Raw genomic sequence first — 43,907 nt, forward strand, 5'->3', positions numbered from 1 at the left:
CAGCGCCGCTGATGCCGCCGACGACAGCGACGATTGACGGCTGCGGCTCACCCGCATTTGATTGACCACACGCCCGATTCCACTGGCCTACGCTTCGCCCGCACCGATCCCCGCCGCCCGCGGAAACGTCAGCACCACCGCGAACCCGCCCGCATCCGGAAACGCGAACCCGACGCGCCCGCCGTGCGCCTTCATCACTTCCTGCACGATCGCGAGCCCGAGGCCCGACCCGGTGCGCCGCTCGCTGCCGTCCGGCGCGATTCGCACGAACGGCTGCAATGCGGCGGCCCAGTGCTCGCGCGGAATCCCGCGGCCGTTGTCGGTGACGGTCAGCGTGACCGCGCCGCCGGCGTTGTCCTTGGTCGCGACCGATACGACGATGTCGTCCGCATGACCGTGCAGCAGCGCGTTGTGCAGCACGTTCGACAGCGCTTCCTGCAGGCTGATCGCATCGCCGTCGATCCATGCAAGCGGTGCGTCGCTCGCGAACGCGACCGCAACATCACGCTCGCCCGCGAGCGGAATCACGCGGCCGAGCACGTCTTTCGCGAGCGCGACGAGTTCGACCGGTTGCAGCGGCACGGCCTCGATGCGATGGATCACCATCGCGTGATTGAGCAACTGGCCGGTCAGGCGGCCGACATCCGCGGAAGTCGCGCGCAGCGCATCGAGGCGTGCCGCATGGCGCGCGGGATCGGATTCGCCGTCGAGCAGTTCGATCTGCGCGTCGAGCCGCGCGAGCGGCGTGCGCATCTGGTGCGCGGCGTCGGCAATGAAGCGCTGCATCGCGTTGATGCGTTCGGCCAGGCGGTGTATCAACCCGTTGATCGAGCCGATGATCGCGTCGATCTCGCTCGGCGTGTCGACGGCCACCGGCCGCAGGTCGGCCGGGTCGCGCGCGGCGATGATGGTGCCGATCTGCGCGAGCGGGCGCAGGCCGCGCCGGATCGCGAGGCCGCTCGCGCCGATCGCGAGCACGCTCATCAGCAGGATCAGCGTCCACACCTTGATGCTCATGTCGTTCGTGAGCTGCTGGCGCGCGTTGGTGGTTTGCGCAACGGTCACGAGCGCCCAGCCCGGCGTGCTTTCCTCGGGCATGTAGCGCGCGATGGTCGCGGTGCGGATCCGGTGCCCCTGGTAGACGGCGTTCGCGAATGCGGGGCCCTGTTTCGCGGCGGCGAGTGTCGCGGGGCTCGCGAGATCGTTGTAGCCGGCCACGACGATGCCGCGCGAATCGACGACCTTGTAGTAGACGAGGTCGTAGCGCGACAGCGTCGACAGCGCGGCCACCGGCGGATTCAGTGCGAGCACGCCGCCCTGCACGTAGAGGTTCTCCGCGACCTGGATCGACGCGCCGGCGAGCAGCTGGTCGTACGCGCGTTCGGCCGCGACACCCGCGTAGTAGCGTGCGATCGCCGCGAGCGCGAGCGCGCCGGTCGCGACGACTAGCGCGATGAAGAGCAGCGTGCGTCCGAACAGCGTCTTCGGGAACCAGTCAATGCGCGGCAATCTGATACCCCATCCCGCGCGCGGTGCGGATCTCGACCGAGCTGCCCTGCAGCTTCCTGCGCACGCGCGTCACGTACTGCTCGACCGCGTTCGCGGTCGGCTCGTTGCCGAAGCTGAACAGCTGGTTCAGCAGTTCTTCCTTCGAGAAGATGCGCTGCGGGCGGCTCGCGAGGATTTCGAGCAGCGCGAATTCCTGGCGCGACAGCGACAGCGGCTGGCCGTCGAGTTCCGCGAGGCGGCTGCTGCGGTCGATCACGAGACCGCCGAGCGTCAGCACGTCGTTCGCGTGGCCGCTGTTGCGGCGCAGGAGCGCCTGCACGCGCGCATCCAGCTCGCGGTAGTCGAACGGTTTCACCAGATAGTCGTCGGCGCCGAGGCCGAGGCCGCTCACGCGGTCGTCGATCGCCGAGCGCGCGGTGACGAGCAGCACGGGCGTCGTGCTGCCCGACGCGCGCAGGTTGCGCAGCACCGAGAATCCGTCCATGCCGGGCAGGTTCGCGTCGAGCACGACGAGGTCGAAACGCTCGACGCGCAGCAGCCCGTTCGCGGTTGCGCCGTCGGTTTCGAGATCGACCGCATGGCCGAGCCGCGCCAGGCGGCTGCGGATCGCCGCGCCGATTTCGGCATCGTCCTCCACGACGAGAATGCGCATGGTGCCGTTTTGCAGGTGGATGGATTAGGGGTTTTCCCGGGGCCGGGATGTCAGCATTTTCTCAGACTCGGTCGATAACCTGTGTCGAGCCGGAAGAAGCACGCAAGGACGGCATTAATACCAGAAATATTCAAGGAGACGGCAACATGCAGCAAGTCACGGGCACGACGCACGCGCGGCGCAGCGCGCCGCCGGCCTTCGCGTGGCCGTTTGCCGCCCGTCGCACGGCGGCGCGCGCATGACGACGTCGCCGCGTCGCCGCGCGTTGATCGCCGCCGGGCTCGGCGTGCTCGCCGCGCCGTCGCTCGTGCGCGCGAAGCCGCGCACCGTGCGAATCTCGAAAGGCTATGGCGTGCTGTACCTGCCGCTGCTCGTGATGGAGAAGCAGCGGCTGTTCGAGCGGCACGCGGCGCGGCATGGCGTGCGCGACGTCGCGGTCGACTGGGTGCTGCTCGACGGCGGCAATTCCGTCAACGACGCGATGATGGCCGGCACGCTCGATTTCGCGGGCGCCGGCGCGCCGGGCTTCATCGAGCTGTGGGCGCGGGCGCGCGGCATTCCGAACGTCGAGGTGATCGGCATCAGCGGGCTGTCGACCACGTCGCTGTCGCTGAACGCGAACCGTCCGGGCCTCATGTCGCTGCGCGACTTCACGTCGTCCGACCGGATCGCGGTGCCCGGCATCCGCACGTCGCTGTCGGCCGTCGTGCTGCAGATGGTCGCGAGCCGGCAGCTCGGTCCGAAGCATTTCGCGCAGCTCGATTCGATCACCGTGAACCTGCCGCATCCGCAGGCGATGCAGGCGCTGATTCGCCGCGAGAACGGCGTCACCGCGCACTTCACGTCGCCGCCGTTCTCGACGCTCGAGTTGCGGCAGCCGGGCATCCACCGCGTCGTGAGTTCGGTCGACGTGCTCGGCCCGCTGACGCTCGACGTCGTGTTCGCGCCGAAGCGGCTCGTCGATACGGAGCCCGCGCTGGCCGCCGCGTTTCTCGGCGCGCTCGACGAAGCGAACCGCCTGATCGCGCAGGACCCGCGCGCGGCGGCCGCGCTTTATGCGGCGTCGTCGGGCGTCGGCGTGTCGCACGACGACGTGATGCGGATGCTCGCCGCACCCGACACGCGCTTTTCGGTGCGGCCGAACCAGCTGATGGACTACGTCGAATTCCTGTACCTGGCCGGCACGATCAAGGCGAAGCCGCGTGCATGGCACGAGATGTTCGCGCCGATGCTCGACGACTACCGGTCGGGCTGAGCGCCGCCGGCCGCTCACAAACGATATTCATCGAAACATTCCGCGCTTGCGCCTTCGTTGCGCGGCGCCGATTCAACCGACACGCAACCGATTTACGCAAGGAGCCCGTAGTGAACGCTACCGAAACCCTGGACCCCGCGTCCGCCGAAGAACAGCGCATCATGTCGAAGGTGGCGCGGCGCCTGCTGCCCATCCTCGTCGTGATGTTCCTGATCGCGTTCATCGACCGGCAGAACGTCGGCTTCGCGAAACTGCAGATGGTGCACAGCCTCGGGATGACGGAGGCCGCGTTCGGGCTCGCGTCGTCGCTGTTCTTCATCGGCTACCTGCTGTTCGAGGTGCCGAGCACGCTCGCGCTGCATCGTTACGGCGCACGCGTATGGCTCGCGCGGATCATGCTGACGTGGGGCCTCATCACCGTGCTGATGGGCTTCACGACGTCGATGCCCGCATTTTGCTCGCTGCGCTTCCTGCTCGGCATCGCCGAGGCCGGCTTCTATCCGGGCGTGATCTACTACCTGACGCTGTGGTTTCCGCAAAGCTACCGCGCGAAGGTGCTCGGCATCTTCACGCTCGGCAGCGCGCTCGCGAACATGCTCGGCTCGCTGGTCGGCGGCGTGCTGCTGAGCCTGAACGGCGTATGGGGGCTGGCGGGCTGGCAGTGGGTGTTCATTGCAACCGGCATCCCGGCCGTGATCGTCGCGATCGTCGTGTTCCGCGTGCTGCCCGCGTCGTTTCGCGAGGCGCCGTTCCTCGACGAGCGCGAGAAGCAGATCGTCGCGGCCGCGCTGGAGCGCGAGAAGCCCGCGCAGGCCGAGCACGGCCAGCCGTGGAAGGCGCTGCTCGATCCGCGCGTGATGCTGTTCGCGGCGACCTACATGCTGATGTCGACGTCGCTGTACGGCGTCACGTACTGGCTGCCGACGCTCGTGAAATCGTTCGGCGTGTCGAGCAGCACGAACGGCTTCCTGAGCATGCTGCCGTGGGCGCTCGCGGTGCTGCTGCTGGTATGGCTGCCGGCGAAGCTGCGCCGCGCGAAGAGCATCCTGCGCACGATTGCGATCGTCGCGGCGCTCGGCGCGCTCGGCTTCCTGCTGAGCCTCGTGCTGCCGTCGACGCCGCTGCGCTTCATCGCGCTCGTGCTCGGCGGCGCATGCATCCCGCTGCTGTATCCGTGCTTCTGGTCGATGCCGCCGCGTTATTTCACCGGTGCGCGGGCGGCGGCGAGCGTCGCGGCGATCAACTCGATCGGCAACCTCGGCGGCTTCTTCAGCCAGAACCTGATGCCGTTCGCGGGCAAGGTGACGGGCACCGCGTTCGGGCCGATGATCGTGCCGATCGTGTGCCTCGCGCTGCTCGGGATCGGCGCGCTGGTCGCGTGGACGCGGTCGGAGCGGGGGATGGTGGCGGCGCGGGTGTGACGCGCATGGATGCGTGGCTGCCCCAACCGGTTCACGCTCCTGGCGCGTGCCGGTGTGCTACCGTGCGGTCTATTGGCACACGTGGGGAATGCAATGAATTCTGCGACGAAGTCCGCGTTCCGGATCGATCCGCAATTGCTTGAAGCCGCTGAATCCGTTCTGGCGAAAAACGAGAAGCTTTCCGCATTCATCGAATCGGCGTTGCGCGCTCGCATTGCACGCCGGCGCGTGCAGCGCGAGTTTGTCGCGCATGGCCTGGCATCGCGCGACGAGGCGCGGCGGACCGGCGAATACATCGATGCTGCAAACGTTCAGGCAGAACTCGAGCGCATGCTGAAAGCGGCACGGGCGACAAAAGCGGTCGAGTAAGCCATCGGGACGGCGAGGATCGCGGAGCAAGTCACGATCCTCGCCGTCCGGCATCAACGCGAAGACGACTACCACTGACCGCGTCAGCGACGCCGCGCCATCGCATCCCGCCGACCTACCCGCCCGAAGCCTCATCCCCGCCATGCGCAACCGCCACCTGCGGATGCGACAGCGGAATCTCCACCTCGACCGTCGTACCTTCACCGAGCGTCGTCGTAATCTGCAGCGTGCCGCCGACGAGATACGCACGCTCGCGCAAGCCGACCAGCCCGAACGAGCTCGACTTGCGCGGCGCACCGGGATCGAATCCCGCGCCGTCGTCGCGAATCGTCAGCGCGATCGCATCGTCCCGGTGCACGAGGTCCACGTCCGCATGCGACGCGGCCGCATGCCGCGCGATGTTCGCGAGCGCTTCCTGCGCGATGCGGAACACGGCCGTCGCATACGGTTCGTCGAGCTGCAGTTCGGGCGGCTCGACGTGCAGCGCGCACGCGATCCCGTGACGGTGCCGGAAATCCTCCACGAGCCATTGCATCGCCGCGGCGAAGCCGAGATCGTCGAGCATCAGCGGGCGCAGGTCCGACGCGATGCGCCGCGTCGCGGCCACCGCGCCGCGTGCCATCGTGTGCATCGCCGCGATCTTGCGCGCCAGCGGCGCGTCGTCCTGCGGCACGCGGTCGATCAGCCATTCGAGATCGTTCTTCAGCGCCGCGAGCGTTTGCGCGAGTTCGTCGTGCAGCTCGCGGGCGATGCGGCGCTGCTCGGCCTCGCGCGCGGTCGCGCTGATCGCGGCGATCTCGCGCAGTTCCTCGCGTGATGCCTGCAGCGCCCGCTCCGCGCGCACGCGCTCCTCGACTTCGCGCCGCAGGTCGCGGTTCGATGCGCTCAGTTGCGCGGTGCGCGCGGCGACGCGCTGTTCGAGCCGTTCGTTCGCCTCGTTCAACTGCGCGCTCTTCTGCACGACGAGCAGATGCTGGTAGCGCGCGCCGGCCAGTGCGCGCACCGTCTGCGCATGCAGCCGGCCGTTCTCGAACAGCATCGCGAACAGCACGACGCCGGACGCGACGAGGCCGTATGCGCGGCCCGCGTAGAAGCCGAGATCGAAGCGCCCGTGATTCAGCATCGACGACAGCGCGATGTCGAACAGCCAGGCAACGAGCACGGTCATCACCCAAAGGTCGAGCACGGAATGGCGGCGCCGCTGCCGCCACATCAGCATCAGCGCAACCAGGTTCAGCCCCCAGACGACTGTGATCGCGTTCTTCATCGTCGCGGCCATCCGGTTGCCGTGCATGATGCGCGGCAGCAGGTCGTGGCCGGCGGTCGCGAGCACCGCGAGCGCGGCCGTCGCGGCGACCGCCGCGGCGATGCAGAGCACCACCGGAATCGCCGCGCGGCGCTGCGGGGCCGGGATCGGGCGCGTGCGCGACGCCGCGCGCAGCAGCGCGTACGCGGCGACCGCGAGCGGAAAGCCGCCGTGCCAGAACAGGTACAGCCACGCGGTGGTCTGTTCGCCGGCGCCGAGCAGGCCGGTCGGCGCGAACAGCCCAGGGAAGGTCAGCATGTGCGTGCCGGCCATGAAGCCCGTGAACAGGTAGCCGCCCGCGAGCGCGAGCAGTGCTTTCTCGCGGAGGATCGCGTACTGGCCGAGCAGGAGGCCGGCCGTCACCATGTCGTTGACGACGATCGCCGACTGGTACACGGGGATGAACGCCCAGCCCGGCGCGAGCGGCATGCCCGCGAACGGCGCGAGCGTGGCGAAGATCACGGCCGACACGAGCACGGTCGCGATCGCGAGCCGCCGCTCGCGCCGCCCGGGCGGCAGCGACGACATGAACAGGCGCGACGCGTCCGGATCGGCGTCGTCCGCGGGGGCAGGCGGTAAGTGGAGGGTGGTCGTCATGCGTCGTCGACGCCGGGGTCGAGATCGTGGCGCATCGCGTAGCGGACCAGCGCGGCTTCGTGCGGCAGTTCCATCTTCTCGAGGATCCGCGTCTTGTACGTGCTGACCGTCTTCGCGCTCAGCGCGAGTTCGGACGCGATCTGCGTGACGGTCTGGCCCGCGACGATGCGGTGCATCACGTCGAGCTCGCGCGCGGACAGCCGTTCGTGCGGCAGCATCTGGGCCGGCGTGCGCAGCGTGCGCGCGAGGCTTTCGGCCGCCGACGGGCTCACGTAGACGCCGCCCGCCGCGACCTTGCCGACGGCCTCGACGAGCTCGGCGGTCGCGCTGTCCTTCGTCAGGTAGCCGGTTGCGCCGGCCTTGAACGCGCGCGCCGCGTACTGCGCCTCGGCGTGCATCGTCAGCACGAGCGTGCGCAGCGACGGCGCATGGCTCTTGACCAGCCGGATCAGCTCGATGCCGGTCGGCGCGGGCATCGACAGGTCGAGCAGCAGCACGTCCGCGGCGCTGCGCTCGGCCAGCGCGAGCGTGGCCCGGCCGTCGCTCGCCTCGCCGACGATTTCGAAACCGCCGGCCCTTTCCAGGATATGACGCAGTCCGTCCCGCATGACTGCGTGATCGTCAGCCAGAATTACCCTGATCATCGAGCGACCCTCTTCGGGATGACGCCGCGGACCCTGCCGTCCGGTTGCCGCCGCGACTGTTCTTCCGATCAATATATTCCGCCGAATCCCAAAACGGTACACATCCGGGAAATTTTCGAGATATCCGACCCCGGAATGTGTACTGAGCCGAAGTAATCGACGGAAAGGAGAGTGGCGTGGACCGCTTGTGGAATAGGGTATTCCCTGACGGCTGATGCGCCCGGGGCGGACCAGCGCGGCGTCACGCGAAGCGCCCCGCGAACGGCCCCGATTCGGGACTAAACTGGTGCCCGATGCCACCGCGACAACCGAGGAGCCCCGCGATGATCGACCTTGCCGATATCCTTCCGTCCGCACTGCCTGCCGCCGTCGCATGGGCCGAAGCGGAAGCGGCGCGCGGGATCGCGCAGGGCGCGCCGCTGACGCCGGCGCAGGCCGACGACGCGCGCACCGTGGGCGTCGCGCAGCCGGAGCGGATCCGCGTCGTGATCGTCGACCGCATGCCGTTCCCCGAAACGCCAACGCTTGCCGCGATCGCTCGCGACACGGGGCTGCTGTCGCCGGGGACGATCGGGCTCACGCTCGGCCATGCGGTGTTCGTGCTGCGCGGGCAAGACACGCGCCGCCTGCTGACCCACGAATTCCGTCACGTACATCAGTTCGAGGCCGCCGGGTCGATCGGCGCGTTTCTCGCGCGCTATCTGCACGAGATCGCGACGGTCGGATACCACGATGCGCCGCTCGAGGCCGATGCGCGGCAGTACGAGTTCGATTGACTTCCGACGCCGGCGCGACCGCGCGCACCTCGCGATGAACGTTTCCCACGCCACTGCCGGCCCGGTGTTCGCACACCGGGCCGCACCGCTTTGGAGTGCGCGATGAGCGACACGATCCACGCGTGGATCGGCGCGATCGGCGCGCATCCGCTGCTCGTGCTGGCGATCGTGTTCTTGACCGCCTGCGCCGAGGCGATCGCGCTGGTCGGCACGGTCGTGCCGGCCGGTGCCGTGATGTTCGCGGCCGGCGCGCTGATCGGCGCGGGCGCGCTCGACGGGTGGACGACGATCGGCGTCGCGGCCGTCGGCGCCGTGGTCGGCGACGGGATCAGCTACGAACTCGGGCGGCACTATGGCGGGGTGATCCGCAACGCGTGGGCGCGCTTCGGCTATGCAGCCGCTTACGCGCGCGGCGAGGAGTTCGTGCTGCGTCACGGCATGAAGAGCATCGTGCTCGCGCGCTTCCTCGCGCCGGTGCGCGCGGTGGTGCCGGTCGTCGTCGGCTGCGCGATGCTGCCGCGCCGGTCGTTCTATCCGGTCAACGTGATATCGGCACTCGTGTGGGCGCCCGTGCATGTGGCGCCGGGCATCCTGTTCGGCGCATCGGCCGTCCTGGCCGCGGCGATCAGCGTGCGGGTCGCCGCGATCCTGGCGGTCGTCGCCGCGCTGGTCGCGCTGGTGTGGATCGGCGTGCGCGTCGCGCTGCGGCGCGGCTGGCCGCTGCTGCGTCGCGCGCTCGTCGAAGTCGTGCACGCCTGCGCGCGCCGCTGGCCGCGCTTCGGCGCGCGGCTGCACGACACGATCGCGCACGTGCGCCGCCTGCCGGGCGCGGTGCCCGTGCTTGCGCTGCTGTTCGTCGGCTGCGTGTGGCTGTTCGCGGGGCTCGTGCAGGATGTCGTCGCGAACGATCCGCTGATGCAGGCGGACATCGCGCTGTACGCGTTCCTGCAGAACCTGCGCACGCCGCCCGTCGATGCCGCGATGAGCGCGCTCGCGGTGCTGCACGGGCACGATACGGGGCTGATCGTCGCGGCCGCGTTTCTCGTCTGGCTGATGATTCATCGCTGCTGGCTGACGTCCGCGTGGTGGCTCGCGACGATCGGCATCGCCGTCGTGCTCGTACCGGTGTTCGGCGCGGGCGTGCCCGGCGCGACGCCCGCGAGCCTGCCGCCCGGCGCACCGCACATGCCGCTGCCCGATGCCGATGCCGCGTTCGCGATTCTCGCGAGCAGCGGCCTCGGCTGGGTGCTCGCGCACGACGGACCCGCGCGGTGGCGCATCCCGGTCGTGACGGCGGTCGTGCTGTGGATCGTGCTCGGCGGCTTCGCGCGGTTGTATGTCGGCGACACGTGGCTGTCGGGTTTGCTCGGCGGCTGGAGCCTCGGGCTGGCGTGGTTCGCGGTGCTCGCCGGCGCTTATGCGTACTGGCGCGTGCGCGAGCATGTGCAGTCGAGGGGGGCGCTCGTCGCGGTGGTCGTGGTGCTCGCGACGGCCGGCGTATGGACGGTTCCCGCGCAATGGCAGCTCGACCGCGCGGCGCGCCCGCATGTCGGCGACGTGGTTGCGATGACCGTCGATCAGTGGATGCGCGGCGGGTGGCAGCGCGTGCCGACGCGGCGCACCGAGATCGGCGGCGATCGCGAGGAATATCTGCCGCTGCAATGGAGCGCGACGTCGGACACGCTCGATCGCCATCTCGCTCAGGCCGGCTGGCAGCGCGCGACGCCGTGGTCGCCTGCCACCGCGCTGCGCTGGCTGTTGCCGCAGGCGCCGGCCGACACGCTGCCGGTGCTGCCGCGCTACACGCATGGCGAGAGCACGCGCCGCGTGTTCGTCCGCGTCGATCCGGGCCACCCGGAAAGCCGTGTCGTGCTGCGGCTGTGGCGCTATCCGTACGTGCTGCAGGATGCGCTCGGCACGCGGCCGCTGTGGTACGGCGCACTGTATCGCGAAACGCTGCACCGGCCGGCGAGGCTGATAACGATCGTGAGGACGACGCCGATCGACGATGCGGCGGCGATCGCGCAGGCGCTGGCGGTCGAGCCGACGATCGAGCATCCGCCGACGGGGATGAATGCCGCGCCGGCCGGGATGCTGCTGGTGTGGATGACCAGGCCGTGAGCGGGCAGGCCGGCCGTGCGCCGCTTACGCGTGCGCCGGCTGCGCGGGGACGACGGACAGGCGCAGGCCGACCGTCTTGAGCACCGCGAGCAGGGTTTTCAGCGTCGGGTTGCCGTTGGGGGACAGCGTGCGATACAGCGATTCGCGGCTGATGCCGGCTTCGGCCGCGACGGCACCGAGCCCGCCGTACGCTTCCGCGACCGTGCGCAGCGCGAGCAGGGCGGCCGCGCGGTTGTCGGGATCGTCGAGCGATTCCATTGCGACGCGCAGATAGGCCACCGCGAGTTCGCGATCGGCGCCGAGTTCGGCGACTTCCGCGTCGTGGTGCGATACCGCGCCTTTGAGCTTGTTCATGTTTGCCTCCGTTTCCAGTTCGACCAGTGTTCCTTTGCGCGCCTGATGTCGTCGGGTTGACTGCCCTTGTCGCCGCCGGACAGCAGCAGCACCAGTGCACCGCTGTGCCGGCCGAAGTACACGCGATAGCCGGCACCGACGTGGATGCGCAGTTCGATCACGCCTTCGCCGACAGGCACGCAATCGCCGAAGTTGCCCGTCTGCACGCGGCGCAGGCGTTCGCGAATCCGTGCCTGGGCGAGCTTGTCGCGCACGGCGTTCAGCCATTCGGTGAAAGGCTCGCGACCGTCGTCGCGCCGATAGCGAAGCAGTTCGAACTTGGATAGCATTGTAACTTATAAGCTACAGAAGCGGTGAGGGAAACGAGGCTGCCATGCGGCCTGCCACAGGCGGTGTGAACGGAGTGCGATGCACGCGTTGCCGATCGTCGGATCGAGACGGCATGCAACGCAGCGGCGCCGCGGCCGGAGCGCATGCGGCGCCTTCATGGTTCGGGGTTTCAGGCAGCGAAGCCGGCTTCCCGGACGACGATCATTCTTTCATCCGGTGCGTACGGCGACGATTCGGCCGAATGGCCTGTGTCGATGGCGCGATGACGAGGCATGCGCCGGGTGTGGGGTGTCCGGAGGGAATGACGTGAACGGCAAACCTGCCGGCGACGCGGCGGCGAGCGCCTGTCGGGTTTCTCGCAGGCTTTCGAGCGCCGGTACAGCCTGCCGCGCCGGCCGCGCACCGCAGCGGCGTGCCGCGGGACGTCAGCCATCGACGAATCGCGGTACGATCGATTGCCTTCCGGCCAACATCGCCTTCACGAGAGAACCCGCATGATCACGCTTCGCCCGATGACCGAGGACGATTTTCCGCGCTTCTGGCCGACCTACCGCGCCATCGTCGCTGCTCAGGAAACCTATGCATTCGATCCCGCACCGACGCCGGAGGCCGCGCGCGCACTGTGGCTCGACGCACCGCTCTGCACGTGGATCGCCGAAGAGGACGGCGTGCTGCTCGGTTCGTACTACCTGAAGGCGAACGCGGCCGGGCCCGGCAATCACGTATGCAATTGCGGCTACATGGTGAGCGAGGCTGCGCGCGGCTGCGGCGTCGCGCGCCTGATGTGCGAGCACTCGCAGCAGGTCGCACGCGAGCGCGGTTTCCTCGCGATGCAGTTCAACTCGGTGGTCGCGACGAACGAGATCGCGGTCGCGCTGTGGCAGAAGCTGGGGTTCGAGATCGTCGGCCGCTTGCCGCGCGCGTACCGTCACGCGCGGCTCGGGTTCGTCGATTGCTTCGTGATGTTCAAGTGGCTCGGCGACGCGGCGGCCGCCGAAGCCTGAGCACGCCGCTGCTTCGTCAGACGGCGAATGCGCCGTCGAACACGATCCGCTCGTCGAGCGCGAGCGTGCCGCGCGCGAAGATCAGGTCGAGATGATGGCTGCCGTTTTCGCCGCCGCCGAGCCCGAGATGCAGGCCCGGATGGCGTTCCTCGAATCCTGCATTGCGGCCGTACAGCCCGCGGATCCCGAGGTTCGTGCCGATGCCGAATTCCTCGATCCGCCGGTGATTCGCGTGCCGGTCGAGATAGGTCGAGAAGTCGCGCCGGAAGCCCGCGTCGTCGCTGTCGAAATCGACGATCGTGCTGCCTTCGACATGCAGCGTCGCGAGCCGCTCGGCCACCTTGTACTTGATCGCGAACGGCACGGTGCCGAGAAACGTGCCGCTGAACACGACCGAGCCGTTCAGGTCGGTGACGTGCGTCGCGATCTCGCCGGGCACGATGTCGAGATTGCCCATCCCGTCCACGCTCGTCCATTTCTGGTCCGGCGCGAGCGAGCCCGTCAGCGTGTTGCCGGCTTCGTCGATGAAGCGGATCTGCGACGCGCGCGCGGCCGCTTCGATCAGCCGGCCGTTGCGTGCCGCGATGTCGTCGAGCGATTCGGCGAATGCCTCGTCCAGATGCGGGCCGTAATCCTTGAACAAGACCGACTTGCCCCAGTGCTCGACGATCGCAGGGCGGATCGCCGCGAGGAACGGCGGCCCGCTCGGCGACGGCGTCGGCAGGCACGACGAGTCGTACAGCAGCACGAACAGGTCGGCGCGATCGAGCGCGGCGGCGATGTCGGCGGGCGGGGTGGTTTCGAGGCAGAGGGTGGTCGCGTCGAGCGAATCGGGCAGGGCGGCAAATGCGCGCAACGCGATGTCGCGGTTGCGGGTGTCATAACCGACCAGCAGTTTTCCCGACTCGCCGCGCGCGAGCTTGTCGCGCAGCGCGGGGTGAAAGCCCAGCGCGCGGTGCAGGTTCAGCATGCGTGTCTCCGGAAGCGGCGGAAGGGCCGCGGCCCTTCCGCGAGAACGGGTGGCCCGCTCAGACCGGCCAGAGCGCGGTGCCGAACGGCACCACGGCGTCCTCGACCATCATGTCGACGGCCTCGGGGTGCGTGTCTTCCTGCATCCAGTCAAGCAATTCGATCTGCTGGGTTTCCTGCATGTCAATTCTCCTGTGGTGAACATGAGTGATTCAACATGAAAGCGTGGCTAAAAGATCGCCGCTCCTCATCCGGCATTTCGTGAATGCCGGACGAGTGGCGTCGATAATAGTCTGACGAATTTGCGAATGCAATGCGTTGCAAGATTTTTAGCGAAAGCCTGCTAAACACGGGAAATTCCGGCAAGCGATGCGAGAAAAAGGCGGATAAATAGAATAATGGGGGCGATCTGATTTTCCAATTATCGGGATCGCGGCCGATTAAATGATTTCGGCGATTCTTTTAAATCGGAAATGTAATGACGTCGATCATTTCGAATCGCGTCATTAATGAAAGACGATCGCGCACGGCAACCGCGCGCCTGGCCGGGCGCGACGGCGCCCCCGGTTTTCTGGCACCATCTGACGATCCTGCGCGACGGACGCGGCCGCGCACGCCGCTGTCCCGGCGGCACGACTCGAACAACGATGGAGACAACCTGATGCCCACGGTGCTGCAACCGGAGCGTGCCGACCCATCGCGGCCGGACGCCGGCGCAATCGACTCCGACCGCATGGCCGCGTGGCGGCTCGCGATCTGCCTGTCGCTCGGCAGCGCGATCGCGCTCGGCCTCGCGCGCTTTTCGTATGCGCTGCTGCTGCCGCCGATGAAGGCCGATCTCGGCTGGACGTTCGCACAGGCCGGCGCGCTGAACACCGCGAACGCTGCGGGCTACCTGATCGGCGCACTCGCGTTTCCGATGCTGTCGCGGCGCCGGCGCGCGGGCACGCTGCTCGCGGCCGGCTGCGCGTTGACCGCGTTGCTGATGGCCGCATGCGGGTTCACGTCGGACATGCACACGCTGCTCGTGCAGCGGCTCGCGACCGGCGTCGGCAGCGCGCTGATCTTCATCAGCGGCGGCGTGCTGGCCGCGCGGCTCGCGTCGGCGTCGCCGCGCGATGCGGGGTTGCTGCTCGGTCTCTATTACGGCGGCACGGGGTGGGGCATCGTCGCGTCGTCGCTGCTCGTGCCGGCCACGCTCACGCATGGTGTGCACGGCTGGCAGCCCGCATGGTTCGCGCTCGCGGTTGCCTGCGTGCTGTTCTCGGCGATGGCCGTGTCGGCCGCGCGTCGTATCGAGCGCGCGCACGCGGCGCAGGCTGCGCCACGCGACGGCGCGGTGCCGGCCGTCACCGCGAGCCCGGCCCGCTTCGCGCTCGCGCTGGCCGGCTACGGCCTGTTCGGTGTCGGCTACATCGGCTATATGACGTTCATCGTCGCGCTGCTGCGCGGCGCGGGAATGAGCGGCACGGTGGTATCGGCGTTCTACGTGATGCTCGGCATCGCGACCGTCGTCTCGGCGCGGCTGTGGTCGCGCTTGCTCGACCGGATGCGCGGCGGCCAGGCGCTGGCCGTGCTCAACGCGCTGCTCGGCATCGCGACGCTGATGCCCGCGATATTCGTACATCCGGCCGCCGCGTTTGCGTCGGGCGTGCTGTTCGGCGCGACGTTCCTGTCGGCCGTTGCATCGACGACCGCGTTCGTGCGGCACAACCTGCCGCCCGACGGCTGGGCGAAGGGGATCAGCGCGTTTACGACGGTCTTCGCGTTCGGTCAGATTGCCGGGCCTGTCGCGATCGGCTGGGTGTCGGACAGCGCGGGGCTCGCGCGCGGGCTCGTGTATTCGGCGCTGACGCTGTTCGCGGGCGCCGCGCTCGCGGCCGGGCAGCGTGCGTTGCGGACGTCCGCGTAGTCAGGAGAAGATCAACGCTCGATCTGCCGATTCCAGCGCGTATCCCACTGCGCGCGGCGCGCGTTGATCGCGGCCCAGTCGACCACCGTCACCTTGCGCACCAGATCGTCGACATTGCCGAGGCTCTGCTGCATCCCGGCCGGCATCTTCGCGAGACGGTTGGTGGGGATCTGCTTGCCGGCCTCGGCGGCCTTCGTCTGCGCGGGCGCGGACAGCAGGAACTGCGCGAGCTTCTGCGCGAGCTGCGGATCGGGATTGTTCGCGACCACGCACAGGTCGACGAGCAGCAGCACCGGGCCTTCCTTCGGGTTCGCATACGCGACCGGAATGCCCTTGTCCTGCAGGTCGCCGACGCCCGTCGGCGTGAGCGGGAACAGGCCGGCCTCGCCGGTCTGCACCATCTCGGAGATCTTCGCGGAGTTCGGGATGTACTCGACGACGTTCGGCCCGACCGTGCTCGCCCACTTGCTGAAGCCGGGCTCGACGTTCTGCTCGCTGCCGCCGAGCAGCCGGTTGATCGCAAGGAAGCCGTGCAGCCCGAACGTGCTGCTCGACGCCGACTGGAACACGACCTTGCCCTTGTATTTCGGATCGGCGAAATCCATCCACGACGTCGGCGGCGCCCAGCCTTTCTCCGCGAACAGCTTCTTGTTGTACGCGATGCCGGTCATCCCGAGCTGCACGCCCGCGCCGACGTCGTCCTTCATCCGCGCGAACGGGTACAGCTCCTTCAGCACCGGCGAATCGTCGAGCTTCTGGCACACGCCGAGGCTGACCGCGCGCGCCATCACGCCGTCGTCGAGGAACGCGACGTGGATCTGCGGCTTGTTGCGGTTTGCAAGCAGCTTCGCGAGCACGTCCGACGACGTGCCGGGCACGACGACGACCTTCACGTTGTTCGCCTTCTCGAACTCGGGCAGCACCTGGCTCGTATAGGCCTTTTCCATCGGCCCGCCGTTCATGCCGATGTAGATCGTCTTCGTTTGCGCGAACGCGGGGGCGCTGGCGCCCGCGATGCAGAGTGCGGCAGCGGCCGCGATCGTACCGAGCAGTTTCATCGAGAGGTCTCCTCTTGGGGGAAAGGGGCGGTCGGCGCGGCTTGACGGAAGAAGCGGCCGATCGAGAATGCATCGAGTGGCGTGGCGGTTTCGCCGGTCGTGACGAGATCGGCGAGCACGTCGCCGACACCGGGCGCGAGCAGGAAACCTCCGCCGGAAAAACCGAATGCATGCAGCAGGTTCGGCGTCGTGCGGCTCGCGCCGATGATCGGGTTGTGGTCGGGCGTGCAGCCTTCGACGCCGCTCCACGTGCGGATCAGCAGCGCGTCGCGCAGTGCGGGCAGCAGCGCGCACGCGTCGCGCATCACCGCGCGCGTCGTATCGACCGACGGCTGGCCGAATTCGCCGTCGCCGCGGCCGCGCCCGCCGCCGATCACGCAGTTGCCGCGCGCGACCTGCCGCGCGTATACGCCGCCGCCGTACACGCCGAGGTTGTGCGCGATGAACGGCGGCAGCGGTTCGGTCACCCACATGTTCGGGTAGATCGGCTCCATCGGCACGGCTTCGCCGAAGCGTTCGGCGATCGTGTTCGCCCATGCGCCGGCCGAATTGATCAGCCACGTCGCGGTGCATGCGCGGCCGCCCGCTTGGAAGTGGAAGCGCGCGCCGTCGTGCCGGACGTCGTCGACCGGCGTGTGCTCGAACACGTCCGCGCCCGCCGCGCGGGCCGCGCGCGCGAACGCGGGCGACACGAGGCGCGGGTTCGCATGGCCGTCGGTTTCGCACAGCGAGCCGCCGAGCGCCGCGCGGCCGAGCCACGGATAACGACGGCGGAATGCGTCGCCGCGCATCACCTGCAGCGGCAAGCCGTGCTCGCCAGCAAGCGCGGCATACGCGTCGAGCGCGTCGAGATCGGCGTCGCTGCGCGCGAGCCGCAAGTGCCCCGACACGACGAATTCGCCATCGATGCCGATCAGCTCGGGCAGGCGATCCCAGATGCGCCGTGCGCGCAGCGCGAGCGGTAATTGCTCGGCGGGGCGGCCCTGGCAGCGCACGCCGCCGTAGTTCACGCCGCTCGCCTGCGCGCCGCAGTCGCGCCGCTCGAACAGCCCGACGCGCAGGCCGCGCCGCGTCAGTGCAAGCGCTGCAGATGCGCCGACGAGGCCGCCGCCGACGATCGCGACGTCGTAATGCCGGTTCTCACTCATCGCGCGCCTCGTCGGGAATCGTCGCGACGTCGTCGCCAGCGAGCGCGGCCGAGATCGGGAACGGCTTCACGGGTGGTTGCGCGCGCAACCGGCCGACCTCGACGAGCGGCCGGCCGGTTTCGGCGGCCAGCACGAGTGCGGCCGCGTCGCCGCACATGCGGCCCTGGCAGCGACCCATCCCGACGCGCGTCAGCGCTTTCAGACGGTTGAGTTCGGTCGCCGCGCCGCCACGGATGCAGCGGCGCAGCGTGCCAGCATCGATTTCCTCGCAGCGGCACACGATCGTATCGTCGGGGCAGCGTGCGGCCTGCTCGACGGGCGGCGCGAATGCCGCTTCGAGGCCCGCGCGGAATGCGCCAATGCGGGCGAGCGTGCGTTCTAGCATCGCCGCGTCAGGTTTGCCGGACGGCGATGGCGACGCGATGCCGGCATCGTCGAGCAACGCAAGCGCCGCACGCCGGCCCGACGCTTCGGCCGCGTCGGCGCCCGCGATGCCCGCGCCGTCGCCCGCGACGTAGATGCCGCGCACCGACGTGCGGCCGGCCGCGTCGCGCTCGGGCAGCCATGCGCGGTTGACCGGATCGAAACCGAACCGGCAGCCGGCGAGATCGGCGAGCTGCGTTTCCGAACGCAGGCCGAAGCCGAGGCCGAGCGCGTCGCAATCGAGCACGCGCGGCTGCGCATCGCCACCGGCTGCGCGCCACGCGAGCCCTGTCACATGTTGTTCGCCGAGCACGCGTTCGAGCGTGACGCCCGTTTCGATCGCGACGCCATGCGCACGCAGCCAGCCGATGTAATAGAGCCCCTTCGCGAACGTCGACGGCATGCGCAGCAGCGCGGGCGCGGCGGCGGCCTGGCGGCGCAGCGGGCTCGTGTCGAGCACGGCCGCGACTTGCGCGCCGGCCTTCGCATACTGGTACGCGACGAGATAAAGCAACGGCCCCGTGCCCGCGAACACGATGCGCCGGCCGATCGCGCAGCCCTGCGCCTTCAGCGCGACCTGCGCGCCGCCGAGCGTATAGACGCCTGCGAGCGTCCAGCCCGGCACGGGCAGCATGCGATCGGTCGCGCCGCTCGCTATGATCAGCTGCGAGTACGGCACGGTAATTTCTCGCCCGTCCTGCAGCGTATCGACGCGGCCCGCGCCGCATGCCCACGCGAGCGTGTTCGGCCGGTAGTCGATGTGCGGCAGCAGCGCGGCCATCGTCCGGTGCACGGCATCAGCCTTCGCGGCTTCGAATCCGTACAGCGTGCTTTTGCCGCGCGCGAAGCCGCCGTCGGCCGGCGGTTGACGATAGATCTGCCCGCCCCAGCGCGCGTTCTCGTCGATCACGACGGGGCGCAGCCCCGCGTCGACCAGCGCCTCGGCCGCGCGCACGCCGGCCGGCCCCGCGCCGACGATCACCGGTTGCAGTGCGGCGTTCATTGCGTGTCTCCGGTCGCGGCCGGTTGAACGGCGGTGAGAATCCGCATGCCTTCGACGATCGGCGTCGAGCATGCGCGCACGCGCGCGCCGGCCTCGGTGCGCACCCAGCAGTCCTGGCACGCGCCGATCAGGCAGAAGCCCGCGCGCGGCTGCCCGCTGAATTCGCTGACGCGCACGCGGCGCTGCGCGATGAGGATCGCGGTGAGCACGGTGTCGCCGGCAAGCGCGTGCGCGGGCCGGCCGTCGAGCGTGAACGCAACGGCGGCGCGCTCGCGCTCGGCGACGCGCACGAACTGCGCGCCGTCGGCCGGGTCGTTTTGGGAGCGGGAAGCGGGAGTCGACATCAGTGTTGACCGATCAGGATGCGGTTCAGGCCGTACACGCGATCGAGCAGCAGCATCGCGCCGGCGGTGATGAAGATGACGAGCGCCGACACCGACGCCATCATCGGGTCGATCGATTCGGTCGCATACATGTACATGCGCACGGGCAGCGTGACCGTCTGCGGCGACGTGACGAAGATCGACATCGTCAGTTCGTCGAAACTGTTGATGAACGCGAGCAGCCAGCCGCCCGTGATGCCGGGCACGATCATCGGCAGCGTGATGCGGCGGAACGTCGTCCACGGGTCCGCGCCGAGCGAGCATGCGGCCTGCTCGATGCTGCGGTCGAGGCCCGCGACGGACGCGAGCACGAGCCGCATCACGAACGGCGTGATGACGATCATGTGCGCGAGCACGAGCCACGCGAACGAGCCGGTCGCGCCGATCAGCGCGAAGAAGCGCAGCAGTGCGATGCCGAGCACGAGGCCGGGGATCACCAACGGCGACAGCAGCAGCCCGTTCAGGAACGCGCGGCCGGGAAACGCCGAACGGCCGATCGCAAGGCCCGCCGGCAAACCGATCGCGAGCGACAGCGTCGCCGACGCGAACGCGAGCTTCAGGCTGTTGAAGAACGCGGTGACGAAGTCGGGATAGTCGAGGATCGCGCGGAACCAGCGCAGCGACAGCCCGTGGGTCGGCAGCGTCAGCGTCTCGTCGGGTGTGAACGCGACCAGCACGACGATCGCGAGCGGCGCGAGCACGAACAGCATCACGAGCGTGTGGAACGCGAGGGCGAAGGGGCCGTTCTTTCTCATCGGGATGCGCCTCCGAGGCTGCGCGCGTAGCGGCGTTCGAGCACGCGGTAGTAGGTGAGCATCACGACGAGGTTCGCGACCAGCAGCAGCACCGCGATCGTCGCGCCGAGCGGCCAGTTCAGCGAGCCGAGGAATTCGTCGTAGACGGCCGTGGCCGCAACCTTCAGCCGGCGTCCGCCGAGCAGGCCGGGAATCGCGAATGCGCTCGCCGACAGCCCGAACACCATCAGGCTGCCCGACAGCACGCCCGGCATCAGCTGCGGCAGCACGATGCGGCGCAGCGTCGTGAACGGCGACGCACCGAGCGACAGCGCCGCATGCTCGGTCTGCGGATCGAGCCGCTGCAGCGCGGTCCACACCGGAATCACCATGAACGGCAGCATCACGTGCACCAGCGCGATCACGATCGCGAAGGTCGTGTATTCGAGCTTGTACGGCCCGAGGCCGGCGAGCCCGAGCGCCTGGTTCACGAGCCCGCTCGTGTTCAGCAGCATGCTCCAGCCGAACGCGCGCACGACGACCGACACGAGCAGCGGCGCGAGGATCGCGAGCAGGAACAGCGAGCGCCACGGGTCGCGCATTTTCGACAGCACGTACGCTTCCGGCGTGCCGATCGCGACGCAGATCGCGGTCGTCAGCGCGGCGATGCCGAACGTGCGCGCGAAGATCGTGTGGAAGTACGACGAGCCGAGCACTTCCGCGTAGTTGCCGAACTGGAGCGCGGCGATCGGCCCGGTGGCCGGGTCGTAGCGGTAGAACGTCAGCACGAACGTCATCGCGAGCGGCACGAGCACGAGCGCGGCGAACAGCACGAACGCGGGCGCGCACATCAGCCACAGCGGTGCATGCGCGCGCCAGGTTGCGCGCATCGTGCGCCCTGTGGCGGCGCGTGCCGGCACGGCATCGGGCGCGGCGGCCCGTGCGAGGCCGGCTGTCGCGCCGTCGGCGGGCAGCGGGCGGGAAGGCTGTCGCATTCAGGCCTCCCGGCGCATCACGCGCACCGCGTCGCTGTGCCAGTCGATGCCGACCGGCGCGCCTTCCGCGAGCGGCTCCGCGCCTTCGTTCTGGCAGCACACGAGCACTTCGCCAAGCGCGCTGTCGACGCGGTACAGCCACTGGCTGCCGAGGAAGAAGCGGCTCGTGACGGTCGCGGCGAAGCGGCCCGCATCGGGCGCGCACAGCCGCAGCTTCTCGGGACGGATGCAGACCGACACCGCATCGCCGACGCGCATGTCGCGCTCGCGCGGCGGCAGGTGCGCGGTACGCCCGGTTTCGGCGAGGTCGTGACCGAGGTCGATGCGGATCGCGTCGCCGTCGTGCGCGACGACGGTGCCCGGCAGCAGGTTCGCCTTGCCGATGAACTGCGACACGAAGCGGTTTTCCGGGCGCTCGTAGGCCTGGTACGGCGTGTCGATCTGCGTGACGCGGCCGGCTTCCATCACGACCACGCGATCGCTGATCGACAGCGCTTCCGATTGATCGTGCGTGACCATGATCGTCGTCGTGCCGATCTTGCGCTGGATCGCGCGCAACTCGAACTGCATGTCCTCGCGCAGCTTCGCGTCGAGGTTCGACATCGGTTCGTCGAGCAGCAGCACCGGCGGCTCGATCACGACCGCGCGCGCGATCGCGACGCGCTGCCGCTGGCCGCCCGACAGCTCGCGCGGAAAGCGGTGCGCGAGCGTATCGAGGCGCACGAGCGCGAGCGCCGCGCGGATGCGCTCCGCGCGCTCGGCCTTGTCGACGCCGCGCATGTCGAGGCCGAAGCCGACGTTCTCCGCGACGCTCATGTGCGGAAACAGCGCATAGCTCTGGAACACGATGCCCAGCCCGCGGCGGTTCGGCTTCAGGTGCGTGATGTCCTGCCCGTCGAGCGCGATGCGGCCGCGCGTGACGTCGACGAAGCCGGCGATCATCTGCAGCGTGGTGGTCTTGCCGCAGCCCGACGGCCCGAGCAGCGACACGAATTCGCCTTGTTCGACCGACAGGTTGACGTCGGCGACTGCGGTGAGCTCGCCGAAGGTTTTCGTCAGATCCGTAAGCGTGAGAAACGACATGGGGAACTCCGGGTTCGCACACCGCCTGGCCGATGTGCCGATGACGCGGACTCTAGCCAGCCATATTTCGGAGCGTCAATTTCGAATTCTGCTGAACGGGATGAATTTCAGAAAAATTCCGTTGAGCGGAACGGATCACCGTATCGCGCGTAAATCGTTCCGATGGATGAAGGGTGGCCGGACCGCGAAATGCGCACGTCAATCCCGTGCACACCCGGATGCCCGCGGAATTTCGGCCGGACGACAATGGCGGCTACCGTATTCCGTTCAATGAAATCATCGAGGAGAGCCGGCATGCAGGAACCCCTTTCGTCCGGAATGCCCGGCACGCCCGCCGGGCGCGCGCCCGGCGCCGACGACGAAGCCGATCCGGCCGGCGCGCCGGGCACCGGCATGCTGCAGCGCGCGTTCGCGATCCTGCGCGCGCTGGCCGGCATGCAGCAGGACGGCGTGCGCGTCACGCATCTCGCGAAGGCCGTCGGCCTCACGCAGGGCACCGCGCACCGGATCCTGCAATCGCTGATCGCCGAAGGGATGGTCGAGCAGGACGAGCAGTCGAAGCTGTACCGGCTGAGCGTCGATTTCTTCGCGCTCGCCGCGCTGGCCGGCAACCCGAGCAGCATGCGCACGCTGTGTCGTCCCGCGCTGCTGCGGCTGTGCGCGAGCCTCGGCGAGACGATCTTCCTGCTCGTGAAGAGCGGCTTCGACGCGGTGTGTCTCGACCTGTGCGAAGGGCCGTTCCCGATCCGCTCGTTTACCGGCGACATCGGCGGGCGCATCGCGCTCGGCGTCGGGCAGGGCAGCCTCGCGATCCTCGCGTTCCTGCCCGAAGCCGAACGCGAGGAAGTGATCCGCTTCAACGTGCCGCGCATCCGCGGCTACGGCGTGCTCGACGAGGTGTACCTGCGCACCGAGATCGAACGCGTGCGGCAGCTCGGCTACGCGGGCCGCAACAGCGGCGTGCTCGACGGGATGGCAGGCGTCGCGGTGCCGATCCTCGATCGCACCGGGTACCCGGTCGGCGCGCTGAGCGTCGGCACGCTCGCGTCCCGGCTCGGCGACGACCGGATGCCGATGGTCGTCGAACTGCTGCGGCGCCAGGCCGACGCGATCGGGCCGCGCACCAACCCGTTCGATGCCGCGCTGCGGCGGCCGATGCACGGGCTAGCCGGGAAAACCGTATAGCGGCGTCGCGCGTCGCCGCGCGTTGCCGTTTCGTCAGCTTGCTTACGCGAGCCATTCGCGTCTTCTCGTCGACCTGTTCCGGTCGCACATGATGCCGATGAACATGCCCGTGTATCGCGTGACGTGCTTCGCGAACGCGGCCGATGTGTACATGACGATGGTCGGCGGGCGCGTGCTGTCGTTCGATGAGAATGCGGTTCTCGAGCGTGTGAACGAAGTCGCGGAACGCATGATCGAACGCAGCGGGTTGCGTCATCTGCTCGACGAGCCAGCGACGCTGTGGGGGCGCAGTCGCTATTGATCCGATCGGTCGCTGCGCTGGCGGCGGCTCGCGCGTGAGGGTTTCGTCAGCGTCGGGCAACGCGACAATGCCGATGGTTGGCCGTCGACGGACATGCTAGGATTTCTTCCAAACTACTCCGGAGACTGCTATGCCGTTCATCTGCGAAAACGTTGAATGTCGTGCCGTGCTGGCTCGCGGGCAGGTCAGGTCCAGGCAAGAGGACGACGGGTGGTGCTTCTACTGCCCGGACTGCAATGCGAGGAACGAGTTGAAGGATATCGGTGCATCTGGCGGTCCTGTCGAATTGGTTCAGCCGGAAAGATCAGGCCTTCCGCACAAGGTCATCGCGACGGCCAGACCATTGGAGGACGGCGGATACGCAGCGCAATTGCGCGTTCAGCGGGCACTCGGCGTGAAGGGAACGTACGCGGCCGAAGAGCATTGGGAGCAGCTCGGCGTGTTCCCGGACCCGCAAGCGGCCGTCGCGCATGCGAAGTCGTTCGCAACGGACCTGCTGGGACGAACTGCGTAGTCGCGAGCGGCGCGCCGGATTGCGCGAACCTGGCCATGCGCGGATCGGTACGGGAGGCCCACGACCGTGGGTCCGCGCGACTACCCGGTGCGGTGCGGCGTGCGCACACGGGTGCCGCGTCACGCCGAATACTTCGTCGAACAAGAGGTGACTAACCTCGATTCACGCAGTACCACTGGCCGCGAGCTTGACGAATAGTCTGGCTGCTTCGTTGCCATGAGACAAAGCGCGCAGTGCGAGGGCGAGCGCCAGCTGGGCGTCGTGGGTGGCCGCGCTGCGATCCTGCTCGAAGAGCTTGACGGCGTGGCGCATGTGCTGCGCTGCCTGCGTGTGAAGCTCGACGGCCGCCGCATGAAGTTTTGCCACGTCCGCGGCACTTGCGGCCGAGCCGGTCGATGAAGGCGTTGTCGATGGCGTATTGGCACCGTGCGCGCCGGCGTCGTGTGCCTGATCGATCGCATGCAACGTGTGGCCATGGGCCATCATCGCCTGATGGGCGGCGTGGGCGAAGTCCTTGCCGTCCTCGAAATGCCGCGACGCCTCGCGGTGATATCGCGCGGCCTGCTCGTGATGTGACGCCGCGGCTTCCAGATGCCCTTTCTTGCTGTGCTTCGTGTTCATGCCGGCTCCAGTGCAACTTCATGACTGACTCGGATGGCGACCGATTCGAAGACACGGCGGCAGGTCGCAGCGACGTTCTAATCTACACGCACTTGCGGTTTGTGTGGCATTTGCGTGTCGCGGGACATCGGCATCGCGTTCGGCCTGATTTAGCGCCGGGTTGTGGTGGTGGCCATGCATAGTACTATCGGTCCGGGCACGCAGTCGGAAACCTGTCGGACTGCTTGCAATTGCGTCGACCAGAAACAAGAATTGCCGAGTCGGACCACTGAATCTCCGTGCGCCCCTCCGGCGGATTTCGCGCGTCAGGCAGGCGAGCGCCGTCCAACAACACGATGATTCCCGCAATCAGCCATCGCATTTGCTTTGGTCCATGAATACGCCCTTTTTTTGAAGCCAGCGCAATGAACTCATCGAAAAGCGATCCGAGCCGGCCTGACGTGCTGATTATCGGCGGCGGGCCCGCTGGTGCGACGGCGGCGGCCTTCCTGACGATGAAAGGGCGCGACGTCGTGCTCGTGGAGAAGGAAGCCCATCCGCGTTTCCATATCGGCGAAAGCCTGTTGCCACGTAACCTCGACATATTCGAGCGGCTTGGTGTTCTGGATCAGGTCCGAGAGATCGGTGTCCATAAGCCGGGCGCAGAGTTCGTCTCGGACCGTACGGGCCGCAGCTGCGCGTTTCCGTTCGGAAACGCACTGAATCGGGACCGTACGCACGCGTGGCAAGTACGGCGTGCGGACCTCGATGCCATGTTGTTCAGACACGCCGCCGCGTGCGGGGCCGAGTGTGTCGAGCGTACTCGTGTCACGACAATAAAGCTGGACGATGCCGGCGGACGTCACGTCGTGTCCGCGCAGGACGAATCGGGCGGCACCCGCGAATGGTATCCGCGCTACGTGCTCGACGCTTCGGGCCGCGATACGTTTCTCGCGTCGCGGATGAAGGTCAAGACCTCGAACAAATACAACAATACGGCGGCCGTTTATGCGCATTTCACTGGCGTAGCGCGTCGTGAAGGCGAACTCGCGGGCTACATCAGCATTCATCTTGCGGAGGACGGCTGGTTCTGGCTGATCCCGCTACCCGATCACACCATGAGCATCGGCTTTGTCGGCGATCAATCGGCATGGAAAGGGCGCAAGGGAACGCCGACCGATCTGCTGACCGAGCGTATCGCTTCAAGCCCGACCGTCGCGGCTCGCACGCAAGGTGCACAGCGCGTATCGGACGTCTACAGCACGGCCAATTACAGCTATCGCGCGCGCGAGGGCAACGGCAACGGTTTTCTGATGATCGGCGATGCGTACGGATTTGTCGATCCGATGTTCTCGACAGGCGTATTGATGGCAATGACTGGCGGAGAACTCGGCGCGCAGGCCGCCCACGTTTGGCTCGACGATCCGGTACGAGGAAAGAAGCTTGCGCAAGCAGCCAACCGGGAACTGTCGGAGGCAATGGATCGGATCAGCTGGCTGATCTATCGAGTGAACGATCCTGTCATGCGTACGCTTTTTATGGCGCCGTCCAATCGCTTGTGGATGCGAGACGGCATCGTCAATCTGCTGGCAGGGAATCTCCGCGGGAGCTGGCGTGCCGCACTGCCGGTGATGTGCTTCAAGGTCGTGTATCACGTGCTCTCGGCACTGCACCGCCGCGGAGTCGAGATCGCGCTGCCGGAGATGCCCGCGACTGGAACCTGATCGGACTGGATACCCGGACCCGCTCGGTAGCGACCGCTTGCCGATTGCGCATGAAAGCATCGACGGGTTGAATCCGCAGTCGTCAAGCGACATCCGCAGCAATCCGTGAAGAATTCTCGCGAACTCGAAGTTCGCACCCTCCGAGGTCGTCAGGAAGCCGAGATCGGCCTGCACCGACGACTGCCGCGACGTGGTCGGACGGTCGCGGGAAGAGGCCGGCGATCGTCCCGATCGGGGAAGGCGGTTCAGTGAACGGCGCCGGTGATGCGCGCCATGCCGTGCCGATAGCCGGCCGGCGAGAACACCGCATTCAGCGCGGCCATCGCCACGATCACCGCGATATGCATCCACCACGCGATCGCGAAGCCGCCGCCCGCATCGCGCAGCCAGCCGATCAGCCAGGGGCTCGCCGCGACGGTCAGGAAGCCGACGCCCTGCACGAAGGCCGCGAGCGCGCCCGCGAGCCGCGCGTCGGGCAGGTGGTCGAGCGTGACGATCAGGCTCATCGAGAAGAAGCCGCCGAGACCGAGGCCGACGCTCGCGACCCAGAGCCACGGCGCGAACGCGGGCAGTATCGCGAACCCTGCGAAACCGGCCGCCTGCAGCGCGAGCGTGAGCCACAGCACATTGCGACGGTCGGGCGAACGTTTCGCGAACATCGGCATCGCGAGCGCGCCGATCGCCTGGAACAGCGCCATCCACGCGAGCAGGTTGCCGCTCGCCTGCGGGCCCATGCCGATGCTGCGGTAGAACGCGGGCAGCCATGCGACGAGGCTCGCATAGCCGCTGTTGCTGAGGCCGAAGAACAGCGCGAGCTGCCACGCGCGCGGCATGCGTGCGAACGCGGTGATCGGCGCCGATGCGGCCGTCGCGTGCACGACGTCGCGCGGCGCTTTCGCGCGCCACATTGCGAGCGTGACGAGCGCGGGCACGGCCCACACGGCGAGCGCGAGATGCCAGCCGCCGTGTGCGGCGAGCCACGGCGCCGCGACCGCGCCGAATGCGCCGCCGCCGACCAGCGCGGCCGAATAGAGGCCCATCGCGAGCGGCAGCCGGTCGACGAACCAGCGTTTCGCGAGGCCGGGCACGAGCGCCTGAACGACGGCGACGCCGGCGCCCGCGACGATCGCGGTCGCGATCAGGCCCGCGCTGCCGCGGGTCCACAGGCGCGCCGTGCAGCCGGCCGCGATCAGCGCCAGCGCGGCGGCCAGCGCGCGCTGCTCACCGAAGCGCCGCGCGAGCCCGACGCCGATTCCGGCGACGACGCCCATCAGCACGAACGGCAGCGTGGTCAGCAGCGCGGCCGCGCGAAAGCCGAGGCCCGTGTCGGCGCGCACGACGTCGAGCACGGGGCCGAACGCGGTCAGGAACGGACGCAGGTTGAGGCCGGCCAGCACCAGCAGTGCGAGTGCGGCATAGGACACGGAAGCCGCGTGCGGGCGGTGTACGGCTTGCGCGGTGCCGGGGTCGGTCATCGGGATGCTCCAGGAAGGGGCCGGTGGCCCTGTGATGCGATGCCGAAAGGGTAAGCGCGCGCTACGCCAGGTGAAAATTAAATATTCGACTGGGAACCAGTGCGAATTGCGATGGGACGACGCGGGATGGCGGGGAAGGATGGGCGCGGCCGAGGCGGCGCAGGATCGGCACTTCGTCGACGCGCGCTTCGGCGGGGGCGTCGTTACGCGGCCGACGCCTGTTCCGTGCCGGCTTTTTCGCGAGCCGCGACCAGCGTCCGGATGCGCGCGCGATCGGCAGCCGTCTCCGGCGTGAAAATCACGAGCGTCAGGTCGGGCCGGCCGTTTACCGCGAACGCCGAGTATTCGAGCGCGATCCGCCCGACGGCCGGGTGACGGATCTCCTTGGTGCCTTCCTCATTCGCGCGGATATCGTGATCGCGCCACAGTGCGTCGAACTCGGCACTCGTTGCACGCATCTCGTCGACGAAGGCCTGCACGGTTTGCGTCGCACCGCCGCGCGCGACATCGGCGCGAAACGCGCCCACCGCGAACCGCGCGACCTGTTTCCAGTTCGGCTGCGCATCGCGCACGCGCTGATCGTCGAAGATCAGCCGCAGGATGTTGCGGCGCTCCGGCGGCAGCGTTGCATAGTCGGTCAGCGTCGCGGCCGCGGCGTCGTTCCATGCAATGACGTCCCATGTCGCCGAACGTACGATCGCGGGGCTCGCTTCTAGCGAATCGAGCACGTGCTGCACGCGCGGCGTCACGCTGTCGGTCGCGTGGTAGCGCACTTCGGGCGGATGGCCGACGCCGATCAGGAACAGGTGCTCGCGTTCCGCTTCGTTCAGCATCAGCGCGCGGGCGAGCCGGTCGAGCACGTCGGCCGACGGCGCGCCGCCGCGCCCCTGTTCGAGCCACGTGTACCACGCGGCGCTCACGTGCGCGCGCTGCGCGACTTCCTCGCGCCGCAGGCCCGGCGTGCGGCGGCGTGTGACGGGCAGGCCGAGTGCGGCCGGGTCGAGTTTCTCGCGGCGATCCCGAAGGTACGCGCCGAGCAGGTTGTCGGGTGCGTCTGCCATAGCCTGTTAGTTCGTTTACCGGTAAACCGTCACGTCTTCACCGCGAGCGGCCGTCGACGGATAGTAATCCTCCATTCCATCCGGAGGTGCTGAACATGCGTGTCTTTGTCACTGGAGCATCGGGATTCGTCGGCTCCGCCGTCGTTGCCGAACTCATTGCCGCCGGCCATTCGGTACTCGGGCTTGCACGGTCCGACGCGGCTGCCGCGTCGGTTGCAGCCGCAGGCGCCGATGTCCACCGCGGATCGCTGGAGGATCTCGACAGCCTGACGCGCGGCGCCGAGGCCGCCGATGCCGTGATCCACACGGGATTCAATCACGACTTCTCGCGTTTCGCGGAGAACTGCGAACTCGACCGCCGTGCGATCGAGACAATCGGTGCAGTGCTCGCAGGCTCGGCGCGGCCGCTCGTCGTCACGTCGGGCCTCGCGCTCGTCGCACCCGGCCGCGCGGCAACCGAGGACGATCCGCACGTGCCGCTGTCGGCGGCCTATCCGCGTGCGTCCGAAGCCACTGCGGTCGCGCTTGAAGCGCGCGGCGTGCATGCATCGGTCGTGCGCCTGCCGCCGTCCGTGCATGGCGACGGCGATCACGCGTTCGTGCCGCGTCTGATTGCCATCGCGCGGGAGAAGGGCGCATCGGCCTATATCGGCGATGGCGACAACCGCTGGCCGGCCGTGCACCGGCTCGACGCGGCGCGCGTGTACCGGCTCGCGATCGAACGCGGTGCGGCCGGTGCGCGCTATCACGCGGTCGACGATACGGGGGTGCCGTTCCGCGAGATCGCGGCGGTGATCGGCCGACGGCTGAACGTGCCGGTCGTCGCGAAACCGGCGGCGGAAGCCGGCGAGCACTTCGGCTGGTTCGCGATGTTCGTCGGGATGGATGCGCCCGCAACCAGCGAGCGCACGCGTGCATGGCTCGACTGGGCGCCGACGCAGCCGGGGCTGATTGCCGATATCGACCGGCCGCGGTATTTCGAAAGCTGAGCGGGTGGCGCGCTCGCGACCATCGGCACGGCGCCGACCGTGCGCGCGGCCGCGCCGGAATGACCACCGTCTTCGCGAGCGCGGCCGAGATATCGAAGCGCAGCCGGCCCTTCGGCGCCGCGCGTCATTCGACCGGATGCAGATCCTGCAGCAGCGTCGGCACGAGTTCCGACACGGTCGGGTGGATGTGCATCGCGCGGCTGATCGTCGTGTACGGCGCGCCGGCGGCCATCACGTCGAGCATCCCGTGCACGACCTCGTCGCCCGTCACGCCGAGGATCGACGCGCCGAGGATCGCGTGGCTGTCCGCGTCGACGATCACCTTCATGAAACCCTGGCTTTCGCCTTTTTCGACCGCGCGGCCGACACGCGTCATCGGGCGCGTGCCGACGAGCAGTTTGCGGCCCGTCTGCTTCGCTTCCGCGAGCGTCATGCCGACGCGGCCGAGCGGCGGATCGATATACATCGCGTACGCCGCGATGCGGTCGGACACCTTGCGCGGATCGGCGTCGAGCAGGTTGGCCGCGACGATCTCGTAGTCGTTGTACGCGGTGTGCGTGAACGCGCCGCGTCCGTTGCAGTCGCCGAGCGCCCAGATGCCGGGCACGTTCGTGCGCAACTGCTCGTCGACGGTGATATAGCCGCGCGCGTCTGTCTCCACACCCGCACGGTCGAGCCCGAGATCGTCGGTGTTCGGCACGCGCCCGACCGCGAGCAGCAGGTGCGAGCCCGCGACCTCGCGGCCGCCGCCCGCGCAGTCGAGGCCGATTACGATGCCGTTGCCGTTGCCGTTGCCGTTGCCGTTGCCGTCGCCGTTGCCGTCGCCGTCGCGCCGCGCGCTCAGGCAGTTTGCGTCGAGCTGCACGTCGATCCCTTCGTTTTCGAGGATCTCGCGCACGGCTTGCGACACGTCGTCGTCTTCACGGCGGATCAGGCGCGATCCTTTCTCGACGATCGTGACCTTCGAGCCGAAACGGCGATACATCTGCCCGAATTCGAGCCCGACATAACTGCCGCCGACGATCACGAGATGCTCGGGCAGGAAATCGACGTCCATCATCGTCGAGTTGGTCAGGTACGGCACCGAGTCGAGGCCCGGCATCGGCGGCACCTGCGCGCGTCCGCCGACGTTGATGAAGATGCGTTCCGCTTCGAGCAGTTCGTCGCCCACGCGCACCGCGTCGGCGCGCTCGAATCGGGCATGGCCCTGAAACACGGTCGTGTTCGCGAGGTCGCGCACCCATTGTTCGACGCCGTGGTTCGAGCGGCCGGAGATCTGGTCCTTGCGCGCCTTCACGGCTTTCATGTCGACGGTGACGGGGCCGCCGACCGACACGCCGTATTCGCCGGCGCGCCGCGCGAGCTGCGCGGCATACGCGCTCGCGATCAGCGTCTTGGTCGGGATGCAGCCGGTGTTCACGCAGGTGCCGCCGAAGCGGCCGCGTTCGACGATCGCGACTTTCATCCCGGCGGCGGACAGCCGTGCGGCGAGCGGCGGGCCGGCTTGCCCGGTGCCGATGACGATCGCATCGAAGTGTTGCGTCATGACGTCCTCCTGCGTGGGTGCAACGAGGGAAGGCGTGCGGGCGAGCCGCGTACGGCGGCGCACGGTCGCGCGACGGCGAGCGCTTATGGTAGTCCTGTTGGCGTGCGGCTGCGAGTGGGTGAAGTGCGAGAAGGGCGAGAAGGGCGAAGCGTCGGCAAGCGCGAGGGACGGGCCGCACACCGGTGCGAGCGCGGCGCGGCTGGCGCGCCGCAATCGGTCGCGGCCCGCTTCGCCGGTCGCGTCATGCGTTGCTTTGCGCTGCCGTCATTCCTTGCGTTTCCATTGACCCAACGTGATCGGCCGGTGCGCATCGGCGCGCGTGACGGTGACGCGGTCGGGCTTGTCGTCGAGCGGAAACGATTCGGTGACGATCTGGTTCGAAAATATCCAGCCGTGCGTGCGCGGGTCGTAGCGGAACGTCACGTAGTCGCTCCAATGCTGCCCGCACGCGACGACGTTCTGCACGGTGAAATAGCGGCCTTTCACCGAGAGGCCGTTGTCGGCGGCGTCTTCGGGATCGAACGGATCGCACTGGCCGCCTTCGTTCGCACGCAGGACGACCTGGTCGTTGCGCGCGGCGAGCCGGTACGCGTGATCGGGCTGTTCCTCGTAGATCAGCAGCGGGCGCGGCGACGGCTGCTCGCGCGTATCGACCGCGCGATGCACGACGACCAGAAAGCTGTGCCGGCCGTTGCCGAGATCGGGCCCGGCTTGCGCGAGCAGCGGCTGGTAGCCGGGCGGCAGTTGCGTGGCGATCGACTTCGGCAGGTCGCCGGCCCATGCGTTGAACGAGAGTGCGGCGAGCAGCGGGACGAGGGTTCGGCGTGTTGTCGTACCGATCACGGATCCCGCCCGGGAAAGCCGGTGTCCGGCACTGGATTGAAGGCGACGGACGACGCTGGCGTCGTCGGGATAACGGGCGGCGCGGATCTCGATCATGGGCGGCGGCGCGGGATGACGGGAAAGAGGGCCAGCATAGCAGCGCGCGGCCGCTTTCGGCCACGCGCGAAGCGTGCCAGAATCGACCGCTCGACCGTCGGAAACGACACGCAGGCGCCGGCGAATCGGCGTCGCTGATCAAGGAGACTTCGATGACCGCATCGGCTGCCGTACTCGCGATCCTGGCCGCGCTGTGGCTCGGCGCAATGATTCCGGGCCCGAGCTTCGTGCTGGTTGCCCGCAATTCGATCGGGCTGTCGCGCCGCGACGGGCTCGCTACCGCGCTCGGCATGGGCATGGGCGGCATCGTGTTCGGCGGCGTCGCGCTGGCCGGGCTCTATACGCTGCTGCAGGCCGTCGAATGGCTGTATGTCGGCCTGAAGGTGGCGGGCGGCGCGTACCTGATCTACATGGCGTCGAAGATCTGGCGCGGCGCCGACCGGCCGATCGCGATGGACGATCCGCAGGCCGTGGCCGGCGGCAGCGCGCGCAAGTCGTTCTGGACGGGCCTCACGACCCAGCTCAGCAACCCGAAGACGGCGATCTGGTACGGCAGCATCTTCGCGGCGCTGCTCCCGCAGCATCCGCCGCTGTGGTGCTACCTCGCGCTGCCGCCGCTCGTGTTCGGCGTCGAATTCGGCTGGTACACGATCGTCGCGCTGTGCTTTTCCACGCGCCGGCCGCGCGAACTCTACCTGCGCGCGAAGAAATGGGTCGACCGCGTCGCGGCCGGCGCGATCACGCTGCTCGGGCTGCGGCTGATCCTGAACGCACCGAAAGCGGGGATCTGAGCGCTTCGACTCCCGATCCGTATGCACGGCGGGCGGCCGTTCATCCGGTCGGCCGCCGGAGCGAACCGCCCGAACCGCGCACCGCGCTTTCGGGAACCGCAAGTCGCCCGGAAACGCGTTCTTCTTCCTCATGACACACCGGGAGAGGCTCCCGGCGACCAGACTCGACCCGAGCGACCCGAGCGACCCGAGCGACCCGAGCGACCCGACCCGAGCCGACCCGAGCCGACCCGAGCCGAGCCGAGCCGAGCCGTCCCGTCCCGTCCCGTCCCGTCCCGACTGCGCGCCGAGCCGACCCGCATCCGACGGTATTCCCGGCCACCCGCCACCGCCCGCGGAGCCTTGCGCGACGGGCGTTCGCGTGTGTCGCCCGGTGCGCCGGACGGCACCGCTTCCCCGATTCTGGCGGTCGCCTCCCCGACGACGTGTAAACTGCTGCCTTTTTTGACGGTTTGCAGCATGGTGCAAGCTCCTCCGCGCCCGGCATTGAGCGGTCCGACCCTCGTCCGGCTGCTCGCGCGCCTGGCCGATGCCGACGTCGCGGAATCCCGGCAGACGCTGTCCGACCGGCTGAGCCAGTGGCTCGGCTGGACCGACGCGATCACGCTGTCGTCTGCGTTGAGCACGAGCCCGCCCGGCGTCGCGGCCGGCGTGCGCGGCTACGACGCGGAGCGCGACTGCGCGCGCGTGCGCCACGATCTCGCGCAGGCAATCACGGCCACCAACCGGCCGCGTACGCGGCGCCGGCCCGGCGACATGCCGCCGCCGGCCGCCGACACGGCCGATTTCGCGGACTTCCGCCAGCGCTATCTGTCGCTGCAGCAGGAGATGGAAACGGCGATCGGCCAGTTGCGCGGCCGCCTGCGGGTCGCGCTCGCCGCGCGTTCGTCCGGGATGGCGCGGCTCGCGACGCTCGACACGATCATGGAGCGCGTGCTCGGCGCGCGCGAGCGCAGCCTGCTGTCGGCCGTGCCCGCGCTGCTCGGCACGCGCTTCGGGCGGCTGCGCGAAGCGGAACGGCAGGCGCTGGCCGATGCCGAATCCGCCGCTGCTGCCGCTGCTGCCGCTGCTGCCGACCCGGCCGGTGCGGCTGACGACGGCGCGATTGCCGACGGCACGGCCGTCGCGGCGATCGCGCCCGGCGCATGGCTCGACACGTTTCGAGACGAAATGCAGAGCATCCTGCTCGCCGAACTCGAAGTCCGGTTTCAAACGGTAGACGGGCTGCTCGCGGCCCTTCGCACCTGCTAATCAACACGCTCTATGTCCAGAATTCGCATTGATCTCGTTGTCTTCGTCGCCGGTCTGCTCGCAGTGGGCTGGATCGGCGTCGGCTATGTCGCGTCGAACCCGCTGGCGACGGCCGTCACGCTGCTGATCGGCGCGTGCTACGTCGCCGGCGCATGGGAACTGCTGCGCTACCGGCAGGCGACCGCCACGCTGTCGCGCGCGGTCGCTGGCCTGACCGAGCCGCCGGCGAAGCTCGATGCGTGGCTCGACACGCTGCATCCGGGCCTGCGCGGCGCCGTGCGGGCACGGGTCGAAGGCGCGCGCGTCGCGCTGCCGGGCCCGGCGCTCACGCCTTACCTCGTCGGCCTGCTGGTGCTGCTCGGCATGCTCGGCACGCTGCTCGGGATGGTCGTGACGCTGAAGGGCACGGGCGCCGCGCTCGAAAGCGCGACCGATCTCGACGCGATCCGCGCATCGCTGATCGCGCCGGTGAAGGGCCTCGGCTTCGCATTCGGCACGTCGATTGCCGGCGTCGCGACGTCCGCGATGCTCGGGCTGCTGTCCGCGCTCGTGCGCGGCGAGCGGATCGACGCGGCCCAGCAGCTCGACGCGAAGATCGCGACGACGCTGCGCGTGCATTCGTCCGCGCACCAGCGCGACGAATCGTTCCGGCTGCTGCAGCGGCAGGCCGACGTGATGCCGGCGCTGGTCGACCGGCTCCAGACGATGATGACGACGCTCGAGGCGCGCAGCGTCGCGCTGCACGATCGCCAGCTCGAAAGCCAGCAGGCGTTTTTCGACCGGACCGAGCGCGCGTATGCGGGCCTCGCGTCGAACGTCGGCGATGCGTTGAAGGAAAGCGCCGCCGAAAGCGCGCGCGTGGCCGGCGCCGCGCTGCAGCCGGTCGTCGCGGCGACGATGACGGGGCTTGCGCAGGAGATGGCCGCGCTGCGCGACACCGTGACGGGCGCCGTGCAGCGCCAGCTCGACGGGCTGACGGACGGCTTCGAAAAGACCACCGGCAACGTGACGGCCGTCTGGAACCGCGCGCTCGACGAGCAGCGCCGCGCGGGCGACGCCGTCGCGCAGCAATTGCAGACGACGCTCGGCCAGTTCACCGACACGTTCGCGCAGCGTTCGACGGACCTGCTCGACGGCGTCGCGACACGCCTCGAATCGACCGAAGGCCGCCTGTCGGACGCATGGCGCGAAGCGCTGTCGCGCCAGGAGCAGGTCGGCGAGACGCTGGCCGGCCAGCACGCACGCGCGCTGGGCGAAGCCGCCGCGACGTTCGAGCGGCATTCGGGCGCGACGCTCGCCGCGCTGCGCGAGTCGCACGCAGGGTTGCAGACCGAACTGGCCGCGCGCGACGAACAGCGCCTCGCCGCGTGGAAAGACTCGCTGGCCGCGATGGCCGCGAAGCTCGGCGACGAATGGCAGCGCGCGGGCGTGCATAGCGCGGGCCGTCAGCAGGAAATCTGCGACGCGCTTGCGCAAACGACGCGCGATCTCGCCACGCAGGCTGCCACGTTCGAACAACGTTCGAACGATCTGCTGACGACGATCCGCGATTCGCATACGGGTCTGCAAACGCAACTGGCCGCACGTGACGAAGAACGCCTGTCGGCGTGGAACGATTCGCTGGCCGCGATGGCGACGAAGCTTGGCGACGAATGGCAGCGCGCGGGCGTGCATAGCGCAGGCCGTCAGCAGGAAATTTGCGACGCGCTTGCACAAACGACGCGCGACCTCACCACGCAGGCCGCCACGTTCGAACAGCGCTCGAACGATCTGCTGTCGACGATTCGCGATTCGCACACGGGCCTGCAAACGCAACTGGCCGCACGCGACGAAGAACGTTTGTCTGCGTGGAACGATTCGCTGACCGCGATGGCGACGAAGCTCGGCGACGAATGGCAGCGCGCAGGCGTACACAGCGCAGGCCGTCAGCAGGAAATCTGCGACGCGCTCGCACAAACGACGCGCGACCTCACCACGCAGGCCGCCACGTTCGAACAACGCTCGAACGACCTGCTGTCGACGATCCGCGATTCGCACGCGGGCTTGCAAACGCAACTCGCCGCACGCGACGAAGCACGCCTGTCTGCGTGGAACGATTCGCTGACCGCGATGGCTGCGAAGCTCGGCGACGAATGGCAGCGCGCGGGCGTGCATAGCGCGGGCCGTCAGCAGGAAATCTGCGACGCACTCGCACAAACGACGCGCGATCTCACCACGCAGGCCGCCACGTTCGAGCAACGCTCGAACGACCTGCTGTCGACGATCCGCGATTCGCACGCCGGCTTGCAGACGCAACTCGCCGCACGCGACGAAGAACGCCTCAAGGCATGGAACGATTCGCTCGCCGCGATGGCGGCCGCGCTGCGCGACGAATGGGCGCAGACGAGCGCGCAGGCCGCGACGCGCCAGCAGGACATCTGCGACACGCTGGCCCGCACCGCGAACGACATTACCGCGCAGGCGCAGGTGCATGCGAGCGACACGATCAACGAGATCGCGCGCCTCGTGCAGGCCGCGTCGGAAGCGCCGAAGGCCGCGGCCGACGTCGTCGCCGAGCTGCGCCAGCGCCTGTCCGACAGCATGGTGCGCGATACCGCGACGCTCGAGGAACGCAGCCGCCTGCTCGCGACGCTCGAAACGCTGCTCGGCGCGGTCAACCACGCGTCGACCGAACAGCGCACCGCGATCGACGCGCTCGTCAGCACGTCGGCCGACCTGCTCGACCGCGTCGGCGCGCGCTTCAACGACACCGTCGATGCCGAAACGCGCAAGCTCGATGCGGTGGCCGCGCAGGTCACTGCCGGTGCAGTCGAGGTCGCGAGCCTCGGCGATGCGTTCGGGATGGCCGTGCAGGTGTTCGGCGAATCGAACGACAAGCTGCTGACCCATCTGCAGCGCATCGAGGCCGCGCTCGAGAAATCGCTCGCGCGCAGCGACGAGCAGCTCGAGTACTACGTCGCGCAGGCGCGCGAGGTGATCGACCTGAGCATGATGTCGCAGAAGCAGATCGTCGAAGACTTGCAGCAGCTCGCCGGCCGGCGGGCGCCCGTCGGAGCGTAACGCATGCACGACGAAATCGACGGCGGCGCGCAATCGGCGCCGGTGTGGCCTGCGTTCGCCGACCTGATGTCGGTGCTGCTCGGTGCGTTCGTGCTGATCCTCGTCGGCGTGATCGGCATGCAGCTTCAGCTCACGTCGAAGCTCGAGGAAGCCGTGCGTGCGCGCCAGCTCGAAGCGCAGCAGCGCAAGTCGCTCGAACAGGCGCTTGCCGGGCCGCTCGCGGCCGGCCGCGTGACGCTCGTGAACGGGCGCATCGGCATCAGCGGCAACGTGCTGTTCGCGCTGAACTCCGATCAGTTGCAGCCCGCGGGCCGCGACCTGCTGAAGACGCTGGCCGCGCCGCTGGCCACCTACCTGAAGACGCGCGACGAGATCCTGATGATCAGCGGCTTTGCCGACGACCAGCAGGTGCATGCGGGCAACCGCCAGTTCGCGGACAACTGGGAACTGTCGGCCAAGCGCGCATTGACGGTCACGCGTGCGATGATCGACGCCGGCGTGCCGGCGGCATCGGTGTTCGCGGCCGCGTTCGGCTCCGAACAGCCGGTCAGCTCGAATGCGGACGATGAAGGCCGCGCGAAGAACCGCCGCGTGGAAATCGCGCCGGTGCCGCGCAAGAGCGCGTCGAACGGAGGGAAGGCGAAGTGACGGACGACGCGACGCCCGCCCGCGCGACGCTCGACGCATGGCGCGAGCAGGGCGCCGACCGGCTCGATCCCGTGCGCTTTCACCGGATCGACGCGCTCGAACGGCGCGCGGCCGTGCTCGACGGCGACGCGCGCGGCCTGCTCGACGCGCGGCTGGCGACGCTGATCGAGGGCTACTCGGAGATCGTCGCGCGGGCCGATGAAGCGAAGGCCGCGTGCGGCAGTGCGCAAGCCACGGCCGATGCGCCCGTACGCGGCGCGATTGCGGAACTCGTCGAACGGCTCGCGCGCGATGCGCAGGCCGACCGGCGCGGGCTCGATCCCGAGCTGGTCGACTACTTCCGCACGATGTGGTCGAAAGTCCGCACGGAGCAGCAGTACCGCCAGTCGCTCGACCAGGTGCCGCGCAATGCGGGGCCGCTCAATTCGAACAGCCTCGTGCACCGGTCGCTGGCGACGATGCGCGAGCTGTCGCCGGAGTATCTGCAGCAGTTCCTGTCATACGTCGATGCGCTCGCGTGGCTCGAGGATCTCGCCGGCGGCGGTGCGCAGCCCGAGAAGGAGGCGCCGCGCGCGAAGGCGTCGAAACCGGCGAAAAAGGCGACGCGCGCCAGGGCGCGGTAACGCCGCACGCATTCACGAACGAACATCGGTTGCGTGGCGGCTATCGGCCCGGCGCTGTGTCATCGATCGTCGCGCGCAGCGCGTGCAACGCATCGGCCAGCGCCGACGCGAACGGCGGATGCGCGGCGATGCCCGCCGCATCGAGCTGGCTCCCGAGGATCGGCAGCGCGATCGATGCGCGCTCGACGATGCGTGCCGACATCACCGACAGCGTTTCCCGCAGCGCCGCGTCCGCGTGCGTTGCGCGCGGCGACGCATTCAGCACCGCGACCGGCTTGTAGACGACCGCTTCGCATCCGACGACCCAGTCCAGCGCGTTCTTCATCACGCCGGTCACGCCGTGCGCGTATTCCGGGCTTGCGATCAGCACGCCGTCGGCCGCGTTCAGGCGATCGATCAGGTCGCGCACGGCGGCGGGCGACGGGTATTCGGTATCGGGATTGAACAGCGGGAATTCGCCGAGGCGATCGAAGCGCGCGATGCGCATGCCGCGCGGCGCGACGAGCGCGGCTGCATCGAGCAGCGCGGCGTTGTACGACTGCGACCGGAGGCTGCCGCATAGCGCGACGATGTCGATGCGGCGGTCGGCGTCGGTTCGGGGATCGGTGGTCATCGATGAGCGTTTCGGTTGGCGTGGTGCGCTGCCGCGTCGCGCGGACCGGACGGATTATCGCATCGGCGTTCGGGCGGCGTGGTGTGCGTTGCCGACGCTACGCGGTCCGCGCCGATGTGTTGAACATGGTCGCGGAATCGCATCGAACCTGTTCGGCGTCGCTCATCCCGGCTACCCGCGCGAATTCCGTCATCGTCCACCCGTTGCCGAGCAACAGCCGCCGCGTATGCAGCGCGCCGTGCACGTCGTCCGGAACGGTGTCGCCGAGATAACGCAGCGCGCGGCCTTCGACATCGACGAAGCCATGCCGGTAATCTTGCGCGAGCGCCGTCCACAGCTGCGCGGCGCCGACCGACTGGCGCGCGCCGCTGATCAGGCACAGGCCCGCGTCGAGCCCCCAGCGATACAGCGCCGTCGCAAGGCCCTTGCGTTGCGCCGAGCCGCGCAGCCGCGTGTGCGGTGCGCGCAGGTAGCGGTCGGCGCGGCGCGGGATTTCGGGAAGGCGGTTGAACACCGTGTAGCCGGCGAGCTGGCGCGCGGCCGGATCTTCGACATACAGGAAGTATTCGCCGTCCGCTTCGCGGTGGCGGACGATCAGGCCCGAGCGGCCGAGCGCGACGGCCGGCAGGCCGTGCAGGCGATGGCCCGGCTGGTGGAGGCGTGCGTGGAGCGTGTCGAGTTCATCGTCGATGTCGTGCTGGGAATGCTGTACGTCGATGCGCATGGCAAAGGTCGCCCGTCCCGGGCGGTTCGAGAAAGAGGTTCATCGCAACAAGGGAAATGGAATGGGGGCGGCCCCCGGGCTCGGCGAAGCGAGCCGGGGCCGCGAATCAGCTGGGGATGTGCTGGAAACCGGCGGCGATCGCGGCGAGGCCCGCGATGCAGAGTGCGAACAGGATCAGGACTTTGTGGATCACGCCTCTTTCCTCATCAATGCGCGGTGCCGGCGGGCGGCATCGCGGAGACGGTGAGCGGCGGGCACGGCCCGCACGGCCGTCGTGCGTGACGACGGTCGGGTGTCCGCGCGACGGTTCGAGCGCGGACGGCCAGCACCATACGCGAGGTGCCGGGGGCGGGCAATCGGACTGGCGGAGAAAAGCGACGAAAAGCGGGGAATCGCGGCGTTTCGCGACAATTGGCCGCAAGCGGCCGCGCGCCTTCGCGCCGAACGATGCATGCGAACACGGATCGCTGGCGATTGGGGAAAGTGCGTGGCGACTGTCTTTGTATATCCGGAAGCGGTGAAACGCCGACGTCCATTCGATGATCGGAGCGGCAACGCATCGCCGCCCCTGCCGCCGGCCGCTCCGTCACGCCGGCTGCTGCACCCCGAACGCCTGCCTGATCCGCGGAAACAACCCGTGCTGCGCGATCCATTCGGCATACGCACGATAGTCCGGATCGCGCATCAGGTGGCGTTCTTCCGTTTTCGCGCGCAGGTAATAGATCAGGTTGACCGCGACGAGCGCGGCGCAGTGCATGAGCCCGACCTGCCAGCCGAGCGGCTCGACGAACGGCACCGACACCATCCAGTACGACAGGTTCTTCGTGATGTACGCCGGATGCTTCGTGAAGCGGTACGGGCCCGACGTGATGATCCCGCGGTTGGTGAGGTTCGAGAAGCGCAGCCCGAACGAGATCGTCGACAGCGCGTAGGTCATCAGCAGCAGGATGATCACGGCGCCCCAGATCACGCGCAGCGTCGGCGCGGACAGCAGCCAGTTGTCCCAGAACAGCGAGCCTTCGTAGCGGATGTAGTGGCCCGAGATCAGCGACCAGAACGGTTGATAGCAGATCAGCGCGGCGCCCCAGCCGAGCGCCGTCGGCTCGACCGTGCGCACGTGACTGTCGAGGATGCGGAACGTGCACAGGTAGCCGACGGTGCCGAACATCAGGTCCATCGTGAACGACAGGTCGTACAGGAACGAGAACGTCGCGAGCGACATCGGCGCATTCATCGCGTGCGCGAGCGACGCGGTCAGATGATCGGCGTCCTTCGACAGGTAGACGGTCATCAGCGGCAGGAAGAACGTCTTCACGCCCCAGCCGGCGAGCATCTCGCGCACCGGCTGCCAGCTTGCGGGCCGCTCGCGGCGGAACAGGAAGCGGCCCCACAGCAGGTACGCGTCGTCGGTTTCGCGCTGATGGCGGTCCATCCACATGAAATAGAACGGCGCGGCGACGATCACGTACGGGGCGAGCGCGCGCAGCAGCGACCAGAACGGCCGGTAGAAATCGCCGTGATATTCGGGCAGCAGCCAGTACAGCATGCCGATGCCCGCATAGATCGACGTGAGCGCGCCGAGCCGCGTCGCGACGCGCGCGAGGCCGAGCGGCCGCACGGCCTGGCGCGACAGCCCGGCGCTCGGGCGCAGGTAGACGCGCGAGATGAGGATTTCGTGCAGCGCGATCGTGCCGATGATCGCGAGGCTTGCGATGATTGCGCGCGTCGCGGCGTCGAGGGCCGCCTGGTCGCGCGTGAACCACAGCGCGAGGAGCCCGGCCGCGATGCCGAGCAGGCCGGCGCGGAAGGGCGTGGCGGAACGGGGCGGGCGGTCCTGGACCGCGGCGATGCCGTCGAGCGTGGAATTCATGATCGGATCCTCGTCGGGATGACGGCCGGCGCCCCCGCTTGGCGGGTGACGCCGGCCGTCGGCCGGGCTTTGTATTGATGCGTGCCCGGCCATTGGCCTGTGGTTCTGGTAGTTAAAGCGTTACTTCTTGGTGCCGCCGCCCAGCAGACCGCCGAGCAGGTTCGTCACCGGCGACAGCAGATTGGCTGCTCCGCCCGCGGTACCGCCGTTCGAGCTGCCGGTCAGGGCCGCCACGGTGCCGCTGCCGGCCGGTGTCGCCGCCGTGCCGGTTGCGCCGCCGGGGCTGGCCGTGCCGATGGCACCCGCCGAGCCGGCCGGCGTCGTCAGCGCGCCCGTCAGCGTGCCGACCGGGCCGCTCGTCAGCAGGCCGCCGACGGTGCCCGTCACGTTGCCTCCCGGCGTCGTGACCGTGCCGGTGAGGCTTGCGCCGAGCGGCGTCAGCGCGTTGACGAGGTTGGTGACCGGCGCCAGCAGGCCGCCGACACCCGAGCCACCGGTGCCGCTCGTGCCGCCGGTTCCGCTGGTGCCGCTCGAACCGAGGCCGCCGAGCGCGCCGGTCACGGTGCCGAGCAGGCCGGTGACCGGTGCAAGCGGGCCGCCGCTGGTGCCGCTCGTGCCGCTGGTACCACCCGTACCGCTGGAGCTGCTGCCGCCGCCGAGCCCGCCCGTCAGCGTACCGAGCAGACCGGTAATCGGGGCGAGCGGGTTGGTGCCGCTGCTGGAGCTGCCGCTGGACAGCAGGCCGCCGGCCGACGCCACCGTGTTGCCGAGTTGGGACACGCTGTTGCCGGCGCTCGTGCCGACCGGGTTGCCGGTCGCGCTGCCGACCTGCGAACCGGCGAGGCCGAGGCCGCTGCCGAGCGTGCTCAGCAGTCCGCTGAGCGGGGCGCCGAGCATGGTTGCGCCGCCGAGCATCTGCGTGGCGCCAGGCGTCGTGACGCCGCCGGTCAGCGTGTTCGTGATCGGGTTGATCACGCTGCCGAGCTGCGTCTCGAGTTGCTGGACCGGCGCGCTGTTCAGCGCGGTATTCAGCGCCGATGCGGTCGAGTTGACCGCATTGCCGACCGTGTTGACGAGATTGCCGACCAGGGTCGTCGCCGGCGCGAGCGGCGACAGCGGACCGGTGCCGAGGCTCGTCACTGCGTTGCCGAGGTTGTTGACCGCGCCGCCGGCGCCGGTCAGCAGGCCGGTAGTCGACGTGAGCGTCGGGCCGAGCGGGTTCGGCGACACGCCGATCGAGCCGAGGCCGGCAGCGACACCGTTGCCGAGCGACTGCACGCCGTTGCCGAGGCTCGTGACCGCGTTGCCGACGCTGGTGGCCGTCGTCGGGTTCGTGCCGGGGATCTGCACGCCGCCGATCTGCGCGCCGCCGTTCGCGACCGTCGTGCCGAGTGCCGTCACGAGGTTGCCGGATTGCTGGAGGACATTGCCGAGCGGGGTGACGCTGGTGCCCGACGTACCGGAAGTGCCTGACGTGCCGGAAGTACCCGAGGTACCGGAGGTGCCCGACGTGCCCGACGTGCCCGACGTGCCCGAGGTGCCCGAGGTGCCGGAAGTACCCGACGTACCGGAAGTGCCCGAGGTGCCGGAAGTACCCGACGTACCGGAAGTGCCCGAGGTACCCGAGGTACCCGAGGTACCCGAGGTACCCGAGGTACCCGAGGTACCCGACGTACCCGACGTACCCGACGTACCCGACGTACCCGAGGTACCCGAGGTACCCGAGGTACCCGACGTGCCCGACGTGCCCGAGGTACCCGAGGTACCCGAGGTACCCGACGTACCCGACGTACCCGACGTACCCGACGTACCCGACGTACCGGAGGTGCCCGAGGTACCGGAGGTGCCCGACGTACCGGAAGTGCCCGAGGTACCGGAAGTGCCCGAGGTACCGGAAGTGCCCGAGGTACCGGAAGTGCCCGAGGTACCGGAAGTGCCCGAGGTACC

42 protein-coding genes and 1 pseudogene are annotated in these 43,907 nt (G+C 68.8%); 19 read left to right on the top strand and 24 right to left on the bottom strand.

The window, feature by feature from the left end; genetic code table 11:
* Positions 1-87 precede the first annotated feature (87 nt).
* Complete coding sequence (locus tag KVT39_RS10340; RefSeq protein WP_217588894.1) at positions 88-1,509, bottom strand: sensor histidine kinase; 1,422 nt, start codon at positions 1,507-1,509, stop codon at positions 88-90.
* Positions 1,496-2,161 carry a response regulator transcription factor gene (locus KVT39_RS10345; protein ID WP_034182068.1) on the bottom strand — a complete coding sequence of 222 codons (666 nt, stop codon included), beginning with the start codon at positions 2,159-2,161 and terminating at the stop codon, positions 1,496-1,498. Before KVT39_RS10345 ends, KVT39_RS10340 begins: the two co-directional genes overlap by 14 nt.
* Positions 2,162-2,399: 238 nt before the next feature.
* On the opposite strand from KVT39_RS10345, the gene KVT39_RS10350 reads away from it, so the two are divergent.
* The 3 genes from KVT39_RS10350 (at position 2,400) to KVT39_RS10360 (ending at position 5,206) form a co-directional block, all read left to right on the top strand.
* Positions 2,400-3,416, top strand: coding sequence for an ABC transporter substrate-binding protein (locus KVT39_RS10350; protein ID WP_105389717.1), 1,017 nt, complete (start codon positions 2,400-2,402; stop codon positions 3,414-3,416).
* Positions 3,417-3,526: 110 nt separating this feature from the next.
* Positions 3,527-4,837 (top strand): MFS transporter, encoded by a 1,311-nt coding sequence (locus KVT39_RS10355; RefSeq protein WP_034182070.1) that lies wholly within the window; start codon positions 3,527-3,529, stop codon positions 4,835-4,837.
* Positions 4,838-4,930: 93 nt separating this feature from the next.
* Positions 4,931-5,206, top strand: a complete 276-nt coding sequence (locus KVT39_RS10360) for a YlcI/YnfO family protein (protein ID WP_217588896.1) — start codon at positions 4,931-4,933, stop codon at positions 5,204-5,206.
* A 115-nt stretch (positions 5,207-5,321) separates the two neighbouring features.
* Here the strand turns inward: KVT39_RS10360 and KVT39_RS10365 are convergent, their stop codons facing one another.
* Both KVT39_RS10365 and KVT39_RS10370 read right to left on the bottom strand, forming a co-directional pair.
* The gene (locus KVT39_RS10365) at positions 5,322-7,109 is read right to left on the bottom strand and encodes a sensor histidine kinase (RefSeq protein ID WP_105389715.1); all 1,788 of its coding nucleotides are present in this window, start codon (positions 7,107-7,109) and stop codon (positions 5,322-5,324) included.
* A complete protein-coding gene (locus KVT39_RS10370) occupies positions 7,106-7,753 on the bottom strand; it encodes a response regulator transcription factor (RefSeq protein WP_034182073.1) in 648 nt (215 codons plus the stop codon). The genes KVT39_RS10365 and KVT39_RS10370 overlap by 4 nt, the downstream gene beginning before the upstream one ends.
* Positions 7,754-8,076: 323 nt before the next feature.
* Here KVT39_RS10370 and KVT39_RS10375 point away from each other — a divergent pair, with 323 nt between their 5' ends.
* Both KVT39_RS10375 and KVT39_RS10380 read left to right on the top strand, forming a co-directional pair.
* The gene (locus tag KVT39_RS10375; protein ID WP_034182074.1) at positions 8,077-8,529 is read left to right on the top strand and encodes a hypothetical protein; all 453 of its coding nucleotides are present in this window, start codon (positions 8,077-8,079) and stop codon (positions 8,527-8,529) included.
* A 102-nt stretch (positions 8,530-8,631) separates the two neighbouring features.
* Positions 8,632-10,650 carry an LssY C-terminal domain-containing protein gene (locus KVT39_RS10380; protein WP_105389714.1) on the top strand — a complete coding sequence of 673 codons (2,019 nt, stop codon included), beginning with the start codon at positions 8,632-8,634 and terminating at the stop codon, positions 10,648-10,650.
* Positions 10,651-10,674: 24 nt separating this feature from the next.
* Here KVT39_RS10380 and KVT39_RS10385 read toward each other — a convergent pair whose 3' ends face one another.
* A complete protein-coding gene (locus tag KVT39_RS10385; RefSeq protein ID WP_006752118.1) occupies positions 10,675-11,004 on the bottom strand; it encodes an addiction module antidote protein in 330 nt (109 codons plus the stop codon).
* Positions 11,001-11,333, bottom strand: a complete 333-nt coding sequence (locus tag KVT39_RS10390; RefSeq protein WP_217588898.1) for a type II toxin-antitoxin system RelE/ParE family toxin — start codon at positions 11,331-11,333, stop codon at positions 11,001-11,003. The genes KVT39_RS10385 and KVT39_RS10390 overlap by 4 nt, the downstream gene beginning before the upstream one ends.
* Positions 11,334-11,828: 495 nt before the next feature.
* Between KVT39_RS10390 and KVT39_RS10395 the strand changes: the two genes are divergently transcribed.
* Entirely contained in the window at positions 11,829-12,338 is a 510-nt protein-coding gene (locus tag KVT39_RS10395; protein WP_217588900.1) for a GNAT family N-acetyltransferase, read from the top strand.
* 16 nt (positions 12,339-12,354) lie between these two features.
* On the opposite strand, the gene KVT39_RS10400 is transcribed toward KVT39_RS10395, so the two are convergent.
* The gene (locus tag KVT39_RS10400; RefSeq protein ID WP_034182078.1) at positions 12,355-13,308 is read right to left on the bottom strand and encodes a leucyl aminopeptidase (aminopeptidase T); all 954 of its coding nucleotides are present in this window, start codon (positions 13,306-13,308) and stop codon (positions 12,355-12,357) included.
* A gap of 58 nt (positions 13,309-13,366) precedes the next feature.
* On the bottom strand, positions 13,367-13,489 hold the full coding sequence (locus tag KVT39_RS38445) for a hypothetical protein (RefSeq protein ID WP_006479692.1): 123 nt from the start codon (positions 13,487-13,489) through the stop codon (positions 13,367-13,369).
* A 479-nt stretch (positions 13,490-13,968) separates the two neighbouring features.
* On the opposite strand from KVT39_RS38445, the gene KVT39_RS10405 reads away from it, so the two are divergent.
* On the top strand, positions 13,969-15,219 hold the full coding sequence (locus tag KVT39_RS10405; RefSeq protein ID WP_105389710.1) for a YbfB/YjiJ family MFS transporter: 1,251 nt from the start codon (positions 13,969-13,971) through the stop codon (positions 15,217-15,219).
* A gap of 11 nt (positions 15,220-15,230) precedes the next feature.
* Here the strand turns inward: KVT39_RS10405 and KVT39_RS10410 are convergent, their stop codons facing one another.
* From KVT39_RS10410 to KVT39_RS10440, 7 genes are read right to left on the bottom strand one after another with little or no spacing between them, the layout of a single operon-like run.
* On the bottom strand, positions 15,231-16,277 hold the full coding sequence (locus KVT39_RS10410) for an ABC transporter substrate-binding protein (RefSeq protein WP_131946903.1): 1,047 nt from the start codon (positions 16,275-16,277) through the stop codon (positions 15,231-15,233).
* Entirely contained in the window at positions 16,274-17,425 is a 1,152-nt protein-coding gene (locus tag KVT39_RS10415; RefSeq protein ID WP_217588901.1) for an FAD-binding oxidoreductase, read from the bottom strand. Before KVT39_RS10415 ends, KVT39_RS10410 begins: the two co-directional genes overlap by 4 nt.
* A complete protein-coding gene (locus tag KVT39_RS10420; protein WP_217588902.1) occupies positions 17,418-18,851 on the bottom strand; it encodes an NAD(P)/FAD-dependent oxidoreductase in 1,434 nt (477 codons plus the stop codon). The genes KVT39_RS10415 and KVT39_RS10420 overlap by 8 nt, the downstream gene beginning before the upstream one ends.
* Positions 18,848-19,195, bottom strand: a complete 348-nt coding sequence (locus tag KVT39_RS10425; RefSeq protein ID WP_217588903.1) for a (2Fe-2S)-binding protein — start codon at positions 19,193-19,195, stop codon at positions 18,848-18,850. The genes KVT39_RS10420 and KVT39_RS10425 overlap by 4 nt, the downstream gene beginning before the upstream one ends.
* Positions 19,195-19,989, bottom strand: a complete 795-nt coding sequence (locus KVT39_RS10430) for an ABC transporter permease (RefSeq protein WP_034182083.1) — start codon at positions 19,987-19,989, stop codon at positions 19,195-19,197. The genes KVT39_RS10425 and KVT39_RS10430 overlap by 1 nt, the downstream gene beginning before the upstream one ends.
* A complete protein-coding gene (locus KVT39_RS10435) occupies positions 19,986-20,963 on the bottom strand; it encodes an ABC transporter permease (protein ID WP_217588904.1) in 978 nt (325 codons plus the stop codon). The genes KVT39_RS10430 and KVT39_RS10435 overlap by 4 nt, the downstream gene beginning before the upstream one ends.
* On the bottom strand, positions 20,964-22,046 hold the full coding sequence (locus tag KVT39_RS10440; protein ID WP_047901618.1) for an ABC transporter ATP-binding protein: 1,083 nt from the start codon (positions 22,044-22,046) through the stop codon (positions 20,964-20,966). It lies immediately after the preceding gene.
* 294 nt (positions 22,047-22,340) lie between these two features.
* Between KVT39_RS10440 and KVT39_RS10445 the strand changes: the two genes are divergently transcribed.
* The 3 genes from KVT39_RS10445 (at position 22,341) to KVT39_RS10455 (ending at position 24,046) form a co-directional block, all read left to right on the top strand.
* Complete coding sequence (locus KVT39_RS10445; RefSeq protein ID WP_105389704.1) at positions 22,341-23,231, top strand: IclR family transcriptional regulator; 891 nt, start codon at positions 22,341-22,343, stop codon at positions 23,229-23,231.
* 97 nt (positions 23,232-23,328) lie between these two features.
* On the top strand, positions 23,329-23,532 hold the full coding sequence (locus KVT39_RS10450; protein ID WP_235212517.1) for a hypothetical protein: 204 nt from the start codon (positions 23,329-23,331) through the stop codon (positions 23,530-23,532).
* Positions 23,533-23,662: 130 nt separating this feature from the next.
* Complete coding sequence (locus KVT39_RS10455; RefSeq protein ID WP_034182088.1) at positions 23,663-24,046, top strand: hypothetical protein; 384 nt, start codon at positions 23,663-23,665, stop codon at positions 24,044-24,046.
* A 162-nt stretch (positions 24,047-24,208) separates the two neighbouring features.
* On the opposite strand, the gene KVT39_RS10460 is transcribed toward KVT39_RS10455, so the two are convergent.
* Positions 24,209-24,667 (bottom strand): hypothetical protein, encoded by a 459-nt coding sequence (locus KVT39_RS10460; protein WP_034182089.1) that lies wholly within the window; start codon positions 24,665-24,667, stop codon positions 24,209-24,211.
* A gap of 404 nt (positions 24,668-25,071) precedes the next feature.
* On the opposite strand from KVT39_RS10460, the gene KVT39_RS10465 reads away from it, so the two are divergent.
* Positions 25,072-26,370, top strand: a complete 1,299-nt coding sequence (locus tag KVT39_RS10465) for an NAD(P)/FAD-dependent oxidoreductase (RefSeq protein ID WP_034182090.1) — start codon at positions 25,072-25,074, stop codon at positions 26,368-26,370.
* A gap of 245 nt (positions 26,371-26,615) precedes the next feature.
* Here KVT39_RS10465 and KVT39_RS10470 read toward each other — a convergent pair whose 3' ends face one another.
* Together KVT39_RS10470 and KVT39_RS10475 are read right to left on the bottom strand one after the other, a co-directional pair.
* Positions 26,616-27,845 carry a cyanate transporter gene (locus KVT39_RS10470; protein WP_175746577.1) on the bottom strand — a complete coding sequence of 410 codons (1,230 nt, stop codon included), beginning with the start codon at positions 27,843-27,845 and terminating at the stop codon, positions 26,616-26,618.
* Positions 27,846-28,048: 203 nt separating this feature from the next.
* Complete coding sequence (locus KVT39_RS10475; protein ID WP_217588905.1) at positions 28,049-28,906, bottom strand: helix-turn-helix transcriptional regulator; 858 nt, start codon at positions 28,904-28,906, stop codon at positions 28,049-28,051.
* 95 nt (positions 28,907-29,001) lie between these two features.
* On the opposite strand from KVT39_RS10475, the gene KVT39_RS10480 reads away from it, so the two are divergent.
* Complete coding sequence (locus tag KVT39_RS10480; protein ID WP_217588906.1) at positions 29,002-29,895, top strand: SDR family oxidoreductase; 894 nt, start codon at positions 29,002-29,004, stop codon at positions 29,893-29,895.
* A gap of 124 nt (positions 29,896-30,019) precedes the next feature.
* Here the strand turns inward: KVT39_RS10480 and KVT39_RS10485 are convergent, their stop codons facing one another.
* Complete coding sequence (locus tag KVT39_RS10485; protein ID WP_217588907.1) at positions 30,020-31,441, bottom strand: FAD-containing oxidoreductase; 1,422 nt, start codon at positions 31,439-31,441, stop codon at positions 30,020-30,022.
* A 264-nt stretch (positions 31,442-31,705) separates the two neighbouring features.
* Positions 31,706-32,284: a hypothetical protein gene (locus KVT39_RS10490; RefSeq protein WP_217588909.1), complete on the bottom strand. Its 579-nt coding sequence runs from the start codon at positions 32,282-32,284 to the stop codon at positions 31,706-31,708.
* Between the two features lie 248 nt (positions 32,285-32,532).
* Between KVT39_RS10490 and KVT39_RS10495 the strand changes: the two genes are divergently transcribed.
* The 5 genes from KVT39_RS10495 (at position 32,533) to KVT39_RS10515 (ending at position 38,753) form a co-directional block, all read left to right on the top strand.
* On the top strand, positions 32,533-33,171 hold the full coding sequence (locus KVT39_RS10495) for a LysE family translocator (protein ID WP_105389698.1): 639 nt from the start codon (positions 32,533-32,535) through the stop codon (positions 33,169-33,171).
* A gap of 459 nt (positions 33,172-33,630) precedes the next feature.
* Positions 33,631-34,422, top strand: a complete 792-nt coding sequence (locus KVT39_RS10500) for a DUF3348 domain-containing protein (RefSeq protein ID WP_217588911.1) — start codon at positions 33,631-33,633, stop codon at positions 34,420-34,422.
* A 12-nt stretch (positions 34,423-34,434) separates the two neighbouring features.
* Positions 34,435-37,482: a DUF802 domain-containing protein gene (locus tag KVT39_RS10505; RefSeq protein ID WP_217588913.1), complete on the top strand. Its 3,048-nt coding sequence runs from the start codon at positions 34,435-34,437 to the stop codon at positions 37,480-37,482.
* A 3-nt stretch (positions 37,483-37,485) separates the two neighbouring features.
* The gene (locus KVT39_RS10510) at positions 37,486-38,130 is read left to right on the top strand and encodes an OmpA family protein (protein WP_034182097.1); all 645 of its coding nucleotides are present in this window, start codon (positions 37,486-37,488) and stop codon (positions 38,128-38,130) included.
* A complete protein-coding gene (locus tag KVT39_RS10515) occupies positions 38,127-38,753 on the top strand; it encodes a DUF2894 domain-containing protein (protein ID WP_217588915.1) in 627 nt (208 codons plus the stop codon). The genes KVT39_RS10510 and KVT39_RS10515 overlap by 4 nt, the downstream gene beginning before the upstream one ends.
* A gap of 40 nt (positions 38,754-38,793) precedes the next feature.
* Here the strand turns inward: KVT39_RS10515 and KVT39_RS10520 are convergent, their stop codons facing one another.
* Both KVT39_RS10520 and KVT39_RS10525 read right to left on the bottom strand, forming a co-directional pair.
* Positions 38,794-39,366: an NADPH-dependent FMN reductase gene (locus KVT39_RS10520; protein WP_034182099.1), complete on the bottom strand. Its 573-nt coding sequence runs from the start codon at positions 39,364-39,366 to the stop codon at positions 38,794-38,796.
* Between the two features lie 97 nt (positions 39,367-39,463).
* Positions 39,464-40,090: a histone acetyltransferase gene (locus KVT39_RS10525; RefSeq protein WP_217588917.1), complete on the bottom strand. Its 627-nt coding sequence runs from the start codon at positions 40,088-40,090 to the stop codon at positions 39,464-39,466.
* Between KVT39_RS10525 and KVT39_RS10530 the strand changes: the two genes are divergently transcribed.
* Positions 40,089-40,337: a hypothetical protein gene (locus KVT39_RS10530; RefSeq protein ID WP_146120793.1), complete on the top strand. Its 249-nt coding sequence runs from the start codon at positions 40,089-40,091 to the stop codon at positions 40,335-40,337. The two genes, KVT39_RS10525 and KVT39_RS10530, sit on opposite strands and share 2 nt — an antisense overlap.
* Positions 40,338-40,676: 339 nt before the next feature.
* Here KVT39_RS10530 and KVT39_RS10535 read toward each other — a convergent pair whose 3' ends face one another.
* Positions 40,677-41,960: an isoprenylcysteine carboxylmethyltransferase family protein gene (locus KVT39_RS10535; protein WP_217588919.1), complete on the bottom strand. Its 1,284-nt coding sequence runs from the start codon at positions 41,958-41,960 to the stop codon at positions 40,677-40,679.
* A gap of 120 nt (positions 41,961-42,080) precedes the next feature.
* Positions 42,081-43,361, bottom strand: a complete 1,281-nt coding sequence (locus tag KVT39_RS10540) for a collagen-like triple helix repeat-containing protein (RefSeq protein WP_217588921.1) — start codon at positions 43,359-43,361, stop codon at positions 42,081-42,083.
* On the opposite strand from KVT39_RS10540, the pseudogene KVT39_RS37930 reads away from it, so the two are divergent.
* Positions 43,255-43,907, top strand: a pseudogene (locus KVT39_RS37930) (highly repetitive protein); the annotation flags it as partial. The gene KVT39_RS10540 and the pseudogene KVT39_RS37930 overlap by 107 nt on opposite strands.

Source organism: Burkholderia sp. GbtcB21 (assembly GCF_019091065.1).
Taxonomy (GTDB): Bacteria; Pseudomonadota; Gammaproteobacteria; order Burkholderiales; family Burkholderiaceae; genus Burkholderia; species Burkholderia pyrrocinia_C.

Coding starts and splice junctions, on each gene's coding strand:
- KVT39_RS10380 (WP_105389714.1), top strand. CDS start 8,632: ATGAGCGACACGATCCACGCGTGGATCGGCGCGATCGGCGCGCATCCG.
- KVT39_RS10350 (WP_105389717.1), top strand. CDS start 2,400: ATGACGACGTCGCCGCGTCGCCGCGCGTTGATCGCCGCCGGGCTCGGC.
- KVT39_RS10465 (WP_034182090.1), top strand. CDS start 25,072: ATGAACTCATCGAAAAGCGATCCGAGCCGGCCTGACGTGCTGATTATC.
- KVT39_RS10425 (WP_217588903.1), bottom strand. CDS start 19,195: ATGTCGACTCCCGCTTCCCGCTCCCAAAACGACCCGGCCGACGGCGCG.
- KVT39_RS10470 (WP_175746577.1), bottom strand. CDS start 27,845: ATGACCGACCCCGGCACCGCGCAAGCCGTACACCGCCCGCACGCGGCT.
- KVT39_RS10495 (WP_105389698.1), top strand. CDS start 32,533: ATGACCGCATCGGCTGCCGTACTCGCGATCCTGGCCGCGCTGTGGCTC.
- KVT39_RS10500 (WP_217588911.1), top strand. CDS start 33,631: ATGGTGCAAGCTCCTCCGCGCCCGGCATTGAGCGGTCCGACCCTCGTC.
- KVT39_RS10360 (WP_217588896.1), top strand. CDS start 4,931: ATGAATTCTGCGACGAAGTCCGCGTTCCGGATCGATCCGCAATTGCTT.
- KVT39_RS10535 (WP_217588919.1), bottom strand. CDS start 41,960: ATGAATTCCACGCTCGACGGCATCGCCGCGGTCCAGGACCGCCCGCCC.
- KVT39_RS10505 (WP_217588913.1), top strand. CDS start 34,435: ATGTCCAGAATTCGCATTGATCTCGTTGTCTTCGTCGCCGGTCTGCTC.
- KVT39_RS10510 (WP_034182097.1), top strand. CDS start 37,486: ATGCACGACGAAATCGACGGCGGCGCGCAATCGGCGCCGGTGTGGCCT.
- KVT39_RS10395 (WP_217588900.1), top strand. CDS start 11,829: ATGATCACGCTTCGCCCGATGACCGAGGACGATTTTCCGCGCTTCTGG.
- KVT39_RS10385 (WP_006752118.1), bottom strand. CDS start 11,004: ATGAACAAGCTCAAAGGCGCGGTATCGCACCACGACGCGGAAGTCGCC.
- KVT39_RS10370 (WP_034182073.1), bottom strand. CDS start 7,753: ATGATCAGGGTAATTCTGGCTGACGATCACGCAGTCATGCGGGACGGA.
- KVT39_RS10415 (WP_217588901.1), bottom strand. CDS start 17,425: ATGAGTGAGAACCGGCATTACGACGTCGCGATCGTCGGCGGCGGCCTC.
- KVT39_RS38445 (WP_006479692.1), bottom strand. CDS start 13,489: ATGCAGGAAACCCAGCAGATCGAATTGCTTGACTGGATGCAGGAAGAC.
- KVT39_RS10475 (WP_217588905.1), bottom strand. CDS start 28,906: ATGGCAGACGCACCCGACAACCTGCTCGGCGCGTACCTTCGGGATCGC.
- KVT39_RS10520 (WP_034182099.1), bottom strand. CDS start 39,366: ATGACCACCGATCCCCGAACCGACGCCGACCGCCGCATCGACATCGTC.
- KVT39_RS10365 (WP_105389715.1), bottom strand. CDS start 7,109: ATGACGACCACCCTCCACTTACCGCCTGCCCCCGCGGACGACGCCGAT.
- KVT39_RS10440 (WP_047901618.1), bottom strand. CDS start 22,046: ATGTCGTTTCTCACGCTTACGGATCTGACGAAAACCTTCGGCGAGCTC.
- KVT39_RS10530 (WP_146120793.1), top strand. CDS start 40,089: ATGGCAAAGGTCGCCCGTCCCGGGCGGTTCGAGAAAGAGGTTCATCGC.
- KVT39_RS10390 (WP_217588898.1), bottom strand. CDS start 11,333: ATGCTATCCAAGTTCGAACTGCTTCGCTATCGGCGCGACGACGGTCGC.
- KVT39_RS10445 (WP_105389704.1), top strand. CDS start 22,341: ATGCAGGAACCCCTTTCGTCCGGAATGCCCGGCACGCCCGCCGGGCGC.
- KVT39_RS10420 (WP_217588902.1), bottom strand. CDS start 18,851: ATGAACGCCGCACTGCAACCGGTGATCGTCGGCGCGGGGCCGGCCGGC.
- KVT39_RS10485 (WP_217588907.1), bottom strand. CDS start 31,441: ATGACGCAACACTTCGATGCGATCGTCATCGGCACCGGGCAAGCCGGC.
- KVT39_RS10430 (WP_034182083.1), bottom strand. CDS start 19,989: ATGAGAAAGAACGGCCCCTTCGCCCTCGCGTTCCACACGCTCGTGATG.
- KVT39_RS10345 (WP_034182068.1), bottom strand. CDS start 2,161: ATGCGCATTCTCGTCGTGGAGGACGATGCCGAAATCGGCGCGGCGATC.
- KVT39_RS10435 (WP_217588904.1), bottom strand. CDS start 20,963: ATGCGACAGCCTTCCCGCCCGCTGCCCGCCGACGGCGCGACAGCCGGC.
- KVT39_RS10410 (WP_131946903.1), bottom strand. CDS start 16,277: ATGAAACTGCTCGGTACGATCGCGGCCGCTGCCGCACTCTGCATCGCG.
- KVT39_RS10480 (WP_217588906.1), top strand. CDS start 29,002: ATGCGTGTCTTTGTCACTGGAGCATCGGGATTCGTCGGCTCCGCCGTC.
- KVT39_RS10460 (WP_034182089.1), bottom strand. CDS start 24,667: ATGAACACGAAGCACAGCAAGAAAGGGCATCTGGAAGCCGCGGCGTCA.
- KVT39_RS10405 (WP_105389710.1), top strand. CDS start 13,969: ATGCCCACGGTGCTGCAACCGGAGCGTGCCGACCCATCGCGGCCGGAC.
- KVT39_RS10375 (WP_034182074.1), top strand. CDS start 8,077: ATGATCGACCTTGCCGATATCCTTCCGTCCGCACTGCCTGCCGCCGTC.
- KVT39_RS10450 (WP_235212517.1), top strand. CDS start 23,329: ATGAACATGCCCGTGTATCGCGTGACGTGCTTCGCGAACGCGGCCGAT.
- KVT39_RS10400 (WP_034182078.1), bottom strand. CDS start 13,308: ATGCTGAACCTGCACCGCGCGCTGGGCTTTCACCCCGCGCTGCGCGAC.
- KVT39_RS10455 (WP_034182088.1), top strand. CDS start 23,663: ATGCCGTTCATCTGCGAAAACGTTGAATGTCGTGCCGTGCTGGCTCGC.
- KVT39_RS10525 (WP_217588917.1), bottom strand. CDS start 40,090: ATGCGCATCGACGTACAGCATTCCCAGCACGACATCGACGATGAACTC.